Raw genomic sequence first — 55755 nt, 5'->3', positions numbered from 1 at the left:
GCAGGGTTTCCGGTTGCCGGAGGAGGTACCAAAGGCTGACCCCCAGCGCGAAGATCGCGAAGGACAGAAACACCGCCCGCCACCCCCAGCCGACGATGATCAGCGCGCCAAGCGACGGAGCCAGCGCGGGCACCAGCGAAAACACCAGCATGACAAAACTGGTGATCCGCGCCATCTGTCGCCCTTCATACAGGTCGCGCACGATCGCCATCGACATCACCCGTGCGCCCGACGCACCCAGCCCCATGACGACCCGGGAAATCAGTAGCCCCTCAAGGCTGGAAACCGCATAGGCCGTGAGGGCCGCCGCCACATAGACCACCGCGCCGCCCACCATCACCGGCCTGCGCCCGACGGAGTCGGAAATCGGCCCTACGAAGAATGTGCCGATCCCCATGCCAAACACAAAGGCCGTCACCACCAGCTGCGCCCGGTTCAGGGCATCGGGGCTCAGCTCTGCGCCGATCTCGGGCAGGGCGGGTAACATGGCGTCGATGGAAAAGGCCACCATCGCCCCCATCATCGCCATCAGGGCGACGAATTCGACGCGGCCGGGGCCAGGTTTTCTTACTTGTTCCAAAACAGCCACCCCGCAGATACCCAGATTGCCAGTTCCAGCGCAAACACCGGATGAAGAATGAAATTCCATATCCAGTGACCGCCAAGGGCGGGAACCGATACGGCGTAGTAAAGTTTGTCGTTGAACGGCCAACCCCAGGCTATTCCGCCCGCAATGGCATCAAGCCCGATGTGCAATGCGACGCCAGCAAGGAACGCGGCGAACACCGTCGATCCCAACCTGTTTACCGCCCGCAAGATGGGCCAGACAATCACGCCCGTGATCACCCAGAACCCCGGAATATGGACCCAGTAGTGATGGTGGTGAAACGCCCGATCGTCGATCCAGTAAAACCAGATCAGGTCCACATCGGGCAACACCGCCCCCACAAGGGCGGCAAAAAAGATCGCGGGATGGGTCGCAATCGTCCGCCCCAACACATAGCCCGAAGGAAGGTGGGCCGTGATCATCTGGCGCTGTCGTTCCGCTGGGCCTCACGTGCCTTGCGCCGTGCCTCGAGCCGCCGCTGGATCGTCACATGGCCGAACTGCTGGATGGCCAGCGCGAAGACCCCAAGCCCCAGAAAGATCATCACCGTGGTGCCGATCTTGCCCAGAACCGTGACGGGGACAAGGTTGCCATAGCCAACGGTCGACAGGGTCACCACGGTGAAGAAATAACTGTCGACCCAGCTCCAGCCTTCGACCGCGTGAAAGAAGACCGTGCCGCCCGCCACGATGGTGGCAAGCAGACCGATAAGGACAAGGACCGCTTCGTTCTTCATGCGCCGTCCGCCTGTTCCAGCTGGGCCTTGATATCGGCGATCACCTTCACCCAAAGCTCAACCGGCTGTGCGCCGGGAACCGCGTGCTGCTGCGCGACGATGAAGGTCGGAACGGAATTCACACCCATCTGTCGGGAATGGGCGTCGCGGGCGCGGATGTCGTCCATGTCCGCGTCAGACGCCAGAAGACGGGTCACAACGCTCGCGTCCATGCCGGCGGTGTCGGCGATATCGGCCAAAACCTCGGTATCACCGATATCGCGCCCCTCGACGAAATAGGCCTTGAAGAGCGCCGACACGACCGGGGTCTGTTTCTGTTCGATACCGGCCCAGTGGATCAACCGATGGGCGTTCAGCGTGTTCGGTGTGCGCGCGATCTTGTCGAGATTTAGGGTCAGCCCGGCCTTCTGGGCATGTTCCATCACCGGCAGATAGGCCTTTACCGCCCCATCCTGCCCGCCGAATTTCGCCTCCATATAGGCGCGGCGGTCCATGCCTTCGGCGGGCATGTCGGGGTTCAGTTGGAACGGATGCCATTCCACGATGAAGGGATGGTCGCCCACCTGTTCCAGCGCCCGGTCAAGGTTTGCCTTGCCGATATAACACCACGGGCAGATCGGGTCGGACAGGATATCAAGCTTGACCATTGCGGGTCTCCCAGTCGGTTTTCAGCGCCTTGCGCAGAAGTTTGTTGTTCGCCCCGCGCGGCAGGGCATCGACCCGCACGAACAGGCGCGGGCATTTGTAGCGGGCCAACCTTTCGGCGGCAAATTTGGCCAGCACCTCTTCAGACAGGGCATCGGGTCCGGTGTAGAAGGCGGCGATGACGCTGGTATCGGACTTGACGCGGACCTCGCAAGCGGCGGCCTCGTCAACTCCGGGGTGCTGGCACAGGGCCTCTTCCACCTCGACCGGGGACACGCGGTAGCCGCCCGCGTTCATCATGTCGTCGTTGCGGCCCAGATAGGCAATCGCGCCGTCTGGGCCTTCCTGTCCAAGATCGCCGGTCAGGAACCAATCGCCCTCGAAACGGGCGGCGGTTTCCTCGGGCCGGTCAAGGTATCCCAGCATCAGTCCCGGATCGTCCCGGTGCACCGCGATGACACCCGGGGTGCCGGGGGCGGCGGCGGACCCATCGGCCCATAGGCAGACGTGGCGGCCCGGCTGAATCCGGCCCAGCGTTCCGGCGGGCGCCGGGTGGTCGGGGCTGCCCGAGATGAAGGTCGAGCATTCCGACATGCCATAGGCCTCGTGCACCTCGGTCCCGGTCGCCGCCTGCCAGCGGGCGCGGGTTTCCTCGGGCAGTTTTTCGCCCGCCGACAGCCCGTGGCGCAGGCGCGGCATGGCGGGAATGTCGCCCCGCAACAGCTGGCGATAGACGCCGGGGGCGGCGGCGAAAATCGTCGCGTCATGCCGTTTCAGAAGCAGGGGCAGGGCGCGCGCCTCGGTCCCCGGGGCGGGGATCAGGGCTGTGGCCCCGATGGCCCAGGGGTCCATCAGCCCGGTTCCCAACGTATAGGTCCAGTTGAAGGCCCCCGCGTGTAGCAGCCTGTCGGTATCGCGCAGCCCGTACCAGCCGTCCCACATCATCTGCCGCGCCCAGACCGCGCGGTGCGCGTGGACAACGGCGCGGGGCTGACCCGAGGTCCCAGAGGTATAGATGATATAGGCTGGGCGATGCGGATCGCCCATGTTGTAGGGGGCCGCAGGTAGGTCGTGGAATGCTCGCAGGTCCGCCGTGGTCAGCACCGGGGCAGGGTGATCCGGCAAGGCAACGCCCTCGGCGGCAGCAACGGCCTTCGGCGCGATCTCATGGGCGATCTTCGTTGCTTCCGGCCCCGTCAACTGGGCCGAGGTCGGAACCGGCACGATCCCGGCAGCAATCGCGCCGAGGTAGGTGACCGGGAAATCCGGCGTATTGCCCAACCGCATCAACAGCCGGTCGCCCGGTTCCAGCCCGGCCCGTAGCAGGCCCGTCGCGGTGCCGCGCACGGCGGCTTCCAGCCGGGCATAGCTCCACCGTTCGGCGCGCGCCGGGCCAAGCACCGCAAGGGCAATCTTGTCGGGCCGGTCAGCTGCGTGGCGCAGCACATGGGCGGCCATATTGAAGCTGTCGGGCGGGGGCGGAAACATCGTCATGGCACTGGCCTAGTCAAGCGGCGAAGCAGTTGCAAGCGCAGTGATCAAGGCGCTATAGGGGCGCATGGCACAGGTCGATCCGAAATCTCTTATCCGCATTGCCCGTGAAAACGGCGGGACCGAAGCCGCGCAGCCGCTGGACCTTGGCGTGCGGGTGCGAGAATTGCGGAAAGAGCGGGACTGGACACTGGAACAGGCCGCGAAACAGGCGGGGCTGGCCCGGTCCACCCTGTCCAAGATCGAGAACGGCCAGATGTCGCCAACCTATGAGGCGCTGAAAAAGCTGGCCGTGGGTCTGGGCATTTCCGTGCCGCAGCTGTTCACGCCCCCGTCGAAGGGGCAAGTAAATGGCCGGATGACGGTGAACCGGTCGGGCGAAGGCGCGGTCCATATCACCACCACCTATGAACACGAGCTTTTGGCCGACCAGCTGACCCGCAAACAGATGCTGCCCTATCGCGCCCGCATCCGGGCCCGGTCGATGGACGATTTCGACGGCTGGGTGCGCCATGACGGCGAAGAATTCCTCTATGTCCTCACCGGCACGGTGCGCCTGTACACGGAATTCTATGAACCGGTCGAAATGAAGCGCGGCGACAGCGCCTATTACGACGGGTCGATGGGGCACAACGTGATCTCGACCAGCGCCGAGGATGCGACGATCCTTTGGGTCACCTCGCTGGCCTGATCCATTCCTGCGGGAATGTGACAAATCGCACAGAACGCGCCCGCCCAATCCGTTAACTTTTTCCTAGGATGGGTGCGGACAAAGCCGTTTTCAGGACCAGAACTTTTCCGGGCATCGTTCGTGAGTGTCGATGTCCACCCGGTTCCCGCTTAGGTCGCTCCGGCGGGGGCAGGGGAACTTCGCATCCATCCTGCCTTTCCACGCCGCGAGACGCGCTAGCGAAACAGCCTTGGCAGGATCAAAAGGCCAATCCCGACGCCGACAAACTGCATCACGATGAACATCGGCACATGCGCCGGGGCGATCCCGGCAAAGGTGTCAGACAGGCCGCGCGCGATGGTCACCGCAGGATTGGCAAAACTGGTGGACGAGGTGAACCAATAGGCCCCGGTGATGTATAGGGCGACCAGCGTCGGCACAGCCTCGGCCCGGGACCGCAGCCCGCCCACGATCACGAACAAGAGGCCAAAGGTGGCAATCGCCTCGGAAGACCAGAGGTTCAGGCCGGTCCGCGCCGTGGTGGAGGTTTGCAGGATCGGCAGGTCGAACATCAGGTGCGACAGCCAGACCCCAAGGATGCCCCCGGCAACCTGTGCGGCCATATAGGGCAGGACGTCGCGCCAGGGCAGATCGCCCCGAAGCGCGAAATAGGCGGTGACCGCAGGGTTGAAATGCGCCCCCGACACCGGCCCAAGCGTGGTGATGATGGCATAAAGCATCGTGCCGGTCGCAATCGCATTGGCCAGCAGCGCAAGCCCGGTGTTTCCGCCCGAAAGGGCCTCGGCCATGATGCCGGAACCGACAACGCCGATCAGTAGAAAGGCGGTGCCGATAAATTCGGCGGCAAGTTTTTGCATGGGTCAGTCCTGTCCGATCAGGTTCATCCGATCCCGCAGCTTGTCCGCATCCAGCGCCTCGAAATCAAGGGCCAGAAAGGCGTCAGCCCGGCGTTTGAGCTGCGCGTAGGCGGTTTCGAACGCCTCATCCCAATCAGCCTCCGCCGCGGCGGCCGGATCTTCGACGCCCCAATGCGCCCGGACCGGGGCACCGGGCCAGATCGGGCAGGGTTCCGCTGCGGCCGATCCACAAACGGTGATCACCGCGTCCATGACCGGGGCCTGCGGCCCTTCGAATTCGTCCCAGCTTTTGGACCGGGCCGCGCTGGTGTCGAATCCTTTGGCCTGCAACAGGCGCAGGGACTGCGGATGCACCTGTCCCGCCGGTTTCGACCCCGCCGACCAGGCGGTCACGCGGCCTTCGCCAAAGCGGTTCAGGATGGATTCCAGAAGGATCGACCGGGCGGAATTGCCAGTGCAAAGGACAAGGATATTCATAGGGACTCCGTTTCGGGGCGGCCTGATTTGCCGCCCCGTTTATGACCGTTCTGTAACGCCTGTATGACGGTCAGAGCCAGCCCTGTACGGTGCGCGCACCGGCCGAGACATCCTCGCCCACGCCCGCGACCGTGTTGCACCCGGCCAGCAGACCGACGGCTGCCAGCACCAGAAGAAGCCTAGTTTTCTTCATACCACCACACATCAGGTTGCCAGCCCGGCCAATCGCCCAGAACGGGGATGTAGTCGGGATGGTGCAGGTTTGCGTCATGGGCGATCCGCGTGATGTTCCACTGGTAGAAGGGGATCACGTAGCGCCCGCTCATCAAGGTCCGGTCCAGCGCCTTGATCGCGGCGCGGAAGTCTTCCTGGCTTTCGGCGGTCAACATCTCGCCGATCAGACCGTCCACCGCGGGCGACGACACGCCCATCAGGTTGCGCCCGCCAGTGTCCACTTGGTCGGCCCCGAAGTAGAGATATTGCTCGTTGCCGGGGGACAGCGACACGCCGACCCGGTAGTAGGTCATGTCAAAGTCATAGGCCCGGGTCCGCTCAGTGAACTGGGCGCTGTCAATCTGGGTCACATTGGCGGAAACCCCGATCCGTTTCAGGCTTTCGACATAGATATCCGCGATGGTCGACGTTTCCGATGCCCCGGACTGGATCAGGATGTCAAAGGTAAAGGGGGTGCCATTGGCATCCGCCATCACGCCGTCCTGAATGGTATAGCCCGCCTCCTCGAACAGTTCCATCGCGCGGGCGGTCCCGGCGCGGTTGCGTTCGGACCCGTCGCTTTGCGGAAGGTTGTAGCCCTCGAGCGCGCCGGGCAGCAGATCATCCTGATAGAGCATCAACATGTCGCGCACCCGGCCCTCTGCCGGGCCGTGTCCCATGCCAAGCGGGCTGTTCGACCAATAGGAGGTGATCCGCTGTTGCTGCGATCCGGTCATCGCCTCGTTCGCGAATTCAAAGTTGAAGGCGGTCAGAAGCGCCTCGCGCACGCGCCAGTCCTGAAATTGCGTGCGACGAGTGTTCATGACAAAGCCGGTCATGCCCGAGGGGCGCTGGTGGGCCAGCTCTTCTTTCACGAACCGGCCATCCTGAACGGCGGCGAAATCATACTGGCTTTCCCAGCGGGCAGCGTTGAATTCCCGGGTCGTGTTGACCAGCCCGGTCTTGATCGCCTCGAAAGCCGCGGTTTCGTCCCCGAAAAACTCGATCCGGTATTCATCCAGATTGAACGTGCCGGCCCGAAACGGCACGACGCCCCAGCCCCAGTAATCCGGGTTCCGCCGGAACGACACGAAGCGGCCAAATTCATAGTCGTCGATGATGTAGGGGGACGAGGTGATCGGGACGATCTTGTCGCCTTCCTCGGCGAAATCGACACCGTCGAACTGCGCCTTCTGCAGGATCGGACGCATCCCCGCCAGAAGCGCCAGCTCGGCGTTTTCCTCGTTGAAGGTGAAGCGGATGGTCCGGTCGCCGACCTGTTCAAGACTATCGACCTTTGCCCAGAATCCGCGATAGCGGCCGTGGCCTGCGGTGCCCAGAATCTCGAAACTCCAGATCACATCCTCGACCGTCACCGGGCTGCCGTCCGAAAACCGCGCCTCGGGCCGCAGGGTGAATTCCACCCATTCCCGATTCGGCCCCGTCTCAATCGATTCGGCCAGAATCCCGTAAAGCGAGAACGGCTCGTCGATGCTGCGACCCATCAGCGTTTCGCCATAGACGAAGCGCAGCTGCCACGGAACATTCCCTTTCTGGATGAAGGGATTGAGACTGTCGAAGTTGCCGACGTTGGCCTCGACCATCCGACCGCCGATAGGCGCATCCGGGTTTGCATAGGGCAGGGCCACAAAATCAGGTGGGAGAGCGGGGTCGCCATACATAGCTATGCCATGTTGGGGCTCGGCCATACTGCTGGCGCCGAAAACCGAAAGCCCGACGATCACGGCGGCCCGCAGGTGAGTCGTGAAAAACTCTGATCTCATTTTGGCAACAATCCCTCTGCTCTCAATGCCCGTTGGGGTCAGAGCCTACGCGGCCCTCCGAATGTTTTCAAACTTTTAGCTTGGACCCCAGCGCAGGATTGCTTATAAAGGGGTCACTGCTCGATAGGTTTCTTGCCTGTATGAAACCTGCCTCAATGACTTAACGCCGGCCTTGTGCCGGCGTTTTTTTCTTCGGGGCTTGGGCATCCGGCTGGCACCCTTGGCTGCGTTTCCAACACACCAATTCTCCGAATCTGCCCAAACGAAAAACCCCGGCCGAAGCCGGGGTCTCTATCAATCTGGCCTGTTGCCGGATTTAGTTGCCGGTGCTCTCCGAGCTGCTCATGGCGGCGGCAATCAGCGCGATCAGGATCAGCGGAATGATCAGGCCAGCCGAAGAGGAGCTTTCAGCAACCACTTCGATGTCTTCAACCGGCATTTCGACGATTGCGGGCGCCATGCCACCGGCAAGGGCAGCGGAGGCAGAGGCGACAAGAGCGCCGGCGGAAAGAAGGAGTTTTTTCATCTGAATCCCCAGAATCGGAAAGTTACAATACCCAAAGCCTAGCCTCGAGCCGGGCCGCTGGCAAATCCCTAACCGCGCGGCCCGCGCGCGGCGGCTTCGGCCCGTTTCTTGGCCTCGTCCTTGCTGCCCGGATAGACAAGCCCCGCCGAGATCACCAGTTTCGCCGCGTCCTCTACAGTCATATCCAGAAGGATCACATCCTCGCGCGGCAGGAACAGAAGAAAGCCAGAGGTGGGGTTCGGCGTGGTCGGCAGGAAGACGGTCATGATGTCGCCGTCGGGCGGCAATTTCGCGGCCACTTCGCCCTTGGCCTTGGTCGAGATGAAGGCCACGGCCCATATCCCCTTGCGCGGATATTCCACCAGACAGGCCTTGTCGAAAGAGGTTTCTGACTGGGCAAACACCGTTTCGGCGATCTGCTTCGCACCGTTGTAGATGGTCCGCACGATGGGCATCCGCCCGACAAGGCTTTCGCCCCAGCGCAGGAAAGACCGTCCGATCAGCCCCTTGGCGATCCAGCCGACGACGATGGTGAAGATCAGGAACAGGACAACGCCAATCCCGCGAATATTCACCTCGATCTTGTTGCCGTCAGTCCGGCCGAGCCAGGAATTCAGCAATTCCTCGGGGTGATAGGCCTGCGGGATGAAGGGCCAGACCCATCCGTCGATCCAGCCGACAACGGTCGAGATCAGCCAGACCGTCAGACCGATCGGGGCAACCACCACAAGCCCGGCGATGAAATTGTTGCGCAGGCCCGTCAATACCCCGTGCCGCCGCCGGGGATGGTCCTGTTCCTGTTCGGGTGTTGTCACGTTCCGGGCCGCCCTGAAATTTCCTGTCCCTTATCTAGGGATGCGCGCCGCAACAGACAATGACCTACGGCTTTCCGGCAAGGGCCACCGCGATCCCGGCGGCCAACCGCGCATTGTTCAGCACCAGCGCGATGTTTGCCGCCAGGCTGCGGCCCTCGGTCAGTTCAAAGATCCGTTGCAGCAGGAAGGGGGTCACCGCCTTTGCGGCGATGCCCTGCGCCTCGGCCTCGGCCAGCGCCTGCGCGATCACCGGGGCCAGCGTTTCGGCGGCAATCTCGGCCTCTGACGGGATCGGGTTGGCCACAAGTTGCCCGCCGGGAATGCCCATGTCGCCACGCAGCGCGTGGGCGCGGGCGATCTCTTCGGCGCTGTCCATCCGCAACGGCGCGGGGATGCCCGATGCGCGGCTCCAGAAGGCGGGGACCTCGTCCTGCCCAAAGGCGATTACCGGCACGCCAAGGGTTTCCAGCACCTCGAAGGTCTTGGGCAAGTCAAGGATCGCCTTGGCCCCGGCCGCCACGACGGTCACCGGGGTCTGGGCCAGTTCCTGAAGATCGGCGGAGATGTCGAATGTTTCTTCCGCCCCTTTGTGCACCCCGCCAATGCCGCCGGTCGCGAAAACCGCGATCCCGGCGATGCGGGCGCAAATCATGGTCGCGGCCACGGTGGTGGCGCCGGTGCCGCCCCGCGCAATGCAGGCAGCGATATCGGCCCGGCTCAGCTTGGCCACGTTCTGCGCCTGTCCCAGCGCCTCAAGCTGCGCATCGGTCAGCCCGACATGCAACACCCCGTCCATCACCGCCATGGTGGCGGGCACGGCCCCGTGGACGCGCACCTCTGCCTCGACCTTGCGGGCGGTTTCCACGTTCTGCGGATAGGGCATTCCGTGGGTGATGATCGTGCTTTCCAGCGCCACCAATGGTGCGCCGCTATCGCGGGCGGCCTGAACCTCGGGGGAATAGACGATGGGGAAGGTCATAGGGGGGTCTCTCCGCTGACATAAGTGGCCGCAGCCTGAAGGGCGCGGTTCAGCGCCGCGTCACGGTCGGCGCCACCGCGTTCGGCGGCGATATGGGCCGCCATGAATGTATCGCCCGCGCCGGTGACGCGGGTCACCAGAACGGCGGGCGGGGTTTGGGTGATGACCGACCCGGCCACGGCATCGGATGCCGATTTGCCGCCGTCGGTGACAAGGGCGCGGTGGGTGCCGCGTGCGACAAGGGCCGCCGCGGCCTCGGCCGAGGACGCGAAGTCCTGCTGGCACAGTATCCCGGCCTCTTCGAGGTTCACATAAAGCGTCGCGGTCGCATGGTCGCGCAGCGCCAGAAGCCGTTCTGCCTTGCCCGGGCTGGCCGGGGCGACCCGCAGGTCGGATCGGGCAAACAGGGGCGAGCGGGCGATCTCGCGCAGAAGTTCCGTCGTCAGGTTGCCATCCAGCGCGACGGGTCCCTCCCAGGGTGCGTCTGCCGACCCAAGCAGTCCGTCGGCCAGGGGGCGCAAGATCTTGTCGCCCGCCGCTTCAAGCGAATGAGCGTCTGCAATGGCGGCGATCAGCCCGTTTGCCCCCTCGACCGCCATGTAGATATCGGTGGGCAGGTCATCAGACCGGTAGGCGTGATCGGTAATCATTCCCATATCCGCCGCCTCGGCCAGCAGTTCATCGCCTGCCGGGTCACGACCAATGGCGGTCAGCAGGGCAGGGGTCAGTCCAAAGCGCACCAGTGTCATGGCGATGTTCATGGCAACGCCACCGGGCAGGCGGGTGATCCGCCCCGGCACGTCGGACCCGGCCCGCATATGCGAGGCCGACCGCCCGATCACGTCCCACAGGACCGACCCGATGCAAAGGATATCCGGTGTCTTGTTCATTGCCCGGTTTTGACCGGACGGACAAAGAACGTCAATCGGGAACCGCGAAGGTCAGATTGGCCCAAAGCGTTTCCCAGACGGCCCCGGAAGCTTCGGCCAGATCCGGCGCCGGTTCCCGCAGAACCACGGCATCCAGCATGTAGTCGTGGCCGGGGACCACCGGAACCGTGGCGATGCCATCGGCGTCGGTGCGGACATAGCTGATGGTCACCTCGCCATCCGGGGCGCGGTCAAAGACTTCGATCTGCTCCTCGGCCCGGACGTCATACTGATAGAACAACTGGACCCGAACCCCATCAGTCAGATCATCCGTATAGGGGTTGGTCAGGGCGACGATCTCTGTCTCCATCCCGGTCCGCAGGTCCGCGCCGGAACCCTCACCAACCGCGATTAGGGTCTTGGAGAACCGGAAATAGACCTCCTTGAAATCGGCCATTGGCAGACCCCGCGCGATCTGATCCGCCTCAGTCACTCCAAGGTCCTTGTGATCGACGAAAGACTGAAACTTTTCCCATGTTTCATAATCGACGGTGGAAGGGTTGGTCTGATAGATCACTACGTTCAGCCCTTCGCCCAAAGGGTCCGCCGATAGGCCGGGGCGGTCCCCGGCGCGCATTTCCACCGCTGCCTGTTGCCCCGCATTGAAGATTTCATAGCGCGCGGTGCGCTGCGGAATATAGGCCAATTCGATGCCGGCGAAGGACTGGCCGTTGACAATGCGCCCTTCTAGCCTAGCGTCCGGGGCAACCTGCCACCGGGATGGTTCAAGCCAGAATTCATGGGCCGCAAGCGGACCGGCAGACAACGAAAGACAGAAAAGGGCGAGCAAGCGCATGATGAAATCCTCTGATCTTCCCTACAGGGTGGTCCTTGGCCTTGTGATGTCAACCTTGGTTGCCGTGCTGATCGCGCTGGCGTTACCGGCCCGCGCCCATGAAGTCCGCCCCGCAATTGCCGACATGACGCAGGACGGCAGCCGGTTGGTATTCGACGTGCGGCTGAACCTTGAAGGGGTGCTGGCCGGGATCGACCTGTCCGCCGTGGCCGACACCAACGAGGCGGCCGAGGCGGACCGCTATGACGCCCTGCGCGCCCTGTCCGACAGCGCATTGGCCGACGAAGCACGCGCCGACTGGCCCGGGATCGCCGCAGGGATCGGTATTCTGGCCGGACCAGACCGCCTGACGCCGATGCTTAGCGGGATCGTGGTGGAACCCCAACAAAACACCGACCTGCCGCGCGACACCATTCTGTCTTTCACCGTGGACTTGCCCGCCGGGGCCGATGCCGTGACCGTCGGCTGGGCGCGGTCCTACGGCACGCTTGTCCTGCGGCAGCAGGGGGTCGACGATCCCTATACCGGCTATCTGGAGGCCGGGGCGACCTCGGACCCGATCCTTCTGACGGGGGGCGGGGCCGTGGGCGGATGGGAAGCCTTTGTCCGCTATATCCCGGTGGGGGTCGATCACATCGTCCCGAAGGGGCTGGATCATATCCTGTTCGTCCTTGGCCTGTTCTTCCTTGCCGCCCGGTTGCGCCCCCTGTTGTGGCAGGTGTCGGCCTTTACGCTGGCCCATACCATCACCCTTGCCGCCGCCGCGCTGGGGCTGGTCAGCATTCCGGCCAGCATCGTTGAACCGCTTATCGCGGCCTCCATCGTCTATGTTGCGGTCGAAAACCTGTTCACCGACGGGCTGAGCCGCTGGCGACCCTTCGTGATCTTCGGCTTCGGGCTGTTGCATGGGCTGGGCTTCGCTAGCGTCTTGGCCGAGTTCGGCCTGCCGCAAGGGGCGTTCATCCCAGCGCTGATCGGATTCAATGTGGGCGTTGAACTGGGCCAGCTTCTGGTGATCGCGGTTATGGCCTTGTGTGTTCTGGCCGCGGTTCGGGTGGACCGGGGGCAGGGGGCGCCAGTGCTTGCACAGGGGCTCTACGTTGGGCTGGCCGTCGTCTCGGTGGGGGTCTGCCTGTGGTCTCCCTCGGCGCTTGAAATCGCGCTGGAAAACCCGGCATGGGTCTTCTTTGGCCCGCTGGCGGCGGTTTTTGCGCTGTCGACCCTGTCGATCCGGTCAGAGCCAAAGCCCGGTGCCTACCGCCGGTTCGTCGCTATCCCCGCATCGCTGTTCATTGCAGCGGTCGGGACGTGGTGGGTCATCGAAAGGGTCTTCTTGTAAAGATCCTCATCATTGGCGGCTACGGCACCTTCTGGGGCCGAATGGCCGAGCTTATGATGAACATGTTTGGCCTTCATATCCTGATCGCCGGACGCAGTATCGACAAGGCGCAGGCGTTGTGCTGTGGCCTGACAGTGTGGCGGAACCGTCTCAACCTATGGGGGCACCCGCTACGGCGTTGTCAGGGCTGGCATCGGGGGCGGGGTCCATTACATCGACCTTGCTGATGGGTCAGATTTCATCTTTGGAATAACGGAAATGGATCATGCCGCACATAGCAGGGCCGCCCATCTGCCCACCAATGCCCGGTTCTGTGAAGGGATGCAAAAAGGGGGCCAGCGGCCCCCTTCTCTGTCGTTCTATTTCTCTGGCAGGAGCCCCTTTGGACTGAACCGCAGCACCAGCAACAGCACCAATCCCATCGAGAACAGGCGCATATGGGCCGAGGCATCCAGCATCCGGATGCGGAACCAGTTGTCCTCGGCCATGCCGCTGGTCAGCGTCTCGCTGAGCCACAGGCCGATCGGTTCCACCTGAACCCACAGCCACCAGATCAGGAAGCCGCCCAGAATGGCGCCAAAGTTGTTGCCCGACCCGCCGACGATCACCATCACCCAGATCAGGAAGGTATAGCGCAGTGGCTGGTAAGAGGTCGGGGTCAACTGCCCGTCCAGCGTCGTCATCATCGCCCCGGCGATGCCGCAGATCGCAGAGCCAAGGATGAAGATTTGCAGGTGGCGGGCGGTCACGTCCTTGCCCATCGCCTCTGCCGCGACCTCGTTGTCGCGGATCGCGCGCATCATCCGGCCCCAAGGGCTGTTATAGGCGCGTTGCGCAAGCCACAGCAGGATCAGAAGGACGATGGTGAACAGAACCATGTAGCCCAGCTTGACGAAGATGGTCGAGGCGGTGGTCGGGTCCATCCCAAGGCTCGCCGCCCGTTCGATGAAACCCGGATCGCTTTGCAGGTCGATCTCGTAGGGGACGGGGCGGGGCAGGCCGTTGATGTTCTTCACGCCCCGCGCCAGCCAGTCCTCGTTCTTGAGAACGGCGATGACGATCTCGGCGATACCAAGGGTCGCGATGGCAAGGTAATCAGACCGCAGACCCAGTGCCGTCTTGCCGATCACCCAGGCCGCGCCCGCCGCGATCAAGCCGCCCACCGGCCAAGCGATGATGGTCAGCCAGCCAAAGTCCTTATAGGCCTCGCCGCCGGGGTTCAGCCCACCGATATGGCCGGTCGAGGCGGGGGTGATCGCCTCGACGAATTCAACGCCCCCGTCAAAGACGAAGCGGAACAGGAAGAAGCCGCCGACCAGCAAAACCAGCATGGTCAGGTTGCGGGCCCGGCCCTTTGCCATCTTCGACCAGACCAGAACGGCCGCCACGATGGTGGCCGCGCCCATGACCAGCGACAGCAGGATCTGCCATGCGCCCCCGGCTGCCCAGGCCCCCGGTGCGGGCGGCATCGACACGAGCACGGTCGCGAGACCGCCAAGGGCGACAAACCCCATGATCCCGATGTTGAACAGCCCGGCATAGCCCCATTGCAGGTTCACGCCCAAGGCCATGATCGCGGAAATCAGCGCCATGTTGAGGATCCCCAGCGAGGTGTTCCACGACCCCGAGAAGATCCAGAAATTCGCCGTCCCTTCGAGGATGAACAGGATCGCGACGAAAGCGAAAAGAAGCGGTGCGCGCATCGACTGGGTCATACCGATTGCCCCTTGAACAGTCCGGTCGGCTTGAACAGCAGGACGATCACAAGGATCGCGAAGCTGACCGCGAATTTATAATCCGTGCCCATCAACTGGACGAGGCCCGAGGGTTCCAGTGGTTCCGGCATCAGGTAGATCAGAACCTTTTTCCACGCATAGGTGACCGTCACCTCGGAAAAGGCGATGACAAACCCGCCCGCAATCGCGCCCAGCGGATTACCAAGCCCGCCCACGATGGCCGAGGCGAAGATCGGCAGGAGAAGCTGGAAGTAGGTGAAGGGCTTGAAGGATTTGTCCAGCCCGTAAAGCACGCCCGCGATGGTCGCCAGCGTTGCCACGATCAGCCATGTGACCATGACCACCCGTTCCGGGTTGATGCCGGAAAGCAGCGCCAGATCTTCGTTGTCCGAAAAGGCCCGCATGGATTTGCCGGTCCGGGTCTTGTTGAGGAACCAGAACAACACGGCCACCACGATCACCGCGACGACGATGGTGATGCCTTGCGTCGTCTTCAGCGCCAGCCCTTCGTCAAGGCCGGTCATCGACTTGAAATCGCGGGCCGAGATGATGAACCGTTCCCCGTCAAGGAAGTTCTGGTCCTCCACCCCGATGATGAATCGCACAAGGCCGTTGTAGATGAACATGACCCCGGTCGAGACGATGACGATGATCACCGGAACAGCCTTTCGCTGCCGATAGAAGCGATAGATCCCCCGGTCGGTTGCCAGCAGCAGAAGCGCCGCGGCCAGAATGCCAAAGGGCAGGGCCAGAAGGGCGGTGGGCAGCGGCCCAAGACTGACCCCCATCGACTGCAACCACCAGGTAATCAGGATCGTCGCCATGGTTCCAAAGGCCATGGTGTCCCCATGGGCAAAGTTCGAAAACCGCAGGATGCCATAGACCAAGGTCACCCCAAGCGCCCCAAGCGCCAGCTGCGCCCCATAGGCCGCCCCGGGAATGACCACGAAATTGAGAAGCGCCACGATGGCGTTAAGAATGTCCATTAGTGTGCTCTCCCATTCGCGCAGGTGCCGGTCGAGATACTCTCGCGTAGTCCAAGATCAACCAGTTCGCCATCCACGATGTGCCTAGACCTGTAACTGTCATAATGAACTGCTTCACCGGTCGAAGTGACCCTCAGATAGCTCATCGGTTCGCCATCCTCATTTCGCTCACCCACATATGTTTCACCGTCGACCGACTGTTCCTTGCGAAAGCATTCCATCGCGTCCCCAAAACTTGAAAGGCAATACAGCGGTCCCTCTTGGTCGATATCCTCAACGTGCATCCAAAGCTCGTACTCTCTTCCGTCTTCTCCATTCATCTGACAATGAAGGGACATCATTTGCTGATATCGTTCGCTTTCGTGATACTCTTGCATCTCGGCCGCGGTTGGCGACCGCAAAACCTCAAGCTCCGCTTCCGGTTCCGTACAGCCAAAAGCCAGAAGTGCGGTGGCCACGAACGCGCCCGGGAAGCACTTCATCAATTTACCCCCCCAGGAAACTTTGACGCACTTCCGGGTCGGCCAGCAGTTCCTTGCCGGTGCCCGTGTGCCCGTTGCGCCCCTGGACAAGGACATAGCCTCGGTCGGCGATTTCAAGCGCCTGTTTGGCGTTCTGTTCCACCATCAGGATCGGGATGCCGGTGCGGCTCACCTCGATAATCCGGTCGAACAATTCGTCCATGACGATGGGCGACACGCCAGCGGTGGGTTCGTCCAGCATCAGCACCTTGGGCTTGGTCATCAGGGCGCGGCCCACGGCCACCTGCTGCCGCTGCCCGCCCGACAGTTCGCCCGCGGCCTGCGCCCGCTTGTCCTTCAGGATTGGGAACAGCTCATAAACCTGTTCCATCGTCTGGCGGATGTCATCCTTGCGGATGAAGGCGCCCATTTCCAGATTTTCCTCGACCGTCATCGACGGGAAGATGTTGCGCACCTGCGGTACGAATCCCATGCCCTTGATCACCCGGTCCTGCGGGGTCAGCGTGGTGATATCCTCGCCATCCAGCAGCACCCGGCCCGACCGGACGTTAAGCATCCCAAAGACCGCCTTCATCGCGGTGGATTTCCCAGCGCCGTTGGGGCCGACGATCACCGCGATTTCACCGGGGTTCACGGCGATGGTGCAGTCATGCAGGATATCGGGGCCCTTGCCATAACCGCCGGTCATGTTTTCACCGATCAGAAACGGTGCGTCGCCGCCGACCGGGACGGCCTTGCCGCTCTTGCCGGGGTAGGGGGCGTCACCCGCCCCATGGGGGTTGGCGATCGACCGGTCCTTGTTGCCGCGCCCGTCCGCGTAGGGGTTGTCGCCGCTCATGCGCCCGTCTCCGCCAGTTGGTCCTTGTTCTTCAGACCGGTGCCCAGATAGGCCTCGATCACGTGCTCGTTGGCCTTGATCTCGGCCAATGTGCCTTCGGCGAGCACCTTGCCTTCGGCCATGCAGATGACCGGGTCACAGATCTTGCCGATGAAATCCATGTCGTGTTCGATCACGACGAAGGTGTAGTTGCGTTCCTTGTTCAGGCGCAGGATCGCATCGCCGATGGTCATCAGAAGGGTGCGGTTCACGCCCGCGCCGACCTCGTCCAGAAACACGATCTTGGCGTCGACCATCATGGTCCGGCCCAGTTCCAGCAGCTTCTTTTGGCCGCCCGACAGGTTGCCCGCCTTTTCGTCCTTCAGGTGGTCGATGGTCAGAAACTCCAGCACCTCGTCCGCCTTGGCCAGCAGCGCGCGCTCCTCGTCCGCAATCCGCTTGCGGCCGAACCATGTGTTCCACAGGGTTTCGCCGGACTGGCCGCCGGGAACCATCATCAGGTTCTCGCGCACGGTCATCGATGAAAACTCATGGGCGATCTGGAAGGTCCGCAGCAGGCCCTTGTGAAACAGCTCGTGCGGGGGCAGGCCAGTGATATCCTCGCCCGCCATGGTGACCCGGCCAGAGGTCGGGGCATGGACACCGGCGATCACGTTGAACAGCGTGGTCTTGCCAGCGCCGTTCGGCCCGATCAGCCCGGTGATTGATCCCGGCTTGATTTCAAGACTGGCGCCATCGACCGCATGAAAGCCGCCGAAATGCTTGTGCAGGTTATCGACCCTGATCATCCCATATCCCCGTCATAGGCGTTAAGACCGCCCGTTATCTTATTGAAACGGCGCGGGAAAACTCCCGCGCCGCTCCTGTCTTCTCAGACCATCTTAGCGGTAGCCGTCGGTGACGAAGGCGCCGCCCGAAACGGTGTATTCGCGGTAGTTACCAGCGGATTCACCGGGGCCGATCAGTTCAACTGCGGTCGCGCCGACGTAGTCGATGTCGCCACCGTTGGCGAGGATTTCCAGCGCCTTGGCAAGTTCACCCGGCTGGATCGGCTCGCCCGGGGCGTTGGCCACATCCATCAGGGTGTTCTTGAAGTCGGCCGAGTTGGACGACCCGGCGGCCTGCATGGCCAGCATGATCAGCGCGGCGGCGTCATAGGATTCCGCGGCAAAAGCCGAGGTCCCGTCGATGCCCGCAGCAGCGGCCATTTCCTGGAACACGGTGGCGCCGTTGCTGTCGGTGCCGGGCAGGGCGCCGAACGACCCATCAAGGTCTGCGCCGATGTTTTCGATCAGGCTGTCGCCATACATCCCGTCTACAAGGTAGAAGGTGTCGAAGGCACCGGTGTCCAGAGACGACTGGATGATGCCACGGCCACCCTGGTCGACGTAGCCGGCAACCACGAGGATTTCACCGCCGGCCGAGGCCAGCGACGCGACTTCAGCCGAGTAGTCGGCCTTGCCGTCTTCGTGGGGGGCGTTGATCGTCACGGTGCCGCCAGCTTCGGCAAACGCTGCTGCAAAGCTGTCAGCAAGGCCCTTGCCGTAGTCGTTGTTGGTGTAGGTCACGGCGACTTCGCCGATGCCACGGTCGGTCAGGATGTCGGCCATCACAACGCCCTGACGGGCATCAGACGGGGCGGTCCGGAAGAACAGACCATTGTCTTCTGCGGTCGACAGACCCGGCGAGGTGGCCGAGGGCGACACCATCACGACGCCGTTCGGAACAGCGACGTTCTGCAGGATCGCGCCGGTCACACCGGAACAGTCCGCACCCATGATTGCGTTGACCCCGTCACCAGTCACCAGACGTTCGGCAGCGGCGGTCGCGGCAGCGGCGTCGATACAGGTGGAGTCACCACGTACGGCCGAAACGGTCGACCCGTCCAGCAGGGTGCCGGCGGCGTTCACTTCGGCAATTGCCATTTCGGCGGCATCGCCCATGGCCGGGGTGATCGATTCCAGCGGGCCGGTGAAGCCCAGGATGATCCCGATCTTGATGTCTTCGGCCGAAGCCGCACCGGCGAGGATGCTGGTTGCCGCAGTGGCAAGAAGCAGTTTCTTCATTCTCATTCTCCCTATCGGATGAAGTATCCTGAACAGGGAGCCTAAGCAGCGGAAAAGCAAAAGGGAAGGGTGAAATGCGGGCCATTTGGCCCGTCATTCACGCCCAAACAGAACATTGTTTCGCAACTGGGGACATGCCCAACCGCAGCGTGTCAGATTGACAGCCGGGCCGCGTGGGCGCCGCGTTCGCGGTAAGGCGTGGTGTCGTAATGCGACCGGTAGCATTTCGAGAAATGCGACGGCGAGGCGAACCCGCAGGCCAGCGCCACGTTGATCACGCTCATATCTGTCTGCATCAGCAGGTTGCGCGCCTTTTGCAGCCGCAACTCCATGTAATACCGTTTCGGGCTGCGGTTCAGATAGCGGCGGAACAGCCGTTCCAGCTGCCGCGTCGACATGCCGACATCCTTGGCAAGCACCGCCGGGCTGATCGGTTCTTCGATGTTCTGTTCCATCATCTGGATGACGCGGGACAGTTTCGGGTGGCGCACACCGATCCGGGTCGGGATCGACAGGCGCTGAGTGTCCTGATCGGTGCGGATCGAGGAATAGATCAGCTGGTCGGCGACCGCGCTGGCCAGTTCCTCGCCATGATCGTCGGCAATCACCTTCAGCATCAGGTCGATGGAGGCCGTGCCACCCGCCGTCGTCATCCGGTTTCCGTCCACGACGAAAACCGACTTGGTCAGGGTCACTTCCTCGAACTCCTCGGCGAAACTGTCCTGGTTCTCCCAGTGGATTGTCGCCTTCTTGCCATCCAGTAGCCCGGCCTTGGCAAGAGTATAGCCAGCGGTGCATAGCCCGCCCATGGTGACGCCCCGGCGCGCCTCGCGGCGCAGCCAGCTGACCATTTTCTTGGTGGTTGCCTTTTGCACATCAATCCCGCCGCAGACCATGACCGTGTCATCGCGGGTCAATTCGTCCAGACCCATCTGCACCGCGAATTCGGTGCCGTTGGAACAGGCAATGGTGCCATCCTGTTCGGCGGCCACCACCCAGTCGTAAAGTTTCTTGCCCGACATCCGGTTGGCGATGCGCAGGGATTCAATCGCGCTGGCAAAGCAAAGCATCGTGAAATTCTCAAGCAGCACAAAGACAAACCGGCGCGGTTTGCCCTTTGCATCCACTTCGACGATTTGCGGCTCGATATCCATCTCCGCGACCCTCTGCCATGCGTTCGACCTGCGGACCTCAACACCTTTTGGAACGCAGGATCAAGGGGTGTCGTTTCCGCCCTCAATAGTCGCTATTGAACCATCACCTGCCCGATTTTGCACCCCTTTTGGCATTGGCCCCCGCGCAGCATCGGGTTATAAGCGCGTCCTGATTGCGCTAAACGACCCGCAATCACTGACCAAAACGATATTCTGGGAGCAAGACGATGACCGAGTGGCAGAAATCTGACTGGCGCGCCAAGCCGCGGGTTCAGATGCCCGACTATACGGATGAAGCCAAGCTGAAGGCTGTGGAAGCCAAGCTTGCCAGCTATCCGCCCTTGGTCTTTGCGGGCGAAGCACGCCGCCTGAAGGCCCATCTGGGCAAGGTGAGTCGCGGCGAGGCCTTCCTGCTTCAGGGCGGCGATTGCGCCGAAAGCTTTGCCGAATTCAGCGCCGACAGCATCCGCGACACCTTCAAGGTGATGCTGCAGATGGCGATGGTCCTGACCTTTGGCGCCAAGGTTCCGGTGGTCAAGGTTGGCCGCATGGCGGGCCAGATGGCCAAGCCGCGGTCGGCCCCGACCGAGGTGATCAGCGGCACTGAGCTGCCCAGCTACCGCGGCGACATCATCAACGGGTTCGATTTCACCCCCGAAGCGCGGATCCCCGATCCGGACCGGATGCTGCAGGCCTATACCCAGGCCGCCGCCACGCTGAACCTTCTGCGCGCGTTTTCGACCGGCGGGTTCGCCGACGTGCACCGGGTCCACGCCTGGACGCTGGGCTGGACCGGTGCGCCGGAGGCCGAGAAATACCGCGCCCTGTCCGAACAGATTTCCAACGCGCTGGACTTCATGAGCGCAGCAGGCCTGAACGCCGCCACCAATCACGAGTTGGAAACGGTCGAATTCTACACCAGCCACGAAGCGCTTCTGCTGGAGTATGAAGAGGCCCTGTGCCGTCTGGACAGCACCACGGGCAAGTGGCTGGCCGGGTCCGGCCATATGATCTGGATCGGTGACCGCACCCGTCAGCCGGACGGCGCCCATGTGGAATTCTGCAAGGGCGTCCAGAACCCGATCGGGCTGAAATGCGGTCCGTCGATGACCTCGGGCCATCTGAAGTCGCTGATGAACAGCCTAAACCCCAACAACGAGCCGGGCCGTCTGACACTGATCGCGCGCTTCGGGGCAGGGTCGGTGGGCGAACACCTGCCGCGCCTGATCAAGGCAGTGCAGGAAGAAGGCGCGAATGTCGTCTGGACCTGTGACGCCATGCACGGCAACACGATCAAATCCTCGACCGGCTACAAGACCCGCCCCTTCGAAAGCGTGCTGCGCGAAGTGAAGGAATTCTTTGCCGTCCACAATGCCGAAGGCACGATCCCCGGCGGCGTGCATTTCGAGATGACGGGCAAGGATGTGACCGAATGCACCGGCGGGGTCCGCGCGGTCACGGACGAGGATCTGTCGGATCGCTACCACACCGCCTGCGACCCGCGTCTGAACGCCTCTCAGTCGCTGGAACTGGCGTTCCTCGTGGCCGAAGAACTGTCGGCCCGGCGCAGCAAGTTGGATCAGGCGGCGACCGCCTGATCCGGATCAGGTATTATCGACAACAAGCCGAAGGGCCGGGCGGGAAGACCGTTCCGGCCCTTCCTGCATCTGGAGTTGTGCCTGCGGGAAATCTGTCCCGTTGGCGAAAATCGGCGCGGACTGCGCGGCCCGGCGCGGCTCTATCCGCTCGCATCGCAGCTTGCGGGACGGGTCGACGTCAAAGCTTCGAACGCCAAGGCCCGGCGCGCCGTCCACCAGAAGCGCCCCAAGAATGCGGTCGATCAATCCGTCTGGTCCCTCCAAAGGCAACAAGAGCATGGTGCCCTGAAGACGGCGGCGCGTCAGCGCTGTCCGGAACTGGACCGGGATTTCCACAACCGCCGGATCGTCAAAACAGCGTTCCAGCAACGTGCCGATCTGTGCCCGGCCTGTCGCCGTGAAAAGGGCCGACAGGGGCATGCCCCGGCCTTCGGCACCGATAAACTGATTGATCCGCTGGCCGCAAACCCGGAACCGCGCGACCTGCTGCGCGGTGCGTTCGAGGATAAAGGCGCTGGGAAGAGCGGCGTCAATGCATGCTGGGTCAACAGCGGTGCGCACCGGCACCGTCCGCGCGCCGCGCAGGTCCGACCAGTAGCGTTCCAGATTGGACAACACCGACCCGCCGGGCGCAACACTGCGCACACCGGGCAGGGGCGGCAAGGCGGAATCGGTTGGGGCTGGCATCGGTTGGTCCTCCAGTCTGGCTGATGCCCCTATTTTGCCGCATTTCCGCCCCTTTCGCACTTAGCATTTCGTTAACAGGTTAATGCGCCCGCCCGGCGGGGTCGCTTTGCCTTGCCCCCGCGCACCCTTTCGCATTAGGTGCTATCGCGACCAGTGAGAGGACGGGACCAGTGATCCGATCAATGACAGCATTCGCCAGCAGGCGCGGGGCCCTTGGGGCAACGGGCTGGGCCTGGGAGATGCGCGGGGTGAACGCGCGGGGGCTGGATTTGCGGTTGCGCCTGCCTGACGGGATCGACGGGCTGGAACCGGCAATCCGCGCGGCGCTACAGGACCGGTTCAACAGGGGCAACATCACCCTTGGGCTGCGCCTGACCCGGGAAGAGGGCCAGCAGGCCGCCACCCTGGATGAGGCGCAGTTGGACCGAATGCTTCAGGCGCTGGACGCGGTGCAGGACCGGGCCATGGCCATGGGCGTCACCCTGGCCCAACCCACCGCTGCCGATGTGCTGAACCTGCGCGGCGTCCTGTCCCAGCGCAGCGACGAGGCAGAGGCAGAGGCGCTGAAACCCGCGCTTCTGGCGGATCTTGCGCCACTTCTGGATGATTTCGCCGCCATGCGGGCCAGCGAGGGCGCCGCCCTGAAACAGGTGATCGAGGGGCAATTGCAGCGGATCGCCGCGCTGGTCGAAGAGGCCGCCACCGCCGCCGAAAGCCGCCGGGACGAGGTGCGCGCCAACATGGGTGCCGCCCTGCGCCGGGTGATGGAGGAGGCGTCCGAGGCCGATCCCGACCGGGTGGCGCAGGAACTGGCCCTGATTGCGGTCAAATCGGACGTGACCGAAGAAGTCGACCGGCTGCGCGCGCATATTGCCGCCGCCCGCGCCCTTCTGGCCGATCCCGCCCCGGCGGGCCGCAAGCTCGATTTCCTTGCGCAGGAATTCAACCGCGAGGCCAATACGCTCTGCTCCAAATCCGGCGCCCCCGGCCTCACGGCGATCGGGCTGGACCTCAAGGCAACGATCGACCAGATGCGCGAACAGATCCAAAACGTGGAATAGACCAAGCACATGCCCCAGACCCGCCGCGGCCTTCTGATCATCCTGTCTTCGCCTTCGGGCGCGGGCAAATCCACCCTGTCCCGCCACCTGCGCGAATGGGACCCGGACATTTCCTTTTCCGTCTCTGCCACCACCCGCGCCCCGCGCGACGGCGAGGTGAACGGGCAGGATTATCATTTCCTGACCGAAGACGACTTCAAGCGGCAGGTGGCCGAAGGCGAGATGCTGGAACACGCCCATGTCTTCGGCAACTTCTACGGCTCGCCCAAGGGGCCGGTGAAGGCCGCCATCGACGCCGGCCGCGATGTTCTGTTCGATATCGATTGGCAGGGGGCGCAGCAAATCCGCAATTCGGACCTTGGCCGCCACACGCTTTCGATCTTCATCCTGCCGCCTTCTATCGCCGAACTGCACCGCCGTCTTGTCAGTCGGGCCCAGGACAGCGACGAGGTGATCGCGAAGCGGATGCAGAAAAGCTGGGACGAGATCAGCCATTGGGACGGCTATGATTTCGTGCTGGTGAACGACGATCTTGAGGCCACCGACGCCCAGCTCAAGACCATCGTATCGGCCACCCGCCTCCGGCGCAGCCAGCAGCCGGGCCTGACCGACCATGTGCGCCGTCTTCAGGCGGAATTCGAGGAGTCCAAATGAGCCTGTACAGCCTGAACGGATTTGCCCCGACCCTTCCCGCCGACGGGGACTATTGGATTGCCCCCGACGCCCATGTGATCGGCAAGGTTGTGCTGGAGAGCGCGACCTCGATCTGGTTCGGTTGCACCCTGCGGGGCGACAACGAACCGATCACCATCGGGGCCGGATCGAATGTGCAGGAAAACTGCATCATGCACACCGACCCCGGTTTTCCCCTGACCATCGGCGCGGGCTGTACCATCGGGCACAAGGCGATGCTGCACGGCTGCACCATCGGCGACAACAGCCTGATCGGGATGGGGGCGACCGTGCTGAACGGCGCGAAGATCGGCAAGAACTGCCTCATCGGGGCAGGGGCCCTGATCACCGAAGGCAAGGAAATCCCTGACGGGTCATTGGTTGTCGGCGCACCGGGCAAGGTCATCCGTACGCTGGATGACGACGCGATCGAAGGACTGCGCCGGTCTGCCCAGAGCTATCAGGCAAACATGCGCCGGTTCCGCGACGGGCTGCGCCGGATTGATTAGTGCGTCAGCCCCCCCCGAGACATCAATGAACGTGGTGAGGTCTTCCAATTCATGCACAGACAGGTGAAGCACGGGTATCGCGCGACGCCTATCGCAGGCGGTCTTTTCGCAGCGTGAATCCACCGGACACCTGAGCCCGGACCTCAAGGTCGACAACTTCAAAATCGACATCCGGCGCGCGGCTACGCACCTCTGCCCGGATCAATTCGGGCCGGGGTAGGGCATTCGCCACCCCCCGATACCGCCCGCGATACCCGCAGCCCTGCAAGACGGTCGCAAGGTCAATGGCGTCAAACCCATGTCCGACAAGGGCCGACAGGATCACATCCGGCGATGGCATCTGCGCCAAATGCTGCTCTAGTTGCCGATAGTCGATGAAATCTATGCCACGAACCGCCGGTAGGGGCTGGTCGGACCCGGCCCATACGTGGATATTGCCCACAACAAGCATGGAAACAACGACGAGGTCTTCGATATCATTTCCAATGTGCTGGACCGCCATCGCGCCAATCCCGATTCGTCCGAAGTGCCATAAAGCAACAGAAGTTTCGCAACAACCATACCAGAGTCACCGCCCACAAGTTTCAATTATAGGGTGAAACATGTATCAGCCTCAATGCCCATACAAAGAAAAATGGCAGCATGTCTGACCCGAATTTGAACACTTTCTTGTTAGCGCTACCCTTTCCGGGGCTGATGATTGGCCCGGACAACCGAATTTCCGCCTGCAATCCCATGGCGGATACCCTTATTGGAACCGGATCGGTCGGTCGCCACTATGTTTCTGCCCTGCGACAGCCCGCTTTGATCGACACAATCGACGATGTCTTCGCGAATGGGACAGGAAAGGTGACCCGGTTCATGGGGCGTGATCCCCTGCGCGATGCGGTCTACAAAGTCACGGTCAACCCAATCGGGACATCCGTTCTGCTGGTGTTCGAAGACCAGACAGAGATCGAACAGGCGGGACAGATGCGCCGCGACTTCGTCGCAAATGTCAGCCACGAATTGCGTACACCGCTGACCGCGCTATTGGGGTTCATCGAAACCCTGCGCGGCCCGGCCCGCAACGACGCCGCCGCCCGCGACCGGTTCCTGTCGATCATGGAGGGCGAGGCCGCGCGCATGTCGCAGCTTGTCTCGGACTTGCTGTCCCTCAGTCGGGTCGAGGAAAACGAGCGGCGGCGACCAACGGACCCGGTGGACCTTGTGGCGCTTATCGACAATGCGGTCAGCGTCCTTGGCCCGGTCGCGGCCACGGCGGGCGTCAGCATCCAGCGAAAGTTGCCCGACCATCCGGTCACGGTGCCGGGGGACGCGGACCAGCTGCGGCAGGTCATCCGCAACCTCGTGGAAAACGCCATCAAATACGGGGTCAGCGGGGGCAGGGTGGTCATCTCTCTGTCCGACCCGGGGCCACAGCCGCTGTTGCGTCTGCCCGGCGTTGTCCTGTCCGTGCAGGACTTTGGCGAAGGGTTTGCCGCGCATCACATTCCGCGCCTGACCGAACGGTTCTATCGGATCGACCGGCACAGATCGCGCGAGGTCGGCGGCACGGGCCTAGGCCTTGCCATCGTCAAGCATATCGTGGGCCGCCACCGCGGGCGGCTTCATGTGGAAAGCGAGCCGGGCAAGGGCAGCCGGTTTTCCGTTGTCCTGCCTACGGCGAATTGAGCGGTGACATGACGTTTTCGGACGGGCGGGGCGCGACTGGCACGTCAAGATAGGGAAAAGAACACGAGGAGGGGCCCATGGCCAATGCAAACCCGGCATTCACCGATGCCGAATATCAGGACCGGATCGCCAAGACCCGCGCCGCAATGGACCAGGCCGGGGTTGACCTGATCCTTGTCACCGACCCGTCCAACATGGCCTGGCTGACGGGCTATGACGGTTGGTCGTTCTATGTGCATCAGGGGGTCTTGCTGGGCCCTGACGGCGACCCGATCTGGTGGGGCCGCGGCATTGACGGAAACGGCGCGCTGCGCACTGTTTTCATGTCCGATGATCATATCCGCGGTTACGAAGACAGTTACGTCCAGAACCCGCTGAAACATCCGATGGAGGACCTGTCCAACCTGATCCGCGAGAAGGGCTGGGACGGCAAGACCCTTGGCGTTGAAATGGACAATTACTATTTCAGCGCAAGCTGTTACACCTCGCTTCTAAAGTGCGGTGCGAACAAGGAGATTGCCGATATCACCGGCATGGTCAACTGGCAACGGGCCGTGAAATCCGCCACCGAGATTGACTATATGCGCAAGGCGGCCCGGATCGTCGAGGCGATGCACGCCACGATCCGCGAAAAGGCCGAACCAGGCCTGAAGAAGAACGAACTCGTGGCCGAGATCTATAGCACCGCGATCAAGGGCGTCGACGGGATTTGGGGCGACTATCCGGCCATCGTGCCAATGGCGCCGTCGGGTCTGGACGCCACCGCGCCGCACTTGACGTGGGACGACCAGCCCATGAAGGAAGGAGAGGCGACTTTCTTCGAAATTGCAGGGGTTTACCGGCGTTACCATTGTCCGCAGTCGCGCACGCTGTTCCTTGGAAAACCGCCGCAGAAATATCTGGATGCAGAGGCGGCGGTGGCCGATGCCTCTGCGGCGGCGCTGGAGTCCGCAAAGCCCGGAAACCTGTGCGAAGACATCGCCAACGCCTTCAACGCGACACTGGCCAAACATGGATTCCACAAGGACAACCGCTGTGGCTATGCTATCGGGCTCAGCTATCCGCCGGACTGGGGCGAACGCACCATGTCGTTCCGCGCCGGGGACAAGACCGTGCTGAAGCCGGGGATGACGTTCCATTTCATGCCCGCGCTCTGGCTGGACGACGGGGGGATCGAAACGACAGAACCGATCCTGATTACGGAAACCGGGTACGAACGGTTGTGCGACACGCCCGCGAAACTGGTCATCAAGGGCTAGAAGGGCACAAACAACGGCTGATCCGGACTTTCGGGTCAGCCGGTCCATTTGTCGCATAATCAGTATTATGTAACATTTGGATTTATCAAACCCCAATGAATCCGCGATGTTCGCGTTTTTCTTGTTCAAATGGTCAGGAGTTGTGATAGCCACTCTACCATGACGGAAGATCGTGGAAAGGCCGACCCGTGACGAGTGTCATCGCGCATCTGGAACAGCTTTCGAACGCGCAGTCGATCGAAGACCTTTGGGCGCTGCATACAGAGCGCATGGATGCCTACGGGTTTGACAGGATCATCTATGGCTTTACCCGCTACCGCACGACCCAGTCTTTGGGTGATCCGCAGGATTGGGTTGTCCTGACGAACCACGGCCCCGCCTATATGGAGCATTTCATCGACGAAGGTCTGGCACACCACGCGCCGATGGTGCGTTGGGCGCTGGAAAACGATGGTGCCTGTTCCTGGCGCTGGATGGCTGAGATGGAGCGCACCGACAACCTGACCCCGTCAGAGCGCAAGGTTCTGGAATTCAATCGCCGCGTTGGCGTGACAGCCGGATACACCATCAGCTTTCGGTCCATTTCGCACCGGACCAAGGGGGCGATGGCACTGACCGGCCGCGAAGGCATGAGCCAGGACGCGGTCGAACAGGTCTGGGCGCGCCACGGGGACGAAATTATCGTGATGAACAACCTTGTTCACCTCAAGATCCTCACCCTGCCCTACAGCGGCGCCCGCCACCTGACGAAACGTCAGCGCGAGGTTTTGGAATGGGTTGGTGACGGCAAGACCACGCAGGACATCGCACTTTTGCTTGGGCTGACCTCGGCCACGATCGAAAAGCATCTGCGCCTTGCGCGCGAGGCGCTGGATGTGGAAACCACCGCTCAGGCGGTCCTCAAGGCGGCGTTTTACAACCAGATGTTCGTTCTCGACCCGCCGGCCTGACCCACCTGAAATCAAGGGGAAAGATTTCGGGCATTGCTCAAGGTTGGGTTTTCCTGACTTTTGCGACGCAACGTCATTTGCCAATCTGTAACTGTTCCGTGAGTGGTGGCCTAAGGCCATAGGGACAAGTGGATTGTATCCCCGCGATTTCGGGACACTCTGCAATCTGCATTCCGGGAAACCGGATGCTGCGGCCCTTCGGGTTTGCCCGGCCGGGTCGCAGCGCAACGCCGCGCAGCTGCCATCATCCCATCCTTGGCAGCCGCCGGTCCCGGGTCCGCCATGACCTCCCGTCCGGCGGAAGGGAAACGGTCCAAAAGACCAAAAGGCCCGCGGTTTGCGCCGCGGGCCTTTCAATTCGGTGGGTGACCAGTGGCTTGGGCTTAGCCCTTGGCCATGGCCTTCACTTCTTCGGCAAAGTTGTCTTCTGCCTTCTCGATCCCCTCGCCCACGGCCAGACGGATGAACCCGGTGATCTCGGCACCGGCTTCTTTCGCGGCTGCGGCGACGGTCAGGTCGGGGTTGATGACGAACGCCTGACCGACAAGGGTCACGTCGGCCATGAACTTCTTCATCCGGCCTTCGATCATTTTTTCGATCACGGCATCCGGCTTGCCGGATTCGCGGGCGATGTCGATCTGAACCTGACGCTCTTTTTCAACCACGGCCGGGTCAAGCGAGGCTTCGTTCAGCGCGGCCGGGTTGGTCGCGGCGATATGCATGGCGACCTGACGGCCAAAGCCTTCGTCCCCACCGTTCATCGCAACCAGAACGCCGATCTTGCCCATACCGTCAGCGGCGGCGTTGTGCACGTAGGACACAACGGTCTGGCCCTCGATCGCGGCCATGCGGCGCAGGGTCATGTTTTCGCCGATCTTGGCGATGGCGTCGGTCAGCACGGTCTCAACCGGCTTGCCGCCCATGTCGGCCGCCTTCAGCGCCTCGGTGTCGGACACGCCAAGCGCGGTCTTTGCGATACCAGCAACCATGCCCTGAAACTCAGCGTTCTTGGCAACAAAGTCGGTTTCCGAGTTCACCTCGACAGCAACACCCTTGCCACCTTCGACAGCAACAGCAACGAGGCCCTCGGCAGCGGTGCGGCCCGATTTCTTGGCGGCCTTGGCAAGGCCCTTGGTGCGCAACCAGTCAACGGCGGCTTCCATGTCGCCATCGGTCTCGGTCAGCGCCTTCTTGGCGTCCATCATGCCCGCGCCAGTCGACTCGCGCAGCTCTTTCACCATCGCAGCAGTGATAGCCATGTTCATTCTCCTTGGAAAAACGGGGTCCGGGCAGCGTGAACCGCCGCCCGGAAATAGGTATTCGAAAGGGTGCGTGCCTTATTCGGCAGCGGCTTCCTCGGCCAGGACTTCCTCGGCCAGCTCTTCCATGGCGCCCATGTCGACGCCGGCAGCGCCCAGCTGGGCGGACATGCCGTCAAGCGCCGCGCGCGAGGCCAGATCACAGTAAAGCGCGATCGCACGGGCCGCGTCGTCGTTGCCGGGGATGACATAGTCAACACCGGCGGGCGAGCAGTTGGTGTCGACCACGGCCACAACCGGGATGCCCAGATTCTTGGCTTCGAGGATGGCGAGGTCTTCCTTGTTCACGTCGATGACGAACAGAAGGTCCGGACGGCCGCCCATTTCGCGGATGCCGCCAAGCGAGGCCTGAAGTTTGGCCTGCTCGCGTTCCATGCCCAGACGCTCTTTCTTGGTCAGGCCTTCAAAGCCACGCTCGGCAGCTTCGTCGATGGCCTTGAGCCGGTTGATCGACTGCGACACGGTCTGCCAGTTGGTCAGCGTGCCGCCCAGCCAGCGGTGGTTCATGTAGAATTGTGCACAGCGCTCGGCGGCTTCGGCGATCGGCTTGGCAGCCTGACGCTTGGTGCCGACGAACAGGATGCGGCCGCCACGGGCGACGGTGTCACGGATGACGTTCAGGGCAGCGTCCAGCATCGGGACGGTCTGCGTCAGGTCCATGATGTGGATGCCGTTGCGCGACCCGTAGATGTACTGACCCATCTTGGGGTTCCAGCGCTGGGTCTGGTGGCCAAAGTGAACGCCGGCTTCAAGCAGCTGACGCATGGTGAACTCAGGGAGGCCCATGTCCTATTTCCTTTCCGGTTTAGCCTCGGCGGGGGATCAGGCCATCTGGCCCAACCGGTGGATGAAATGGGATGTCTCCCCATAACACCCGCCCCCGCCTGCGGGATTGAGTGCGCGCCGTATAGAGCGGGTTTGCGGGATGCGCAAGCCCCCTACCCGTCCAGTTTGCGCAGACGTTTGAACAGGCTGGAGGTATCCCAGCGTCCGCCGCCCATTTTCTGGACTTCCTTGTAGAACTGATCGACCAGCGCGGTGACCGGCAGGCTGGCGCCGGTTTCATTGGCGGTGTCCAGACAGATGCCCAGATCCTTGCGCATCCAGTCCACGGCGAACCCGTGTTCGAAATGATCGTCCAGCATCGTCTCATACCGGTTGACCATCTGCCAGCTGCCCGCGGCGCCCCCGCCGATCACGCTGATCACCTCGCGCCCGTCCAACCCTGCTTTTTCCGCAAAGTGCAGCCCCTCGGACAGGCCCTGCACCAGCCCGGCGATGCAGATCTGGTTGACCATCTTGCACAATTGCCCCGCGCCGCTGTCGCCCAGCCGTTTGCACAGTTTGGAATAGGCGTCGATCATCGGCGCGGCCCGGTCATAGGCGGGTTGTTCGCCGCCGCACATCACCACAAGCTGGCCATTCTCGGCCCCCGCCTGTCCACCCGAGATTGGCGCATCGACAAAGGCAATCCTGGCCTCGGCGGCGGCGGCGTGTAATTCACGCGTGACCTTGGCCGACACCGTGGTGTGGTCGACAAAGACCGCGCCATCGGCCATGCCTGCAAAAGCGCCATCCGGCCCGATGCAAACGCCGCGCAGGTCATCGTCATTGCCGACACAGGACATCACGAACTCTGCCCCCTGCGCTGCCGCCGCCGGCGTATCGGCCATCGTGCCGCCGTGCTGGGCCACCCAGGCCTCTGCCTTGGCGCGCGTGCGGTTATAGACCGTCACTTCGTGACCCGCCGCCGCCAGATGCCCCGCCATCGGATAACCCATGACACCCAAACCCAAGAATGCGACCTTCGCCATCCGCTTGCCCCCTCGCGCTGCCTGTTCAAAACGGTTATCCGATACCTAACGGGCGCAACCGCCCCGTCAACCATTCCTATCCCGTCAGGTGATTTTCATGGTGCAGATCTTTCGTTGGCTGATGCGACTGGCGTCCGGCATGATCGGGCTGGTCGTGCTTGGGTTCGTGTTGTCGTGGTATTTCGCGGCGCGATCCCTGCCCGATTACAGCGGCACGGAAGACGTGGCCGGCATCACAGCTCCGGTCGAGATCGTGCGCGACCATTCCAACGTCCCGCATATTTTCGGCGTGCGCGATGACGACGTGTTCTTTGCCCTTGGCTATGTTCATGCGCAGGACCGGATGTGGCAGATGACCATGCTGCGCCGCACTGCGCAGGGCCGCCTGTCGGAACTGTTCGGGGAGCGCACCTTCCGGATCGACACGCTGATGCGGCGGCTGGACCTCTATAACCTCTCGGTCGCCTCGGTCGATGATCAGTCACCGGAAACACTTGCCGCGCTGAATGCCTATTCGGCGGGCGTCAACGCCTGGCTGGCCGAGGTGAACGAGGGCGCGCGGGGCCGCGGCGCGCCCGAAATGTGGCTGTTCAACCATCCCGTCGCCCCGTGGCAGCCCGCCGATTCCATCGCCATCGTGAAACTCATGGCGGTGCAATTGTCCGGCCATATGGAGGACGAGGTGCTACGCGCCCGAACCTCACTCTTGATCCCATCGGCGCGGGTGGCCGACATCCTGCCCGACGCGCCGGGCACCGGCATTGCCGCCCTGCCCGAATACGCCTCGGTGATCGACAACCTGCCGACCTATGCCGCCAACACCCGCCAGCCTTATGATCCGCTGATGCCCATCAAACCGCTGGGCTTTGGCGGCGCGTCCAACGCATGGGCCGCGGGGATCAGCCGGTCGGCCAACGGTTCGACCCTGATGGCCAATGATCCGCACCTTGGGTTAACCGCCCCGTCGATCTGGTATCTGGCCCGGCTGGAACTGTCCTCGGGCGGGGTGATCGGCGGCACGATCCCTGGCGTCCCGGTGGTGATGACCGGCCGGTCGGCCGACCTGGGCTGGGGTTTGACCACCGCCTATCTGGACGATCAGGACATCTTTATCGAAGAGGTAAACCCCCAGAACCCCGACGAATACCGCGGCCTTGACGGTTGGGTGCCGTTCCGCGCCCGCGACAGCATCATCCAGATCAAGGACGCCCCGGCGCGCACCATCCGCCTGCAATGGACGGACAACGGCCCGGTGCTGCCCCCCGACCAGTTCGATCTTGGCACGATCCGCCCGCCCGGACATGTCACCGCGCTTGGCTGGACCGCCCTGTCGGACGCGGACACCTCGGTCACGGCGGCCATGGGGATCATGCGGGCGCGCAACATCGAACAGGCCATCGACGCGGCAGAGGCCTATGTCGCCCCGGCCCAGAACCTGACTCTGGCCGACCGTAACCGGATCGCCATGAAAATGATCGGGCACATGCCCGCCCGCGACCCGGCCCATGCCACGCGGGGGCGGCTGCCCTCCTACGGCTATGAACCAGCCAACCGCTGGCGCGGCACCATGCCCTATTCCGCCAACCCGGAATTCGTCGATCCCGACGGGGGCATCGTCGGCAACACCAACAACAAGACAGTGGACCGGCCCTTCCCCGAACATGTGTCCTTTACCTATGGCGACACCCAGCGCATCAACCGCTGGCGCCGCTTGATGCAATCGCGCGAGGTGCACACCCGCGAAAGCTTTATCGAGGCGCAGTTGGACACCGTCAGCTTTACCGCCCGGTCGCTTCTGCCGCTGATCGGCGCCGACCTGTGGTTCACCGGCGGGGCCGCGCCCGAAGGCACCCCGGAACGGCGACGGCAAGAGGCGCTGACCCTCCTGTCCGAATGGAACGGCGAGATGAACGAACACATGCCAGAGCCGCTGATCTACGCGGCCTGGGTGCGGGCCCTGCAGGATCGGTTGATCCGGGACGAACTTGGCCCGCTGGCGGATGAATATGTCCACGTCCAGCCCCTGTTCATCGAACGGGTCTACCGCGATGTTTCCGGTGCGTCGGTCTGGTGCGACGTGATCCAGTCGGCCCCGATTGAAACCTGCACCGATATCGCCCGGCTGGCGTTGGACGATGCGCTGGTCTGGATCGGGGAAAACCATCCCGGATCGCTGGAATCGCTGCGCTGGGGCGATGCCCATCAGGCGACCCACGATCACCCGGTTCTGGGCGAGGCGCCGTTCCTGAACTGGTTCGTGAACATCCGGCAATCCACCTCGGGCGGCGACAACACGCTGATGCGCGGGCTGACGGCGGGAAGCGGGGACAACCCGTTCTACAATGTTCACGCCGGTGGATACCGCGGCGTCTACGATTTCGCCGATCCCGACAGCTCGGTCTTCATCATTTCGACCGGCCAGTCCGGGCACCCGCTGTCCAGCCATTACGACGATCTGGGCGAACTGTGGCGGCGCGGCGAATACATCCCGATGTCACTTGACCCCGCGCTTGCGCGGGCGGCGGCGGTCGGGGTGACGGTTCTGACGCCCGAGGCCTCACAGTAAAGGTGGGTTGAAACCCACCATGCGGCCGATTTCAGATTTCGTAGGGTGGGTCTTGACCCACCTTAGCTATCACAGCCTGTCGAACCGCGCCTTCTGCACCTCGGTCCAGGTGACGGTCATGCGGCTTCCGGCCTCTTCCTGATCCTCGGCATCGACGACGCCTTCCTTGAACAGCCACGCCCGCCGTTTGCCATCTGAATATGGCAGGGTCAGAACCTCGGTCACCATGGCCGGGCGCAGCCGCGCCGAAATCCCGGCCAGCAGAGTCTCCAGCCCCTCGCCGGTGACGGCGGACAGGGCGAATAGGTCCTCCGACCGCTCCGCCTGTGTCACCGACGCCTCGCGGTCCCCGGCCTCCAACAGGTCGATCTTGTTCCAGACCTCGATCCGGGGGGTGTCCTCGGGCAGGCCGATCTGTTCCAGGATGGTTTCCACGTCCTCGGCCTGTTCGGCGGATTGCGGATGGCTGATGTCACGCACATGGACCACCAGATCGGCGTCCAGCACCTCTTCCAGCGTGGCGCGGAATGCGGCGACCAGTTCGGTCGGCAGGTCGCTGATGAAGCCCACCGTATCCGACAGGATCACCTCGTCCCCGGCGGGCAGGACCACGCGGCGCATGGTCGGGTCCAGGGTGGCGAACAGCATGTCCTTGGCGAACACCTCTGCCCCGGTCAACCGGTTGAACAGGGTGGATTTTCCGGCGTTGGTATAGCCCACCAGCGCGACAATCGGGAACGGCACCTTGGCGCGGGCCTTGCGGTGCAGGTCGCGGGTCTTCACCACCTTGTCCAGCTGGCGGCGCAGGCGCACCAGTTGTTCATCAATTGCGCGGCGGTCCGCCTCGATCTGGGTTTCGCCGGGGCCGCCGACAAAGCCAAGGCCGCCCCGCTGCCGTTCAAGGTGGGTCCAGGCCCGGACAAGGCGGGTGCGCTGATAGGCCAACGCGGCCATTTCCACCTGCAACACCCCTTCGCGGGTGCGGGCCCTGTCCGAGAATATCTCAAGGATCAGCCCCGTCCGGTCGAGGAGTTTGACCCCCCATTCCTTTTCAAGGTTGCGCTGCTGCACCGGGGTTACTGGACCGTCAACCAGCACCAGTTCGGCCTCTGCCTCGGCGATCCGCTCTTTCAACTCGGCAATCTTGCCCGACCCGAACAGCCAGCCCGGCTGCACCTTTGGCAGCGGCACGACCTCGGCCCCGGCCACGACCAGATCAGGCAGCGCCGCGGCCAGCGCCACGCCTTCGGCCAGCGCCGGGCCAGCCGCCCGGCGGTCGCGGTTCGATTTGATGTCTGGATGCAGCACAAAGGCCCGCGTCACGGGCGGCTTGGTGTCACTGCCGGTCCGGCGATCGGACCCGTCATCGCCCATGATGGCTATTCTTCACCGTCGTAAAGGTTGATCGGCTGCGCAGGCATGATGGTGGAAATCGCGCTCTTGTAGACAAGCTGCGACTGCCCATCCCGGCGCAGAAGCACGCAGAAGCTGTCGAACCAGGTAATCACGCCCTGAAGCTTGACCCCGTTGACGAGGAAAATCGTCACCGGAACCTTGGTCTTGCGCACATGGTTAAGGAATGCATCCTGTAGGTTCTGCTTGTCAGCCGCCATTGGCCCAACCCTTTTGTTCTTGCGGCCGCGGACCGGCCTTGGTGTCCCTTGCAGGTTGAGTATGTAGAAGCGTGAGGCGAGTTTCCAGCCCAAAAAACAAAGAACTACCGGCAGGAGCCGCCTTCTGTGACTAGTTGCGCCAGAAATGGGGGTTCAAAAGGGCGATGATGGCCAGCGCCTCCAGTCGGCCAAGGACCATGGCAAAGGCGAGGATCGTCTTGGCAAGGTCGGGGATGCCCGCGATCGAGATCGGGTCTTCGGCGGCAATCTCGGCCAGCGGACCTGTCGTGGACAGGGCCGCCACCGCCAGAACCATCGAATTTTCGAACTGCACCCCCGTCAGGGACAGGGCCACCATGACCCCGACGATGGACAGGGCGAACAGCATGAAGAAGATCCACGCCACATAGGCCCCCTGCCGCCGGATGCTGCGCGCCTCTTGCCCGGCCCCGCCAACAGAATGTGGATGGACCAGCCGTTCCAACTCTCGCTGGGAATGCCGAAACAGGGCATAGACCCGCAGCAGTTTCACCCCGCCCGCCGTGGTCGCGATCCCACCGCCGGTCAGCGCAAGCCCGATCAGGACAAGCCCCGGCGTCGACAGACCCGACCAATCCGCTGCCCCCATCCAGTAGCGCGATTCAAACCCGGTGGTGGTCAGGAAAGACGCCACGGTAAACAACCCGCCCCAAAGCGCCTCGAAGGCGGCGCGAAACCCGCTAAGCGACTGTTCATCAATCGCCCCGAAGAAATGGCGCAGGAACAGGAAGGCCGGCACCAACACCAAAAGGGCCAGCCCCATGCGAAACTCGGGGTCACGCCAAAGGCCGCCGCGATCCTCGCCCGCCAACCCCCGGCTAAAGGTCAACCGGGACAGGGCGAAGACATAGAAAATCAGGATCAGGAATTCCCCCCAGAACCCTGAACCGGCCCAAAACAGCCCGCCCGTCGCCGAGATGCCCGAGGTCGACAGAACAGCCATCGCATGGATCAAGGCGACAACCGCCCTTTCCCCGGTCAGCATCAGGCCCAGCCACAACACGACCGTCAAACCAAGGTAGATCGGCGCCAGCCGCGCGCTGAACCGTGCCAGCCGTTCCGACGGGTCCGCGATCCGCCCGATCTGCACCATCGCCCCACCGCCGCGCCGGGGTTGGGCCCGGACCTCGAACCCGCCAAGGTTCAACGGCGCAAGGATCGCCAGCGCCGCGACCCAGACAAGGAACCCGCCCATCCAGCCAACCTGCGCCCGCCAAAGATGCAAAGCCGTCCCCAGCCGCCAGGGCGCGTCGAATACCGTGGCGCCCGTCGTGGTAAAGCTGGACACCATTTCAAACCAGGCGTCCAGAAAACTGATCCGCCCGACCGACACCCAGAACGGCACCGCCAACATGATCGGCAGGACCGTGAAGGCTGCCAGCAATGTCGTCAAATGGCTGCGCGCGGCGCTGCGCGGCGCATAGTTCACGGTCGCCAGCGCGATCAATACGGTCAGGATCCCAAACAGGACAAAGCCGTAGAAGAACACCCGTCCCGACACGAATTGCCCCGTCGCCGCCCCGTGAACCGCGGGCATCAGCATGGCTACGGCCCCTGCCCCCATCAGCAGGACAAAGAACGGCAGCGCGGTGATCCGGGACAGCATGGGCCGCTCAGAAGAAGTCGATCGAGACCTGCAACAGCCTCTCGACCTCGGGGACATCGTCGGCCATGGCGAAGATGGCGATCACATCGCCCTCGTCAATCCGGGTGGACCCGGTCGGCTTGACCAGTTTGCCATCCTTCATCACCGCACCCAAAAGAACGCCTTCGGGGAAGGGAATATCGCGGATGCGTTCGCCCGCAATGGGCGAGGTCGACAGCACCTGCGCCTCGATCACCTCGGCCTCGGCATCGCCGATGGAATAGACGTTGCGGACCCGGCCATGGCGGATGTGGCGCAGGATCGAACTGACCGTCGTTGCGCGCGGGTTGATATAGGCGTCGATGTTCAGTGGCCCCATCAGCGGCACCAGCGTCGGGTCGTTGGACAGACAAATCGCCATTGGGCAGCCCATGGCCTTGGCCCGGACGGCCGCCAGCATATTGGTCTTGTCGTCGTCTGTGACGGCCAAGATTGCATCGGCATTAGCCACGTTTGCCTCGGCCTGGATCGCCTCGTCCAGACCGTCGCCATGCAGCACGATGGTCCGTTCCAGCGCATCCGCCGCCGCCTCTGCCTGATTGCGGTTCTTCTCGATCATCTTGACACGCACACGGTCCGCCCGCGCCTCAAGCGCTTTTGCCACCGCAAGGCCCACGTTGCCGCCGCCAAGGATGACGACACGCTCTTGCTTGCGGTTGCTTTTGCCAAAGATTTCAAGGGTGCGGTTCACATCCGTGGTGGCCGAAAAGACATAGCATTCGTCGCCCGCGAAAATCTGGTCGCCAGCGGCAGGGGCAAACAGGGTACCAGACCGGCGAATACCCACGACGATGGCCTGAAGCGTCGAAAACAGGTCCGTCAACTGGCGCAGCGGCGTGTTGATCACCGGGCAAGCCTCGTCGATGGTGATCCCCAGCAACTGCGCCTTGCCGTCCAGAAAGTTTTCAGTGTCAAAGGTCGCGGGCGCGGCCAGCCGTTGCAGCGCGGCCTCGGCGACTTCGCGTTCCGGGCTGATCACTACATCGATGGGCATGTGATCGCGGCGATATAGATCGGAATAAATCGCATCCAGATAGGACTGGGACCGCAGGCGGGCGATCTTGCGGCTGATGGCAAAGACCGAATGGGCGACCTGGCAGGTGACCATGTTCACCTCGTCCAGATGGGTCGCAGCGATAATCATATCGGCATCACGGGCCCCTGCCCGTTCCAGAACATCCGGATAGGAGGCATGTCCCGTAACCCCGCTCACATCCAGCGTTTCGGTCGCCCGCCGCACAAGTTCGGCGTTCATGTCCACGACCGTCACGTCGTTGCGTTCGCCCGAAAGATGGCGGGCGATTTGCCAGCCGACCTGCCCTGCGCCACAGATGATGACCTTCATTCACACCCTCCGGGGTTCGTTCCAACCGTCGTGCCTGATCCGCCCGTCCCGGTCAACGGCTCACTCGTCCTCGACATAGGCCACGCGGGCACCGGCCTTGTTGGCGGTCACAACGCCCAGCGACTTCAGCTTGCGATGCAGTGCCGAGCGTTCCATCCCCACGAAACTGGCCGTGCGGCTGATATTGCCGCCGAACCGGTTGATCTGGGTCAGAAGATATTCCCGTTCGAACAATTCCCGCGCCTCGCGCAGCGGCAGTGTCGCCAGCGCCCCCGACAGCACAACGCGGCCTTCCTCGTCGGAAGGTCCGTCATGGCTGGGAAGCTCCTTGGCGCTGATCGGATCGGTCGTTTCCCCAAGGATCAGAACGCGTTCGATCACGTTCTTCAACTGGCGCACGTTGCCCGGCCAGTGCATCGTCTGCAGAAGGGCGCGGGCATCTTCGGCCAGTTCGCGAAGCGGCAGGCCCTGTGCGCGGTTGAACGCTTCGATGAAATGCGCAGCCAAGAGCGGAATATCCTCGCGCCGTTCTTCAAGGCTGGGCACCTCGATAGGGACGACATTCAGCCGGTGATACAGTTCCTGCCGGAACTCGCCTGACTCAATAAGCGCCCGCAAGTCCTTGTTCGTGCTGGAAATAACCCGAAGATCAACCTGCACCTTCTGGGTGCCTCCGACCCGGGCAAAGGACTGGTCCACCAGCACCCGCAGGATCTTGGACTGGGTGCCCGGCGGCATGTCCGCCACCTCGTCAAAATAGATCACCCCGCCGTTCGCCTGCTCCAGAAGCCCCGGTTCAATCCCCTTATCCGCACTTTCGCGACCGAACAGAACCTCTTCCATCCGGTCCGGCTCGATCGCCGCCGACGCGACAGAGACAAAGGGCGCATCTGCCCGGTTCGAATTGGCGTGGATATAACGGGCGGCGATTTCCTTGCCGGCACCGGCGGCCCCGGTCAGCATCACCCGCCCGTTGGATTTGGTGACCTTGTCCAGCTGCGCCTTGAGCGCCCGGAAGGCCCCGCTTTCGCCCAGCATCTCGGCCCCCGGCCCATCGCCGCGCTTCAGCGCAAGGTTCTCACGCCTCAACCGGCTGGTTTCCATGGCGCGCTTAATAACGACCAGCAACTGGTCAATATTGAACGGTTTTTCTATGAAGTCATAGGCGCCCTGCTTGATCGCGGCGACGGCGATTTCGATATTACCATGGCCGGAAATGATCACGATGGGGATCTCCGGATGGTCGCGTTTGACGGTCTTGAGGATGTCGATCCCGTCCATCGAACTGTCCTTGAGCCAGATATCAAGGATCATCAGCGCGGGCTTTTCCGCGGCAATCTCGGCCATGCAGGCCTCTGACGTGCCCGCCAGCCGGGTGGTATAGCCTTCGTCAATCAGGATGTCCGAGATCAGCTCCCGAATGTCCTTTTCGTCGTCGGTGATCAGGATGTCGCCCATGGGTATCGCGTCCTCTTACCTTTACTCGCCCGCCGCTGCCACCGCGGGCAGGATCGGCAATTCAATGACAGCCATAGCGCCCCGGTGGGCACCCTCGGCAAAGGGGGCGGCATCCTCCAGCGTCAGGCTGCCGCCGTGTTCTTCAATGATCTTCTTCACGATGGGCAGGCCAAGGCCGGTGCCCTTGTCGCGGGTGGTGACATAGGGTTCGAACAGCCGCGCCCGGTCTTCCGGCAGGCCGATGCCATTGTCGGAAATGGTGATGCGGGCGCTGCCGTCACCTGTTCCAAGGGTCACGCGGATTTCCGGCTCATGCCCGTCAGGCGCACCCTTTTCATACAGGGTTTCAATGGCTTCGCCCGCATTCTTAATCAGGTTGGTCAGGGCTTGGCCAATCATCGTCGCGTCCAGCTCGGCCATGATCGCCCCTTGCGGCTGGTCCGTTTGGAACCGCACTTCGGGCTGTCCCGCCTCTTGCAGGGTCACCGCATCGCGCAACAGCGCGGTCAGGTCGTTTGTGATCCGATCGGGTTCCGGCATCCGGGCAAAGCGCGAAAACTCATCAACAATGCGTCGCAAGTCATTGGTTTGACGAACAATAACATCGGTCATCCCTTCCAGCGCATCCGATTCCTCGCCCACCTTGGGCGCAAACTTGCGTTTGATCCGTTCGGCAGACAGCTGGATCGGGGTCAGCGGGTTCTTGATCTCATGCGCGATCCGGCGGGCGACGTCGCCCCAGGCTGCCATCCGTTGTGCGCTGACAAGGTCGGTCACATCGTCAAAGGCCACAACATAGCCCTCCAGCCGGCCATCGTCGTTGCGCCGGGTCGCCATGCGCACCAAAAGCGCTTCTTGCTTGCCGCCGCGCACAAGGTTCACCTGTCCTTGGATCACCTCCCGCGCCTCGGCCCGCAGGCTGTCGAACAGCGGCCCGAATTCCGGCACCGCGACCGACAGGGCGCTGGCCTGCTGGTCCTCTCCCATGTCCAATAGCCGCCCGGCGGATCGGTTGGCAAAGGTGACCCGACCCTCATCGTCCAGCCCAACAACGCCCGATGTGATCGACGACAGCACGGAATCAAACAGACGCCGCCGCCGTTCGATCTGGCGGGTATTGTCCAGAAGGCGCTCACGCTGTTCCTTCAACTGGCCGGTCATCTGGTTGAAATGGCGGCCCAATTGCGAAATCTCGTCTTCGCCCTCGTCCTCCAGAACCCGCACGTCCAGATCGCCCGCGCCCACCTGCTGCGACGCGGTGACAAGCCGCCCGACGGGCCGGGACAGACGTTCGGCGAACCACAGGCCCAGCCAAATCGCGGCAAGAATCAGGATCACCGCGAACCCTAGGTACAAGAGCCCGAATTCGAACAACAGCCGACCCCGGTCGCTTTCCAACTGCTCGTAAAGGCCGACGGTTTCGCGGGTTTCGTCCAATAGTGACAGGATATCCCCATCCACCGCCCGGCTGACATAAAGGTAGCGGTTGGTGAACCGGGCCAGCGGGATCAGGGCGCGGAATTCGTTGTTTTCCCAATCCTCGATGATCAGGATGCCCTCGGCCTGCGCGGTAGCGATCTGGTCTTCGGTGACCCGTTCGTACCCGAATTCATAGGACCGCGCTCCACGCGCCCGCAAGTCCCCGGCCCCGTCGATCACGAAGGCTTCGGTCAACCCACGTTCGATCTGTCCCTGAATCCGGCCAAGTGCCTGCCGGATGTCGCCATCCGACATGAAGAAATCCCGTTCCCGTTCGGCGTTCAGGAAAGCGGCGAGCGACCGGCCGTCGCGCGTCAGCTCTTGCCGGTGTTCTTCCTCATAGGCCTGGGCGGCGGACAAGGAGGTGCCAAGAACCGTGCGCACCCGGTCCGAAAACCACCCCTCAAGCCCCGAATTGATCGACAGGACCGCGAAGACCGCCACCGTCACCGTGGGGATCAGCGCCAAGAGCGCGAAAGCCCCGGTCAGCCGCAGGTGCAGCTGCGACCCGGCGGATTTCGCCCGACGCGCCGCGACCATCCGGGCGACCCTTTGCAGGACAAGTGTGGCGACCACCAGCACATAGACAAGGTCGGCCAAAAGCACGTTGCGCAGCAGCCCTGTATTGCCGCCCTGATCCAGCGGCCCGCCGAGGACAAAAATCGTAAGCCCCGCAAGGATCGGCCCCAGCAGAACAAGCCCGAGCGTCGCCGTGTTCTGCACACGGCGGGTTTTGCGGATCCGGCTAAGCCGGGCCAGATTGATGCCCAAAAGGGACCGCTGCACGCGATACGCCCTGTCTTTTCGCGGGAAAGTCCCGCACCGCCGTTATGATGTGGTCCTTGCCAAAGCGCGATTGCGACTCTGGGGCCACGGTTCTGTTGCGGTTTTACATCAATTTGCGGCGGCGTGTCACCTCAATATCCAACTCGGTGATCTTCTTGCGCAGGGTATTGCGGTTGATGCCCAGAAGGTCCGCGCATTTCGCCTGATTTCCGCCTGTGGCGTCCAGCGCGATCTCGATCAGCGGGGTCTCGACCTCGCGCAGGATCCGCTGATACAGGCCCGGCGGGGGCAACATCCCGCCATGCAGGTCAAAGTAGCGGCGCAGGTGCCGCGCGACCGAGGCCGAGAGCTTGTCGCCGTCCGACCCGCCGCGCAGCGGTTCCGCCGCCGGTTGGTTCATCAGGACCGCTTCCATCTCGGACCGGGTGATGATCTCTTCCGAGGCGGTCGCCACCAGCCGCCGCATGGCATTTTCCAATTGCCGCACGTTGCCGGGCCAGCTGTAGGTGCGGGCGACCTCTTGCGCCTCGTCCGACAGGCGGCGCAGCGGCATCCCTTCCTTTTCTGCCTTGATCAGGAAGTGTTCCGCCAGAAGCGGAATGTCATCGACCCGTTCGCGGAGCGACGGCACATCGATCGTGACACCGCCAAGACGGTAAAACAGGTCTTCACGGAACTGGCCCGATTCCATCAGACCTGTCAGGTCCCCGCGGCTGGTCGCCATGATCCGGGGTCCGTTTTCAGGCTGGGCGTCCAGCATCCGCACGACACGGGCCTGCGCCACCTCGTCCAGATCGCCAACCTCGTCGAACAGCAGTGACCCACCCTTGGCCCGCGCCATAACGGTGGACGGCCCGTCCATCCCGTCCAGATCGGCGGGGCTGACCACCACAAAGGGCAGGTTACGCCGGTCCGAAAAATCGTGAATCGCCTTGGCGATCAGGGATTTTCCCGTGCCGCTTTCGCCGGTGACAAGAACCGACAGCTGCGTGTTCATCACCCGCGCGACCAACCGATACAACCCCTGCATCGCCGGGGTCCGGCCCACAAGCGGTAGGTCGGTGTCCTGCGCCTGCCCATCCGTCCTGCGGCTGGGCGCGCGGCGCTTGACCTCCAGCGCGCGGGCGGCCCGTTTCATCAGGTCGGGCAGGTCAAACGGCTTGGGCAGATAATCATAGGCCTCGGCCTCGGCCGCCTGAATCGCGGTCATGATGTTGTTCTGGGCCGAAATCACGATCACCGGCAGGCCCGGCCGCGCCTCGGCGATATGGGGCAACTGTTCCAGCCCGTTGCCATCGGGCATGACCACGTCCGAGATCACCAGATCGCCCTTGCCCTCTTCCACCCAGCGCATCAGCGTCACCATCGACGCGGTGGCATGGACCTTGCAGCCCGCCCTGGTCAGGGCCTGTGTCAGAACGGTGCGGATCGTGCGGTCGTCATCGGCGACAAGAACTGTGCCATCCATCAGCTGTCTTCCTTCCCGTCTTCATTGGTTTCCTTCGGGGCCAGCGGCAGCGAAATGCGGAACACGGTCTTGCCGGGGACCGACTCCACCGAGATCCAGCCGCCGACGTCGCCCACCAGTTTCGACACCAGCGCCAGCCCCAGCCCGGTTCCGTTCTCGCGGCCCGAGACGAAGGGTTCGAACACATCAGCGGCGATATCGGGGGGCAGGCCCGGCCCGTCGTCCACCACTTCAATCTGCAGCGGCAGCCGCGCGTGGGTGCCATCCATCCGGCGCACCCGCAGCGAGGCATCATAGAAGGTGCGCAGCCGGATCGACCCGCCCGGGCCGCCCGCCTCTGCCGCGTTCTTGATCAGGTTCAGAACCACCTGAAGCAACTGGTCCGCATCCGCCAGCGTATGCGGCAACGAGGGGTCATAGTCCTCGATGAACATCATATGCGCCGCCACCCCGACCGAGGCCGACTGCCGCGCCCGGTCCAGCACGTCGTGAATATTCACCGGTTTCAACAAGGGCGGGCGCAGGTTGCCGAACTGTTCCACCTGCTCCAACAGCTTCACGATCCGGCGGCATTCATCGACGATCAGGTCGGTCATTTCCTGATCTTCGGTGGGCAGGCCCATCGACAGAAGCTGCGCAGCGCCGGTGATCCCCGCCAGAGGGTTCTTAATCTCATGGGCCAGCATCTCGGCCATGCCGATGGCCGATTTCGCGGCCTTGCCCGAATGGCTGTTCTGGGTCATCCGGCTGGCGATTTCGCGCGGAGAGATCATCATCAGCATGACCCCGTCCTGCCCCTGCAAGGGCGCGAACTGGATGTTGCATTGCATGGGCGCGCGTTCGCCCGAGCCGACATCGACATCGTTGACAAAGAGCGACGAACTGAAATCCCGCGCCCGGGCATAGGGTTCCTCCAGCGGCGCGTCGATCATCACCTTTTCCCAGATGTTCGACCCGACAAGGGACTTTGCCGAAAGGTTCAGAAAGCTTTCCGCCGCCGGGTTGGAATCGACGATGACGTCGTCCGGCCCCAAAAGCAGCGCAGGCACCGGAAGCGAATTCCACAGCGCGTTGTCAACGATCATGCCGCCGCCCTTTCCCAAGCTTCCAGCGCCCCCGGCAACAGGCGCAAGACCCGCGCCGGATCGGCTTCGGTCAATACCGCCTTGCGCAGCGGTGCCGGTGTGCCTGCGTCGTCCATGTACCAGCCAAGGTGTTTGCGAATGACCTTGGTCCCCAGTTCCACACCGTAGAAGGCGACCGAGGCCTCGTAATGGCCACAGACCATGTCGGCAAAGTCGGCCGGCGCCGGGATCCGGGGCGCCGGGCCGTCGAACAGGTCATGCGCCACCTGCGCCAGCAGCCATGGCCGCCCCTGCGCCCCGCGCCCGATCATTACCCCGTCCGCGCCCGAGGCCCGCAGCGCCTCGCCCGCGGACCCGCTGTCCACGATGTCGCCATTGGCGATCACCGGAATGGTCACCGCCTCGCGCACGGCCCGGATCGCGGCCCAATCGGCGTGGCCCTTGTAGAATTGGCAGCGGGTGCGGCCGTGAATGGTGATCATCGAAATCCCCGCGGCCTCGGCCCGGCGGGCCAGATCGGCGGCGTTCATCAGGGCATCGTCCCAGCCAAGCCGGGTTTTCAGCGTGACCGGGATGCTGACCGCGCCGACCACCGCCTCGATCAGGGTCAGCGCATGGTCAAGGTCCTTCATCAGGGCCGACCCGGAATATCCGTTGGTCACCTTCTTTGCCGGGCAACCCATGTTGATGTCGATAAAACTTGCGCCATTGGCCTCGACGATCCGGGCCGCCTCGGCCATCCAGGTGGCCTCGCGTCCGGCCAGTTGCACGGCGGTGTTCTGCTGATCGAACCCCAGTTCGGCCCGTTCCCGCACCCCGGGTTTTGCCTGTACCATTTCCTGGCTGGCCACCATTTCCGACACCACCCAGCCCGCGCCAAAGCGGCTGACCAATTGCCGGAACGGCAGGTCCGTGACCCCCGCAAGCGGGGCCAGCGCGACGGGCGGCGTCAGCGTCAGGGGGCCAAGGGGAATCACGGCGTCGGTCAAGGCAGGGTCTTTTCAGCTATTTCGCCCCTGAAATACGCGGGCGCAGCGGGCAAGACAACGAAATGGGCGTGAATTTTTGTGCAATAATCACGGCTCGCCTATTTTTTGTGCAAATTGGCCCGACAATTCGCCATTTGCGCCGCCTGCCCCTTGGCCCTAGGAACGGGGTAAAGGCAATCGACGGACCACAATGACCACAGCCGCCATCATCGTCGCCGCCGGGCGTGGCACCCGGGCGGGAGACGGCCCGCCAAAGCAGTGGCGCGCCGTGGCTGGCCGCACGGTCGTCGAACATACGCTGGGGGTCTTCGAGGCGCATCCGCGCGTGGATGAGATCGTGCTGGTGATCTCAGCCGATGACATGGGTTGGGCCGAACGGCTGGACCTGAGGGCGCGGGCGAAAATCGCGATCGGCGGGGCGACCCGGTCCCTTTCGGTCAAGGCCGGGCTGGCCCAGACAGAGGCCGACCGCGTGCTGATCCACGATGCCGCCCGCTGCTGCCTTCCGCCCGTGGTGATCGACAGGGTGCTGGACGCTCTGGACGACGGGCCGGGCGCGGCCCCTGCCCTGCCGGTGACCGACACGCTCTGGTCCGGGGCCGGGGCTTCGGTCGCGGGGATACAGGATCGCAGCGGCCTTTACCGGGCGCAGACCCCGCAGGGATTCCACCTTGCGCCGTTCCGCGCCGCTCTTGCCGCGCAGGACGGCAGCGCCACCGATGACGTCGCCGTCGCCCGCGCCGCCGGCATCCCCGTCCGCATTGTCGAGGGCGATGAACGCAACCTGAAAATCACCACCCCCGCCGATTTCGCGCGGGCCGAGGCCATATTGGGGCAAACAATGGATATACGCACCGGCAACGGGTTCGACGTGCACGCCTTCGGGCCCGGCGACCATGTCACGCTCTGCGGCGTCGATATTCCACATGACCACGGGCTGAAGGGGCATTCCGACGCGGATGTCGGGATGCATGCGGTGACCGATGCGATCTACGGCGCGCTGGGCGACGGGGACATCGGCCAGCACTTCCCGCCCTCCGACCCGCAATGGAAGGGCGCGGCCAGCTATATCTTTCTTGAACACGCCTGCGCCCTTGCGCGGGACCGGGGATTTGCGATCACCCATGCCGATTGCACCCTGATCTGTGAATTCCCCAAGATCGGCCCCCATGCCCTTGCCATGAAACAGGAAATGGCCCAGATCATGGGACTGACCCCGGACCGGATCAGCGTCAAGGCCACGACATCCGAGAAGCTGGGGTTTACCGGCCGAGGCGAGGGGATCGCCGCCATCGCAACCGCAACATTGGTGAAGACATGACCCGGATCATCGCGACCTTCTTCTATGCCGGTTATCTGCGGCCCGCACCGGGCACCTGGGGGTCGCTTGCCGCCCTGCCGGTCGGCTGGGCCGTGGCAACCCTGTTCGGGGTCTGGGGGTTCCTTGCCGCGACTGTCGCGGTGTTCGTCGCGGGGGTCTGGGCCACGCAGGCAGAAACCGCCGGCAAGGACGACCACGACCCGTCCGAGATCGTGATTGACGAGGTCGCGGGCCAGTGGATCGCCCTGCTGCCCGTGATCTACGGCGCGGGCATGATGAACGTGGACCTTCTGGCGCTCTACCCCGGCTGGATCGCGGCATTTGTCCTGTTCCGGCTGTTCGATATCTGGAAACCCGGCCCCGTAGGCTGGGCCGACCGGCGCGGCGATGCTCTGGGCGTGATGCTGGACGACGTGATCGCGGGGGTCTTCGCCGCCATTGTGACCATTGGGCTGGCGGCACTGTCGCACGGGCTGTTGATGCGATGACCGACGCGGCCAAGGTTCTGGACGCCGCCCGCGCCCGCGGCCTGATGATAGCCACCGCCGAAAGCTGCACTGGCGGGCTGATTGCCGGGGCGCTGACGGCCGTTCCGGGCTCGTCCGATGTGGTCGACCGGGGGTTCGTGACCTATTCCAACGCCGCCAAGATCGAGATGCTGGGCATCCGCCCGGAAACGCTCGACCAGTTCGGCGCCGTGTCCGAGGAAATCGCCCGCGAAATGGCGGACGGGGCCTTGGCGCGGTCCAAGGCGGCACTGACCGTGTCCGTCACCGGAATTGCCGGCCCGGGCGGATCGGAACACAAGCCCGAGGGGCGGGTCTGCTTTGGTCTTGCCAGCCCGTCCGGCACTGTCACAGAGACGGTCGAATTCGGGGCCATTGGCCGGGATCAGGTGCGCGCGGCGACCGTCGATCATGCGCTGGCCCTGCTACTGGGCGCCCTGTCCTAGAAATCACGCCCTGCCCGCCTCATGGGCGACACCCCCGCAATCTGCCCAAAATTCGGGCAGTTCCGGTTTTGCCCGGTTTTTCTGCAACCCCGCCGACCTTTGCCGCTTTATTTGGCGGCCGCATCCCGTTTCTTGCCCGCAAAACACCCAAATACGGGAAAGGAAGGGAAATGAACGGAGCGGATACCGCCTGGATCATCGTCGCAACGGCGCTGGTCCTCTTCATGACACTGCCGGGGCTGGCGCTGTTCTACGGCGGGCTTGTGCGGGCGCGCAACGTGCTGAGCGTCTTCATGCATGTCTTCGCCATTGCCTGTCTGATGAGCATCCTGTGGCTGGTCGCGGGCTATTCCATCGCCTTTGGTGACGGCAACGCCATCTGGGGCGGGCTGGGCAAGATGTTCCTGAACGGGGTCGATGCTGACACCGTGTCGGGCAACCTGCCCGAAGTGCTGTTCTTTGCCTTCCAGATGACATTCGCCATCATCACACCGGCGCTGATCGTCGGCGCCTATGTAGAGCGGGTCGGCTTCGGCTTTGTCCTGACCTTCTCGGCGCTTTGGATGCTGCTGTGCTATGCGCCCGTTGCCCATTGGATCTGGGGCGGCGGGTTCCTTGCCGATGGCGGCATCTTCGGGGAAACTGGCGTGCGGGATTTCGCGGGCGGGATCGTCGTCCATGAAACCGCCGGTCTGGCCGCGCTGGTGATTGCCGTCTTCCTTGGGCCGCGCAAAAACCGCACTACCCCGCCGCATAACCCCGGCATGGTGATGATCGGGGCCGCGATGTTGTGGGTCGGCTGGTTCGGCTTCAATGGCGGGTCGCAGTTGGCTGCTGATGGCGGGGCGGCCATGGCGATGACCGTCACCCATATCTCGGCCGCCGCTGCGTCCCTGACCTGGGCACTTTGGGAAAAGATCAAGTTCGGCCGCGCCTCTCTGGTCGGTCTTGTCACCGGGACCATCGCCGGGCTTGCCTCGATCACCCCGGCCTCGGGCTTTGTCGGCCCGGTCGCGGCGCTGATCATCGGTTCGGTCGCGGGCATCCTGTGTCAGGAAGCGGTGAACCTGATCCGCGACCGGCTGAAGATCGACGACACGCTGGATGTCTTCGCGGTGCACGGTGTCGGTGGCATCTTCGGCACGATCATGATCGCCGTCTTCGGCGCGGGCAGCTGGGCTGCGCAGCTAGGCAGCCTTGCCATCGTCGGTGTCTTCACTGTCGTGGTGTCGGTCGTGCTGGTTCTGGTGGTCAAGGCGATCACCCCGCTGCGGGTCGATCTGGAAACCGAAACCAACGGGCTTGACCTGACGGTGCACGGCGAACGGGCCTACGACTTCAACTCCTGATCCAAATCGGGAAGGAAAAAACGACGGGGGCCACACCGGCCCCCGTTTTCATGTCTGCTCAGGTCACTCAACTTTCTGGGCCCGGATGGTACACCCGGGCCGCGCCCGACCCTCCCCCCGGGAGGGCGCATTTGCACGGAAACGAGAAGCAAATCGGCCCCACATCTTTTTGAGGACAGCAAACAGCTCAAGTGGCGTTTGCGCCCACCCAGGGTCGGGCGCGGCCCTTTCGGACCAAGATCAGCCCCCCGCCAACAGCCCTGCAAACGCCGCAAGATCATCGCCCATGCTCGCCGCCCACAGCGCATCGGCCCGCTCCGCCCCCAAAAGGCCCGCCGCCTTGCGGCGCAGCTTGTCGCCGCGCGCGTCAAGGCTGATCGGGGCGTCCAGATCGTGCCGGGCGGTCCGCGCCGTGCCGTCCGTCAGGGTCGCCGTCACGACCGCCTGCATTTCCGACAATGTGCTGTCGGTCACCACGGTCACCCGATCCCGGATCGCCACAAGATCCGGGCGCTGGGCAAGGGCATCGCTGAAATTTCGGATCGCCGAGGTTTCGACCCCGGCCAGCACCATCGCCACCACATGAGCATAGGAAAACTTGGCCTCCAGCCCGGTCTGCGGGGCAGGTTTGTTGCAGACCTTCAGCCAGCGGGGATGGGTGCGCACCTCCACCCGATCCACCTGCGCGGCGGTCAGCTCAAGCGATCCAAGCGCCTCGATCGTGGCGTGCAGCCCGTGACAACAGGCGTGGAACTTGTGGCTGACCTGCGGGAAAAGCCAGTCTTGCCCAAGACCTTCAAGCGCCTCTGCCTCTGCCGCGCCGTGGTGCGTCGGGCCGAACCCCTGCACACCTGACATGTCCGACGGGTTCGACGTGAACCCAAGTGCAGCAAGGGTGGCGCATTCCACCCCCGTTTCCGCCGCAAGCCCCGCGTTCCACGGTTTGCCCATTGTGCCGAACTGCGATTTCAGTCCCGCTGCGCGGGTCGAGGCGAGACCTAGCGCCATCTCGGCCCTGACCTGCCCGATCAGCCGCGCCGCCGCCATTGTCGCGCCCAAAGCCCCGGCGGTCGCGGTCTGGTGAAACCCGGTCTCGTAGTGGTTGCGGCCCAGCCAGACCCCCACCCTGACCGCGCCCTCGGACCCGATCAGCGCGGCGTCCACAAGACCCGCCATATCCGCCCCTTCCCGTTCCGCGACGGCCAGCGCCGCGGGCACCACCCCGACGGAGGTATGGCCGATATGGGCAAAATGGGTGTCATCATAGTCGAGCGCGTGGCTGATCGCGCCATTGACCTGTGCCGCTGCGCGGGCCGGAACGCGCCTGCCGCCGAACAGCGTTGCCTGCGCCGCGCCCCCCTCGGCCAAAGCCTTGTCGCGCAGGATGGCCGCCAATGGCTCTGCCACGCCCGCCAATCCGCAAGCGGCCCAGTCAAACAGGGACAGGCGCATCATCGCGCGGGCGTCCTTCGCTCCGGTCAGGGGGGCAAGGGTGAATTCGGATAGATGGGATTCGAGGGGCATGGGCATATCCTTCCGACCCGCTACGATATTCTCAATCCACGCCGCCGCAAGAGGCGGGGATCACCCATAAAGCTCTTTCGCGCGGCCCTCGAAGGCGGCGACGATCCGGTGCATCGCTTCGTTGAAGAACAGCCCCGCGGCCCCCTGCAACAGCCGATTGCGAAACTCGAAATCCACCGAAAAGTGGACCTCGCAGCCGCCCGGTGCCTCGGCGAAGGTCCATGTCGAATTCAGGTATTTGAACGGGCCGTCTATATATTCGGTGTCGATCCGCCGCTGGCCGGGCCAGAGGGTCACGCGGCTTCCAAAGCTTTCGCGGAACACCTTGAAGGACACCACGAGGTCGGCCAGCATTACCGCGTGATCGCCGTAGTCCGTCACCGACCGGATACGCGCAGCCGCCGTCCACGGCAGAAACTTCGGATAGGAGGCCACATCCCCCACCAGATCATACATCTGCGCGGGCCCATAGGGCAGGAATTTCGTTTCGGAATGCGCGGGCATGCGTCCAACTGCTCTGGTGACTTTGCCCCCTGATGTCGTAGACTGGCCGACGGAAATCAACCCAAAGACCAAGGATTGCCCTGAAATGTCGCAACGCCCCTACGTGATCGACGAAATGATCTCTGCCAAGTCGATCGCCGCCCGGATCGAAGACCTCGCCAAAGACATCAAGCGGGATTTCAAGGGAACCGAGAAACTAGTCGTGGTGGGCCTGCTGCGCGGGTCATTCGTGTTCATCGCCGATCTGGTGCGCGAACTGGACCTGAACGTCGAGGTCGATTTCCTTGAGGCGTCGTCCTACGGCGATGCCATGGAATCCAGCCGCGAGGTCCGTATCCTGAAGGATCTGCGCGGCGGCATCGAGGGCCGTGACGTTCTGGTGGTCGAAGATATCGTCGATACCGGGTTCACCATGAAACACGTGCTGGGCCTGCTGAATGCCCGCAAGCCGCACAAGCTGCGGTCGATCGCGCTTTTGGATAAACCCAGCCGGCGCGAGGTGGACGTCAAGGCGGATTGGACCGGCTTTGAAATCCCCGACGAATTTGTCGTCGGCTACGGCATCGACTATGCGCAGCGCAACCGCAACCTGCCCTTCATCGGCAAGGTCCGGTTCACCGAGGACGCCTAGTTCCCCGCCCCAGCATCCAGTCGGTTTCTTCCGTGAGGGCCGCTGCCAGACGGGCGCGAATATTGCGCAGCCGCGGGGCTTCGGCAAGGTCGACGTGGCTGACGACCCAAAGGGGGACAACCAGCATCGGGGCAATGTCTTCGGGCAGGCGCCGCAGGCGCGGATCGTCTTCGCCGATGGCTGCGGGAAGGAATCCGCGGCCCAATCCGGCGGCAACCATTTCACGCAGAACCATGAAACTGTCCGCCCCGCTGGTGACCGTCGTCGGGTCCACGTTGGATGCCATCCAGTCCGCCGCCCGCGACCGGGCCAGCGCGCCGGTCAGACCCAGCCAGTTTTCGGGCGCCTGATGGGCCGCAACATAGGGGATCAGCCCCATCTGCCCCGCCCGGTCGCCCACCAGATCGTCGGCCAGTTTCAGCGCCGGGCGCACGCTGATGTCCGCGTGCAGCCGCGACAAGTCCAAATGCGCGTTGGTGCAATGCAGTTCGATCGCCAGACCGGGCGATTCGGATAGCAGATTGGCGACGATGGGCGGCAGTACCGCGGTGCAAAAGGTATCGGTCGAGGTGATCCGCACCACCCCGGCCAATTGCGCCTCTACCCCGTGCAGCAGCCGGTCGACGTTCATGATGGCATTCTGCACCTCTCGGGCGGCCTCGATCACCCGCAACTTGTCGGGCGGCACCCGGTATCCCTGCGCCGTGCGGTCGAAAACCGCCGACCCGACCCGGTCTTCGAACCCGGCAATGCGGCGCAGGACGGTTGCATGGTTCACCCCCAGCGCCCGTGCCGCCGCACTGACCGACCCGGTTTCAGCCACCGACAGAACGAACCGCAGGTCGTCCCAATTGTCCCTGTGCATTTTTCGCCCACCTCTGCGCGAAATTTCCGAATGGCTTTTAGTGTGGGCACAGATACCATCGGGAAATCAATGCTTTTCTCAACCCTGTGGAGTTTCCATGAAAACCCTTGCACTTTCCGCTGGTATCGCGTTCACCGCCGCCGCGCTTGCCCTGACCTCCACCGCAACGGCCGAAAGCCACGTCGATCCGGCCATTGCCGGCGCGATCAAGGCCCGTCAGGCCCAAATGCAGCTCTATGCGCATAACCTTGGCATTCTGGGCGGCATGGCCCAGGGCAAAATGGACTATGACGCCGACGCCGCCAGCGCCGCTGCGTCGAACCTTGCCGCGCTTGTGCAGCTGAACCAGTCCACCTATTGGCCCCAGGGGTCTGACAACGCTTCGGTCGAAGGGACCAAGGCGCTGCCGGCAATCTGGGAAGACATGGCCGGGGTGATGGAAAAGGGCGGCGCAATGGTCGACGCCGCCATCGCGATGGAAGCTGCCGCCGGCAATGGCCTAGAATCGCTGCAAGGCGCCATGCAGGCGCTGGGCGGGGCCTGTGGGGGCTGCCACCAATCCTATCGCCAGTCGAACAACTGACCCCACCCTGTGTTTGACATGGTAGCCGAAGGCGCCTCCCCGCGCCTTCGGCAAATGTGTTGAAAGGGCCGCCATGACCTTGCGAAAGCGAGTTGCTTACCTGATCGGTTTCGTCGCCATCGCCGCGGCCACGGGCCTTTATGTCACCCGCCCCCGCCACGTTGACCCGGCAGAGTTCGACGGCCTGTCCGGCGATAACGACCGTGGTGCGCTCGTCTTTGCCGCGACCGGATGCGCGTCTTGTCACGCCGCCCCCGAGGCCGAGGGTGAGGCCCGTCTCGTGCTTGCGGGCGGCAAGGGGTTTGCCAGCCCCTTTGGCACCTTCTACGCCCCCAACATCAGCACGGGCCAGAACGGGATCGGCGGGTGGAGCCTGCTGGATCTTGCCGATGCGCTGCGGCATGGCACCTCTCCGGACAATCGGCACTATTATCCGGCACTGCCCTACGGGTCCTATTCCCGGATGACCGCGCAGGATATTGCCGATCTTTATGCCTATCTGGCCACACTGCCCGCGTCAGACGCCGACAGCCGCCCGCATGACGTGGGATTTCCATTCAACATCCGGGCGTCGCTGGGCGGCTGGAAGTTGCTGTTTGCAAATGACGACTGGGTCCTGACCGGCGACCTGACCGCCGAACAGGAGCGCGGGCGGTATCTGGTCGAGGCGATGGGCCATTGCGCCGAATGCCACACGCCCCGCAACGCGCTGGGCGGCTTGCAGACAGATCGCTGGCTGGCCGGTGCCCCGATCCCCGGCGCGACAGGCCGGGTCCCCAATATCACTCCCGGGGGCCTGTCATGGTCCGAAGGTGAAATCGTGGAATACCTGACCAGCGGCTTTACCCCCGAATTCGACAGCGCCGGGGGCGAGATGTTCGAAGTGGTCCAGAACACCGCGCAATTGCCCGAGGCCGACCGACAGGCGATTGCCGCCTATCTCAAGGCCGTTCCACCCGTCGAAAACTGACCCTGACCGGAAAATTCTTGCATGCGACCCCGCCGGGACCACCCTTGGCGGGGTATTGGGTGCCGAGTGATGGCCGGTTTTGGATTTCAACCGACAAGGGGGGGTGTCATGGCGACCTACCGCAGACGTTACACCGAAATGGAAGTACGCGGGATGCTGCAAATTTACGGCGGCAACCGGATGATGACGGGTGTCGGCCCGGGTGGACGGACCCAACGCTCCCCGGCCCCGGCCCATGCCAGCATCCACGGCGGCGCAAGTTTTCTTGACCAGCGGACCCGAGTGAACACACCCGGAGAGCCGCGGACAACCGGCACCTACTGGACCTTCGACGATCAGGTTTCCGCCACCACCGAGATCCTGAATTCCATGCAAGGCCAGATCGCACTGCAACGGCTGGAGATCGGGGAAAAGGACTGCGTCATGGAAGCGGCGCTACCGCACCGGAAATACAAGATTTCCAGCGCCCATGACGACAGCGATAAGGGCGGCGGCGCGGGGCATCTTGGGCGCAACAACGCGGGCCGGATGGGTGCCGGATCGACCCACACGCAGGGCTATGCCGTGCGCGGCTTCGTCAAGGCGGTCGCCGGGATCAACGGAACCCTGCAAATCCAGACCAGTTTTCCGATCGCGGGCTAGGCGCGGCCCAGTTTCTTCATCCGGTTTTCGCGCAGGCGGGCGAAATCGTCCCCTGCGTGATAGCTGGACCGGGTCAGCGGCGTGGCCGAGACCATCAGGAATCCCTTGCCATAGGCAGCCTTTTCGTAGGCCTTGAATTCATCCGGGTGCACGAAGCGTTCGACCGCGTGATGCTTTGGCGTCGGTTGCAGATACTGGCCAATGGTCAGGAAATCGATATCGGCGGCGCGCATGTCGTCCATGACCTGCAT

57 protein-coding genes (2 of these 57 cut by a window edge) are annotated in these 55755 nt (G+C 63.3%); 18 read left to right on the top strand and 39 right to left on the bottom strand.

Annotated features, from left to right (window positions below; all coding sequences use genetic code 11):
* The 5 genes in view from U3648_RS08990 to U3648_RS08970 are tightly spaced (at most 38 nt apart) and all read right to left on the bottom strand, a layout consistent with a single transcriptional unit that may run on beyond the window.
* Positions 1-529, bottom strand: the start of a protein-coding gene (locus U3648_RS08990) for a multidrug effflux MFS transporter (protein ID WP_420858913.1). Its footprint begins 632 nt before the window's first position; 529 of the gene's 1161 nt are visible here — the first part of the coding sequence; it begins with the start codon at positions 527-529; its stop codon lies off the left edge, out of view.
* Positions 530-567: 38 nt separating this feature from the next.
* Entirely contained in the window at positions 568-1029 is a 462-nt protein-coding gene (locus tag U3648_RS08985) for a metal-dependent hydrolase (RefSeq protein ID WP_420858894.1), read from the bottom strand.
* The gene (locus U3648_RS08980; protein ID WP_420858893.1) at positions 1026-1343 is read right to left on the bottom strand and encodes a potassium channel family protein; all 318 of its coding nucleotides are present in this window, start codon (positions 1341-1343) and stop codon (positions 1026-1028) included. The genes U3648_RS08985 and U3648_RS08980 overlap by 4 nt, the downstream gene beginning before the upstream one ends.
* Complete coding sequence (locus tag U3648_RS08975; protein ID WP_420858892.1) at positions 1340-1990, bottom strand: DsbA family oxidoreductase; 651 nt, start codon at positions 1988-1990, stop codon at positions 1340-1342. Before U3648_RS08975 ends, U3648_RS08980 begins: the two co-directional genes overlap by 4 nt.
* Complete coding sequence (locus U3648_RS08970; RefSeq protein ID WP_420858891.1) at positions 1977-3482, bottom strand: class I adenylate-forming enzyme family protein; 1506 nt, start codon at positions 3480-3482, stop codon at positions 1977-1979. Before U3648_RS08970 ends, U3648_RS08975 begins: the two co-directional genes overlap by 14 nt.
* A 64-nt stretch (positions 3483-3546) precedes the next feature.
* Here U3648_RS08970 and U3648_RS08965 point away from each other — a divergent pair, with 64 nt between their 5' ends.
* On the top strand, positions 3547-4170 hold the full coding sequence (locus U3648_RS08965; protein WP_420858890.1) for a helix-turn-helix domain-containing protein: 624 nt from the start codon (positions 3547-3549) through the stop codon (positions 4168-4170).
* Between the two features lie 215 nt (positions 4171-4385).
* Here U3648_RS08965 and U3648_RS08960 read toward each other — a convergent pair whose 3' ends face one another.
* The 9 genes from U3648_RS08960 to U3648_RS08920 form a co-directional block, all read right to left on the bottom strand.
* Positions 4386-5027, bottom strand: coding sequence for an MIP/aquaporin family protein (locus U3648_RS08960; RefSeq protein ID WP_420858889.1), 642 nt, complete (start codon positions 5025-5027; stop codon positions 4386-4388).
* A gap of 3 nt (positions 5028-5030) precedes the next feature.
* A complete protein-coding gene (locus U3648_RS08955; RefSeq protein WP_420858888.1) occupies positions 5031-5504 on the bottom strand; it encodes an arsenate reductase ArsC in 474 nt (157 codons plus the stop codon).
* 70 nt (positions 5505-5574) lie between these two features.
* Positions 5575-5697 (bottom strand): entericidin EcnA/B family protein, encoded by a 123-nt coding sequence (locus U3648_RS08950; protein WP_420858887.1) that lies wholly within the window; start codon positions 5695-5697, stop codon positions 5575-5577.
* Positions 5684-7501: an extracellular solute-binding protein gene (locus tag U3648_RS08945; protein WP_420858886.1), complete on the bottom strand. Its 1818-nt coding sequence runs from the start codon at positions 7499-7501 to the stop codon at positions 5684-5686. Before U3648_RS08945 ends, U3648_RS08950 begins: the two co-directional genes overlap by 14 nt.
* Positions 7502-7817: 316 nt before the next feature.
* Positions 7818-8027, bottom strand: coding sequence for a ferrochelatase (locus tag U3648_RS08940; protein WP_420858885.1), 210 nt, complete (start codon positions 8025-8027; stop codon positions 7818-7820).
* 68 nt (positions 8028-8095) lie between these two features.
* A complete protein-coding gene (locus U3648_RS08935) occupies positions 8096-8842 on the bottom strand; it encodes a DUF502 domain-containing protein (protein WP_420858884.1) in 747 nt (248 codons plus the stop codon).
* A 64-nt stretch (positions 8843-8906) separates the two neighbouring features.
* Positions 8907-9821 carry a pseudouridine-5'-phosphate glycosidase gene (locus U3648_RS08930; RefSeq protein ID WP_420858883.1) on the bottom strand — a complete coding sequence of 305 codons (915 nt, stop codon included), beginning with the start codon at positions 9819-9821 and terminating at the stop codon, positions 8907-8909.
* The gene (locus tag U3648_RS08925) at positions 9818-10711 is read right to left on the bottom strand and encodes a PfkB family carbohydrate kinase (protein ID WP_420858882.1); all 894 of its coding nucleotides are present in this window, start codon (positions 10709-10711) and stop codon (positions 9818-9820) included. The genes U3648_RS08930 and U3648_RS08925 overlap by 4 nt, the downstream gene beginning before the upstream one ends.
* A 31-nt stretch (positions 10712-10742) precedes the next feature.
* Complete coding sequence (locus tag U3648_RS08920) at positions 10743-11546, bottom strand: DUF4198 domain-containing protein (RefSeq protein WP_420858881.1); 804 nt, start codon at positions 11544-11546, stop codon at positions 10743-10745.
* A 46-nt stretch (positions 11547-11592) separates the two neighbouring features.
* On the opposite strand from U3648_RS08920, the gene U3648_RS08915 reads away from it, so the two are divergent.
* Positions 11593-12885, top strand: a complete 1293-nt coding sequence (locus U3648_RS08915) for a HupE/UreJ family protein (RefSeq protein WP_420858880.1) — start codon at positions 11593-11595, stop codon at positions 12883-12885.
* A 359-nt stretch (positions 12886-13244) separates the two neighbouring features.
* On the opposite strand, the gene U3648_RS08910 is transcribed toward U3648_RS08915, so the two are convergent.
* The 7 genes from U3648_RS08910 to U3648_RS08880 form a co-directional block, all read right to left on the bottom strand.
* On the bottom strand, positions 13245-14600 hold the full coding sequence (locus tag U3648_RS08910; protein ID WP_420858879.1) for a branched-chain amino acid ABC transporter permease: 1356 nt from the start codon (positions 14598-14600) through the stop codon (positions 13245-13247).
* Positions 14597-15607: a branched-chain amino acid ABC transporter permease gene (locus U3648_RS08905; RefSeq protein ID WP_420858878.1), complete on the bottom strand. Its 1011-nt coding sequence runs from the start codon at positions 15605-15607 to the stop codon at positions 14597-14599. Before U3648_RS08905 ends, U3648_RS08910 begins: the two co-directional genes overlap by 4 nt.
* A complete protein-coding gene (locus U3648_RS08900) occupies positions 15607-16065 on the bottom strand; it encodes a hypothetical protein (RefSeq protein WP_420858877.1) in 459 nt (152 codons plus the stop codon). Before U3648_RS08900 ends, U3648_RS08905 begins: the two co-directional genes overlap by 1 nt.
* Positions 16066-16093: 28 nt before the next feature.
* Positions 16094-16927, bottom strand: coding sequence for an ABC transporter ATP-binding protein (locus tag U3648_RS08895; RefSeq protein ID WP_420858876.1), 834 nt, complete (start codon positions 16925-16927; stop codon positions 16094-16096).
* Positions 16924-17715 (bottom strand): ABC transporter ATP-binding protein, encoded by a 792-nt coding sequence (locus U3648_RS08890; protein WP_129681061.1) that lies wholly within the window; start codon positions 17713-17715, stop codon positions 16924-16926. The genes U3648_RS08895 and U3648_RS08890 overlap by 4 nt, the downstream gene beginning before the upstream one ends.
* Before the next feature lie 93 nt (positions 17716-17808).
* Positions 17809-18993, bottom strand: coding sequence for an ABC transporter substrate-binding protein (locus tag U3648_RS08885; RefSeq protein WP_420858875.1), 1185 nt, complete (start codon positions 18991-18993; stop codon positions 17809-17811).
* A 152-nt stretch (positions 18994-19145) separates the two neighbouring features.
* Entirely contained in the window at positions 19146-20147 is a 1002-nt protein-coding gene (locus U3648_RS08880; RefSeq protein ID WP_420858874.1) for a GlxA family transcriptional regulator, read from the bottom strand.
* A 227-nt stretch (positions 20148-20374) separates the two neighbouring features.
* Between U3648_RS08880 and U3648_RS08875 the strand changes: the two genes are divergently transcribed.
* Positions 20375-21745 carry a class II 3-deoxy-7-phosphoheptulonate synthase gene (locus tag U3648_RS08875; protein ID WP_420858873.1) on the top strand — a complete coding sequence of 457 codons (1371 nt, stop codon included), beginning with the start codon at positions 20375-20377 and terminating at the stop codon, positions 21743-21745.
* A gap of 6 nt (positions 21746-21751) precedes the next feature.
* On the opposite strand, the gene U3648_RS08870 is transcribed toward U3648_RS08875, so the two are convergent.
* Positions 21752-22432, bottom strand: a complete 681-nt coding sequence (locus U3648_RS08870; RefSeq protein ID WP_420858872.1) for a PAS domain-containing protein — start codon at positions 22430-22432, stop codon at positions 21752-21754.
* 182 nt (positions 22433-22614) lie between these two features.
* Between U3648_RS08870 and U3648_RS08865 the strand changes: the two genes are divergently transcribed.
* From U3648_RS08865 to U3648_RS08855, 3 genes are read left to right on the top strand one after another with little or no spacing between them, the layout of a single operon-like run.
* Positions 22615-23493 (top strand): YicC/YloC family endoribonuclease, encoded by an 879-nt coding sequence (locus U3648_RS08865; protein ID WP_420858871.1) that lies wholly within the window; start codon positions 22615-22617, stop codon positions 23491-23493.
* A 9-nt stretch (positions 23494-23502) separates the two neighbouring features.
* Complete coding sequence (gene gmk / locus U3648_RS08860) at positions 23503-24147, top strand: guanylate kinase (RefSeq protein WP_420858870.1); 645 nt, start codon at positions 23503-23505, stop codon at positions 24145-24147.
* Positions 24144-24674, top strand: coding sequence for a gamma carbonic anhydrase family protein (locus U3648_RS08855; protein ID WP_420858869.1), 531 nt, complete (start codon positions 24144-24146; stop codon positions 24672-24674). Before gmk ends, U3648_RS08855 begins: the two co-directional genes overlap by 4 nt.
* A gap of 88 nt (positions 24675-24762) precedes the next feature.
* Here U3648_RS08855 and U3648_RS08850 read toward each other — a convergent pair whose 3' ends face one another.
* Positions 24763-25176: a hypothetical protein gene (locus U3648_RS08850; RefSeq protein WP_420858868.1), complete on the bottom strand. Its 414-nt coding sequence runs from the start codon at positions 25174-25176 to the stop codon at positions 24763-24765.
* 233 nt (positions 25177-25409) lie between these two features.
* Here U3648_RS08850 and U3648_RS08845 point away from each other — a divergent pair, with 233 nt between their 5' ends.
* The 3 genes from U3648_RS08845 (at position 25410) to U3648_RS08835 (ending at position 28557) form a co-directional block, all read left to right on the top strand.
* Positions 25410-26348, top strand: coding sequence for a sensor histidine kinase (locus U3648_RS08845; RefSeq protein WP_420858867.1), 939 nt, complete (start codon positions 25410-25412; stop codon positions 26346-26348).
* Between the two features lie 77 nt (positions 26349-26425).
* Positions 26426-27607, top strand: coding sequence for an ectoine hydrolase DoeA (gene doeA, locus U3648_RS08840; protein WP_420858866.1), 1182 nt, complete (start codon positions 26426-26428; stop codon positions 27605-27607).
* Positions 27608-27795: 188 nt separating this feature from the next.
* Positions 27796-28557 (top strand): LuxR family transcriptional regulator, encoded by a 762-nt coding sequence (locus U3648_RS08835; protein WP_420858865.1) that lies wholly within the window; start codon positions 27796-27798, stop codon positions 28555-28557.
* 383 nt (positions 28558-28940) lie between these two features.
* On the opposite strand, the gene tsf is transcribed toward U3648_RS08835, so the two are convergent.
* From tsf to U3648_RS08820, 3 genes are all read right to left on the bottom strand, one after another.
* Positions 28941-29816, bottom strand: coding sequence for a translation elongation factor Ts (gene tsf, locus U3648_RS08830; RefSeq protein WP_420858864.1), 876 nt, complete (start codon positions 29814-29816; stop codon positions 28941-28943).
* Positions 29817-29894: 78 nt separating this feature from the next.
* The gene (gene rpsB / locus U3648_RS08825) at positions 29895-30662 is read right to left on the bottom strand and encodes a 30S ribosomal protein S2 (RefSeq protein WP_420858863.1); all 768 of its coding nucleotides are present in this window, start codon (positions 30660-30662) and stop codon (positions 29895-29897) included.
* A 152-nt stretch (positions 30663-30814) separates the two neighbouring features.
* Complete coding sequence (locus tag U3648_RS08820; RefSeq protein ID WP_420858862.1) at positions 30815-31690, bottom strand: NAD(P)-dependent oxidoreductase; 876 nt, start codon at positions 31688-31690, stop codon at positions 30815-30817.
* A 97-nt stretch (positions 31691-31787) separates the two neighbouring features.
* On the opposite strand from U3648_RS08820, the gene U3648_RS08815 reads away from it, so the two are divergent.
* Positions 31788-34256, top strand: coding sequence for a penicillin acylase family protein (locus tag U3648_RS08815; protein ID WP_420858861.1), 2469 nt, complete (start codon positions 31788-31790; stop codon positions 34254-34256).
* Between the two features lie 69 nt (positions 34257-34325).
* Here the strand turns inward: U3648_RS08815 and hflX are convergent, their stop codons facing one another.
* The 9 genes from hflX to dusB form a co-directional block, all read right to left on the bottom strand.
* Complete coding sequence (gene hflX, locus U3648_RS08810) at positions 34326-35630, bottom strand: GTPase HflX (RefSeq protein ID WP_420858860.1); 1305 nt, start codon at positions 35628-35630, stop codon at positions 34326-34328.
* A 5-nt stretch (positions 35631-35635) separates the two neighbouring features.
* Positions 35636-35869 (bottom strand): RNA chaperone Hfq, encoded by a 234-nt coding sequence (gene hfq / locus U3648_RS08805; protein WP_129681028.1) that lies wholly within the window; start codon positions 35867-35869, stop codon positions 35636-35638.
* A 130-nt stretch (positions 35870-35999) separates the two neighbouring features.
* Complete coding sequence (locus U3648_RS08800; RefSeq protein ID WP_420858859.1) at positions 36000-37514, bottom strand: TrkH family potassium uptake protein; 1515 nt, start codon at positions 37512-37514, stop codon at positions 36000-36002.
* A 7-nt stretch (positions 37515-37521) separates the two neighbouring features.
* The gene (gene trkA, locus U3648_RS08795) at positions 37522-38898 is read right to left on the bottom strand and encodes a Trk system potassium transporter TrkA (RefSeq protein WP_420858858.1); all 1377 of its coding nucleotides are present in this window, start codon (positions 38896-38898) and stop codon (positions 37522-37524) included.
* A gap of 60 nt (positions 38899-38958) precedes the next feature.
* Positions 38959-40356, bottom strand: coding sequence for a nitrogen assimilation response regulator NtrX (ntrX, locus tag U3648_RS08790; protein WP_420858857.1), 1398 nt, complete (start codon positions 40354-40356; stop codon positions 38959-38961).
* 21 nt (positions 40357-40377) lie between these two features.
* Positions 40378-42621, bottom strand: coding sequence for a sensor histidine kinase NtrY-like (locus tag U3648_RS08785; RefSeq protein ID WP_420858856.1), 2244 nt, complete (start codon positions 42619-42621; stop codon positions 40378-40380).
* Between the two features lie 103 nt (positions 42622-42724).
* A complete protein-coding gene (locus U3648_RS08780) occupies positions 42725-44089 on the bottom strand; it encodes a response regulator (protein ID WP_420858855.1) in 1365 nt (454 codons plus the stop codon).
* On the bottom strand, positions 44089-45174 hold the full coding sequence (locus U3648_RS08775; protein WP_420858854.1) for a two-component system sensor histidine kinase NtrB: 1086 nt from the start codon (positions 45172-45174) through the stop codon (positions 44089-44091). The genes U3648_RS08780 and U3648_RS08775 overlap by 1 nt, the downstream gene beginning before the upstream one ends.
* The gene (gene dusB, locus U3648_RS08770; protein WP_420858853.1) at positions 45171-46163 is read right to left on the bottom strand and encodes a tRNA dihydrouridine synthase DusB; all 993 of its coding nucleotides are present in this window, start codon (positions 46161-46163) and stop codon (positions 45171-45173) included. Before dusB ends, U3648_RS08775 begins: the two co-directional genes overlap by 4 nt.
* Positions 46164-46353: 190 nt before the next feature.
* Here dusB and U3648_RS08765 point away from each other — a divergent pair, with 190 nt between their 5' ends.
* The 4 genes from U3648_RS08765 (at position 46354) to U3648_RS08750 (ending at position 49785) form a co-directional block, all read left to right on the top strand.
* The gene (locus U3648_RS08765; RefSeq protein WP_420858852.1) at positions 46354-47484 is read left to right on the top strand and encodes a bifunctional 2-C-methyl-D-erythritol 4-phosphate cytidylyltransferase/2-C-methyl-D-erythritol 2,4-cyclodiphosphate synthase; all 1131 of its coding nucleotides are present in this window, start codon (positions 46354-46356) and stop codon (positions 47482-47484) included.
* Complete coding sequence (locus U3648_RS08760) at positions 47481-47972, top strand: phosphatidylglycerophosphatase A family protein (protein ID WP_420858851.1); 492 nt, start codon at positions 47481-47483, stop codon at positions 47970-47972. The genes U3648_RS08765 and U3648_RS08760 overlap by 4 nt, the downstream gene beginning before the upstream one ends.
* Positions 47969-48436 carry a CinA family protein gene (locus tag U3648_RS08755; RefSeq protein ID WP_420858850.1) on the top strand — a complete coding sequence of 156 codons (468 nt, stop codon included), beginning with the start codon at positions 47969-47971 and terminating at the stop codon, positions 48434-48436. Before U3648_RS08760 ends, U3648_RS08755 begins: the two co-directional genes overlap by 4 nt.
* A gap of 170 nt (positions 48437-48606) precedes the next feature.
* The gene (locus U3648_RS08750; protein ID WP_420858849.1) at positions 48607-49785 is read left to right on the top strand and encodes an ammonium transporter; all 1179 of its coding nucleotides are present in this window, start codon (positions 48607-48609) and stop codon (positions 49783-49785) included.
* A 240-nt stretch (positions 49786-50025) separates the two neighbouring features.
* Here U3648_RS08750 and U3648_RS08745 read toward each other — a convergent pair whose 3' ends face one another.
* Both U3648_RS08745 and U3648_RS08740 read right to left on the bottom strand, forming a co-directional pair.
* The gene (locus tag U3648_RS08745) at positions 50026-51309 is read right to left on the bottom strand and encodes an MmgE/PrpD family protein (protein ID WP_420858848.1); all 1284 of its coding nucleotides are present in this window, start codon (positions 51307-51309) and stop codon (positions 50026-50028) included.
* Between the two features lie 60 nt (positions 51310-51369).
* Complete coding sequence (locus tag U3648_RS08740) at positions 51370-51813, bottom strand: type II toxin-antitoxin system RatA family toxin (protein WP_420858847.1); 444 nt, start codon at positions 51811-51813, stop codon at positions 51370-51372.
* Between the two features lie 85 nt (positions 51814-51898).
* Here U3648_RS08740 and hpt point away from each other — a divergent pair, with 85 nt between their 5' ends.
* A complete protein-coding gene (hpt, locus tag U3648_RS08735; RefSeq protein WP_420858846.1) occupies positions 51899-52444 on the top strand; it encodes a hypoxanthine phosphoribosyltransferase in 546 nt (181 codons plus the stop codon).
* Here hpt and U3648_RS08730 read toward each other — a convergent pair.
* Positions 52428-53309, bottom strand: coding sequence for a LysR family transcriptional regulator (locus U3648_RS08730; protein ID WP_420858845.1), 882 nt, complete (start codon positions 53307-53309; stop codon positions 52428-52430). The two genes, hpt and U3648_RS08730, sit on opposite strands and share 17 nt — an antisense overlap.
* 97 nt (positions 53310-53406) lie before the next feature.
* On the opposite strand from U3648_RS08730, the gene U3648_RS08725 reads away from it, so the two are divergent.
* The 3 genes from U3648_RS08725 to U3648_RS08715 all read left to right on the top strand — a co-directional run bounded on the left by U3648_RS08725 (position 53407) and on the right by U3648_RS08715 (position 55504).
* Positions 53407-53892: a c-type cytochrome gene (locus tag U3648_RS08725; RefSeq protein ID WP_420858844.1), complete on the top strand. Its 486-nt coding sequence runs from the start codon at positions 53407-53409 to the stop codon at positions 53890-53892.
* Between the two features lie 79 nt (positions 53893-53971).
* Positions 53972-54862, top strand: a complete 891-nt coding sequence (locus U3648_RS08720; RefSeq protein ID WP_420858912.1) for a cytochrome c — start codon at positions 53972-53974, stop codon at positions 54860-54862.
* A gap of 108 nt (positions 54863-54970) precedes the next feature.
* The gene (locus U3648_RS08715; protein ID WP_420858843.1) at positions 54971-55504 is read left to right on the top strand and encodes a hypothetical protein; all 534 of its coding nucleotides are present in this window, start codon (positions 54971-54973) and stop codon (positions 55502-55504) included.
* On the opposite strand, the gene lipA is transcribed toward U3648_RS08715, so the two are convergent.
* A protein-coding gene (gene lipA / locus U3648_RS08710) for a lipoyl synthase (RefSeq protein WP_420858842.1) crosses the window boundary here: on the bottom strand, positions 55501-55755 show its end. 696 nt of this gene lie beyond the right edge of the window; only the last 255 of its 951 coding nucleotides appear in the window; its start codon lies beyond the right edge, outside the window; the stop codon is at positions 55501-55503. The two genes, U3648_RS08715 and lipA, sit on opposite strands and share 4 nt — an antisense overlap.

The sequence above is a fragment of the Marivivens marinus genome (assembly GCF_035969385.1).
Lineage (GTDB): Bacteria > Pseudomonadota > Alphaproteobacteria > Rhodobacterales > Rhodobacteraceae > SELP01.
This window is presented reverse-complemented; position numbering and strand designations above follow the sequence as displayed.

Excerpts from the sequence above, each read along its gene's own strand:
- U3648_RS08985 (WP_420858894.1), bottom strand. The coding sequence starts at position 1,029 with ATGATCACGGCCCACCTTCCTTCGGGCTATGTGTTGGGGCGGACGATT.
- U3648_RS08980 (WP_420858893.1), bottom strand. The coding sequence starts at position 1,343 with ATGAAGAACGAAGCGGTCCTTGTCCTTATCGGTCTGCTTGCCACCATC.
- U3648_RS08975 (WP_420858892.1), bottom strand. The coding sequence starts at position 1,990 with ATGGTCAAGCTTGATATCCTGTCCGACCCGATCTGCCCGTGGTGTTAT.
- U3648_RS08970 (WP_420858891.1), bottom strand. The coding sequence starts at position 3,482 with ATGACGATGTTTCCGCCCCCGCCCGACAGCTTCAATATGGCCGCCCAT.
- U3648_RS08965 (WP_420858890.1), top strand. The coding sequence starts at position 3,547 with ATGGCACAGGTCGATCCGAAATCTCTTATCCGCATTGCCCGTGAAAAC.
- U3648_RS08960 (WP_420858889.1), bottom strand. The coding sequence starts at position 5,027 with ATGCAAAAACTTGCCGCCGAATTTATCGGCACCGCCTTTCTACTGATC.
- U3648_RS08955 (WP_420858888.1), bottom strand. The coding sequence starts at position 5,504 with ATGAATATCCTTGTCCTTTGCACTGGCAATTCCGCCCGGTCGATCCTT.
- U3648_RS08950 (WP_420858887.1), bottom strand. The coding sequence starts at position 5,697 with ATGAAGAAAACTAGGCTTCTTCTGGTGCTGGCAGCCGTCGGTCTGCTG.
- U3648_RS08945 (WP_420858886.1), bottom strand. The coding sequence starts at position 7,501 with ATGAGATCAGAGTTTTTCACGACTCACCTGCGGGCCGCCGTGATCGTC.
- U3648_RS08940 (WP_420858885.1), bottom strand. The coding sequence starts at position 8,027 with ATGAAAAAACTCCTTCTTTCCGCCGGCGCTCTTGTCGCCTCTGCCTCC.
- U3648_RS08930 (WP_420858883.1), bottom strand. The coding sequence starts at position 9,821 with ATGACCTTCCCCATCGTCTATTCCCCCGAGGTTCAGGCCGCCCGCGAT.
- U3648_RS08925 (WP_420858882.1), bottom strand. The coding sequence starts at position 10,711 with ATGAACAAGACACCGGATATCCTTTGCATCGGGTCGGTCCTGTGGGAC.
- U3648_RS08920 (WP_420858881.1), bottom strand. The coding sequence starts at position 11,546 with ATGCGCTTGCTCGCCCTTTTCTGTCTTTCGTTGTCTGCCGGTCCGCTT.
- U3648_RS08915 (WP_420858880.1), top strand. The coding sequence starts at position 11,593 with ATGTCAACCTTGGTTGCCGTGCTGATCGCGCTGGCGTTACCGGCCCGC.
- U3648_RS08910 (WP_420858879.1), bottom strand. The coding sequence starts at position 14,600 with ATGACCCAGTCGATGCGCGCACCGCTTCTTTTCGCTTTCGTCGCGATC.
- U3648_RS08905 (WP_420858878.1), bottom strand. The coding sequence starts at position 15,607 with ATGGACATTCTTAACGCCATCGTGGCGCTTCTCAATTTCGTGGTCATT.
- U3648_RS08895 (WP_420858876.1), bottom strand. The coding sequence starts at position 16,927 with ATGAGCGGCGACAACCCCTACGCGGACGGGCGCGGCAACAAGGACCGG.
- U3648_RS08890 (WP_129681061.1), bottom strand. The coding sequence starts at position 17,715 with ATGATCAGGGTCGATAACCTGCACAAGCATTTCGGCGGCTTTCATGCG.
- U3648_RS08885 (WP_420858875.1), bottom strand. The coding sequence starts at position 18,993 with ATGAAGAAACTGCTTCTTGCCACTGCGGCAACCAGCATCCTCGCCGGT.
- U3648_RS08880 (WP_420858874.1), bottom strand. The coding sequence starts at position 20,147 with ATGGATATCGAGCCGCAAATCGTCGAAGTGGATGCAAAGGGCAAACCG.
- U3648_RS08875 (WP_420858873.1), top strand. The coding sequence starts at position 20,375 with ATGACCGAGTGGCAGAAATCTGACTGGCGCGCCAAGCCGCGGGTTCAG.
- U3648_RS08870 (WP_420858872.1), bottom strand. The coding sequence starts at position 22,432 with ATGCCAGCCCCAACCGATTCCGCCTTGCCGCCCCTGCCCGGTGTGCGC.
- U3648_RS08865 (WP_420858871.1), top strand. The coding sequence starts at position 22,615 with ATGACAGCATTCGCCAGCAGGCGCGGGGCCCTTGGGGCAACGGGCTGG.
- gmk (WP_420858870.1), top strand. The coding sequence starts at position 23,503 with ATGCCCCAGACCCGCCGCGGCCTTCTGATCATCCTGTCTTCGCCTTCG.
- U3648_RS08855 (WP_420858869.1), top strand. The coding sequence starts at position 24,144 with ATGAGCCTGTACAGCCTGAACGGATTTGCCCCGACCCTTCCCGCCGAC.
- U3648_RS08850 (WP_420858868.1), bottom strand. The coding sequence starts at position 25,176 with ATGGCGGTCCAGCACATTGGAAATGATATCGAAGACCTCGTCGTTGTT.
- U3648_RS08845 (WP_420858867.1), top strand. The coding sequence starts at position 25,410 with ATGGCGGATACCCTTATTGGAACCGGATCGGTCGGTCGCCACTATGTT.
- doeA (WP_420858866.1), top strand. The coding sequence starts at position 26,426 with ATGGCCAATGCAAACCCGGCATTCACCGATGCCGAATATCAGGACCGG.
- tsf (WP_420858864.1), bottom strand. The coding sequence starts at position 29,816 with ATGGCTATCACTGCTGCGATGGTGAAAGAGCTGCGCGAGTCGACTGGC.
- rpsB (WP_420858863.1), bottom strand. The coding sequence starts at position 30,662 with ATGGGCCTCCCTGAGTTCACCATGCGTCAGCTGCTTGAAGCCGGCGTT.
- U3648_RS08820 (WP_420858862.1), bottom strand. The coding sequence starts at position 31,690 with ATGGCGAAGGTCGCATTCTTGGGTTTGGGTGTCATGGGTTATCCGATG.
- U3648_RS08815 (WP_420858861.1), top strand. The coding sequence starts at position 31,788 with ATGGTGCAGATCTTTCGTTGGCTGATGCGACTGGCGTCCGGCATGATC.
- hflX (WP_420858860.1), bottom strand. The coding sequence starts at position 35,630 with ATGGGCGATGACGGGTCCGATCGCCGGACCGGCAGTGACACCAAGCCG.
- hfq (WP_129681028.1), bottom strand. The coding sequence starts at position 35,869 with ATGGCGGCTGACAAGCAGAACCTACAGGATGCATTCCTTAACCATGTG.
- U3648_RS08800 (WP_420858859.1), bottom strand. The coding sequence starts at position 37,514 with ATGCTGTCCCGGATCACCGCGCTGCCGTTCTTTGTCCTGCTGATGGGG.
- trkA (WP_420858858.1), bottom strand. The coding sequence starts at position 38,898 with ATGAAGGTCATCATCTGTGGCGCAGGGCAGGTCGGCTGGCAAATCGCC.
- ntrX (WP_420858857.1), bottom strand. The coding sequence starts at position 40,356 with ATGGGCGACATCCTGATCACCGACGACGAAAAGGACATTCGGGAGCTG.
- U3648_RS08780 (WP_420858855.1), bottom strand. The coding sequence starts at position 44,089 with ATGGATGGCACAGTTCTTGTCGCCGATGACGACCGCACGATCCGCACC.
- U3648_RS08775 (WP_420858854.1), bottom strand. The coding sequence starts at position 45,174 with ATGATCGTTGACAACGCGCTGTGGAATTCGCTTCCGGTGCCTGCGCTG.
- U3648_RS08765 (WP_420858852.1), top strand. The coding sequence starts at position 46,354 with ATGACCACAGCCGCCATCATCGTCGCCGCCGGGCGTGGCACCCGGGCG.
- U3648_RS08760 (WP_420858851.1), top strand. The coding sequence starts at position 47,481 with ATGACCCGGATCATCGCGACCTTCTTCTATGCCGGTTATCTGCGGCCC.
- U3648_RS08755 (WP_420858850.1), top strand. The coding sequence starts at position 47,969 with ATGACCGACGCGGCCAAGGTTCTGGACGCCGCCCGCGCCCGCGGCCTG.
- U3648_RS08750 (WP_420858849.1), top strand. The coding sequence starts at position 48,607 with ATGAACGGAGCGGATACCGCCTGGATCATCGTCGCAACGGCGCTGGTC.
- U3648_RS08745 (WP_420858848.1), bottom strand. The coding sequence starts at position 51,309 with ATGCCCCTCGAATCCCATCTATCCGAATTCACCCTTGCCCCCCTGACC.
- U3648_RS08740 (WP_420858847.1), bottom strand. The coding sequence starts at position 51,813 with ATGCCCGCGCATTCCGAAACGAAATTCCTGCCCTATGGGCCCGCGCAG.
- hpt (WP_420858846.1), top strand. The coding sequence starts at position 51,899 with ATGTCGCAACGCCCCTACGTGATCGACGAAATGATCTCTGCCAAGTCG.
- U3648_RS08730 (WP_420858845.1), bottom strand. The coding sequence starts at position 53,309 with ATGCACAGGGACAATTGGGACGACCTGCGGTTCGTTCTGTCGGTGGCT.
- U3648_RS08725 (WP_420858844.1), top strand. The coding sequence starts at position 53,407 with ATGAAAACCCTTGCACTTTCCGCTGGTATCGCGTTCACCGCCGCCGCG.
- U3648_RS08715 (WP_420858843.1), top strand. The coding sequence starts at position 54,971 with ATGGCGACCTACCGCAGACGTTACACCGAAATGGAAGTACGCGGGATG.